Annotated in this window: 51 protein-coding genes and 2 tRNA genes (2 of these 53 only partly in view); 16 read left to right on the forward strand and 37 right to left on the reverse strand. The window is 65.7% G+C overall.

The features are described 5' to 3' along the window. Positions 1-1,917: the 3' portion of an RNA degradosome polyphosphate kinase gene (locus tag MTX35_RS02425; RefSeq protein ID WP_243593629.1), read on the forward strand. It extends 204 nt beyond the left edge of the window; the window shows 1,917 of its 2,121 coding nt (coding positions 205-2,121); the start codon falls outside the window, past its left edge; it ends in the stop codon at positions 1,915-1,917. Further along, the gene (locus MTX35_RS02430; RefSeq protein WP_243593411.1) at positions 1,917-2,852 is read left to right on the forward strand and encodes an NUDIX hydrolase; all 936 of its coding nucleotides are present in this window, start codon (positions 1,917-1,919) and stop codon (positions 2,850-2,852) included. The genes MTX35_RS02425 and MTX35_RS02430 overlap by 1 nt, the downstream gene beginning before the upstream one ends. Before the next feature lie 123 nt (positions 2,853-2,975). Here the strand turns inward: MTX35_RS02430 and MTX35_RS02435 are convergent, their stop codons facing one another. The 3 genes from MTX35_RS02435 to leuC form a co-directional block, all read right to left on the reverse strand. Further along, a complete protein-coding gene (locus tag MTX35_RS02435) occupies positions 2,976-3,671 on the reverse strand; it encodes an HU family DNA-binding protein (RefSeq protein WP_243593412.1) in 696 nt (231 codons plus the stop codon). Between the two features lie 149 nt (positions 3,672-3,820). Next, on the reverse strand, positions 3,821-4,438 hold the full coding sequence (gene leuD / locus MTX35_RS02440; RefSeq protein WP_243593413.1) for a 3-isopropylmalate dehydratase small subunit: 618 nt from the start codon (positions 4,436-4,438) through the stop codon (positions 3,821-3,823). Positions 4,439-4,485: 47 nt separating this feature from the next. Next, complete coding sequence (gene leuC / locus MTX35_RS02445; protein ID WP_243593414.1) at positions 4,486-5,940, reverse strand: 3-isopropylmalate dehydratase large subunit; 1,455 nt, start codon at positions 5,938-5,940, stop codon at positions 4,486-4,488. 145 nt (positions 5,941-6,085) lie between these two features. Between leuC and MTX35_RS02450 the strand changes: the two genes are divergently transcribed. Continuing rightward, entirely contained in the window at positions 6,086-6,814 is a 729-nt protein-coding gene (locus tag MTX35_RS02450) for an IclR family transcriptional regulator (RefSeq protein WP_243593415.1), read from the forward strand. A 119-nt stretch (positions 6,815-6,933) separates the two neighbouring features. Beyond that, entirely contained in the window at positions 6,934-7,101 is a 168-nt protein-coding gene (locus MTX35_RS02455; protein ID WP_157889886.1) for a DUF5302 domain-containing protein, read from the forward strand. Positions 7,102-7,192: 91 nt separating this feature from the next. Here the strand turns inward: MTX35_RS02455 and MTX35_RS02460 are convergent. Both MTX35_RS02460 and MTX35_RS02465 read right to left on the reverse strand, forming a co-directional pair. After that, positions 7,193-7,265, reverse strand: a tRNA-Glu gene (locus MTX35_RS02460). Between the two features lie 99 nt (positions 7,266-7,364). Continuing rightward, a tRNA-Gln gene (locus MTX35_RS02465) sits at positions 7,365-7,436 on the reverse strand. 240 nt (positions 7,437-7,676) lie between these two features. Here MTX35_RS02465 and MTX35_RS02470 point away from each other — a divergent pair. After that, positions 7,677-9,236, forward strand: coding sequence for a bifunctional 3'-5' exonuclease/DNA polymerase (locus MTX35_RS02470; RefSeq protein ID WP_243593416.1), 1,560 nt, complete (start codon positions 7,677-7,679; stop codon positions 9,234-9,236). Here the strand turns inward: MTX35_RS02470 and MTX35_RS02475 are convergent. From MTX35_RS02475 to MTX35_RS02485, 3 genes are read right to left on the reverse strand one after another with little or no spacing between them, the layout of a single operon-like run. Further along, a complete protein-coding gene (locus tag MTX35_RS02475; protein ID WP_243593417.1) occupies positions 9,200-10,198 on the reverse strand; it encodes a YihY/virulence factor BrkB family protein in 999 nt (332 codons plus the stop codon). The genes MTX35_RS02470 and MTX35_RS02475 overlap by 37 nt on opposite strands. A 54-nt stretch (positions 10,199-10,252) precedes the next feature. Continuing rightward, positions 10,253-11,728: a glutamate--tRNA ligase gene (gene gltX, locus MTX35_RS02480; protein ID WP_243593418.1), complete on the reverse strand. Its 1,476-nt coding sequence runs from the start codon at positions 11,726-11,728 to the stop codon at positions 10,253-10,255. Between the two features lie 7 nt (positions 11,729-11,735). After that, entirely contained in the window at positions 11,736-12,509 is a 774-nt protein-coding gene (locus MTX35_RS02485; RefSeq protein ID WP_243593419.1) for a fumarylacetoacetate hydrolase family protein, read from the reverse strand. 132 nt (positions 12,510-12,641) lie between these two features. Here MTX35_RS02485 and MTX35_RS02490 point away from each other — a divergent pair, with 132 nt between their 5' ends. Further along, positions 12,642-13,877 (forward strand): MFS transporter, encoded by a 1,236-nt coding sequence (locus tag MTX35_RS02490; RefSeq protein WP_243593420.1) that lies wholly within the window; start codon positions 12,642-12,644, stop codon positions 13,875-13,877. A gap of 81 nt (positions 13,878-13,958) precedes the next feature. On the opposite strand, the gene MTX35_RS02495 is transcribed toward MTX35_RS02490, so the two are convergent. The 5 genes from MTX35_RS02495 to MTX35_RS02515 form a co-directional block, all read right to left on the reverse strand. Next, the gene (locus tag MTX35_RS02495) at positions 13,959-14,969 is read right to left on the reverse strand and encodes a 3-isopropylmalate dehydrogenase (protein WP_243593421.1); all 1,011 of its coding nucleotides are present in this window, start codon (positions 14,967-14,969) and stop codon (positions 13,959-13,961) included. A gap of 49 nt (positions 14,970-15,018) precedes the next feature. Beyond that, positions 15,019-16,614, reverse strand: coding sequence for a phosphoglycerate dehydrogenase (gene serA / locus MTX35_RS02500; RefSeq protein ID WP_243593422.1), 1,596 nt, complete (start codon positions 16,612-16,614; stop codon positions 15,019-15,021). A 185-nt stretch (positions 16,615-16,799) separates the two neighbouring features. Continuing rightward, a complete protein-coding gene (gene ilvC, locus MTX35_RS02505) occupies positions 16,800-17,801 on the reverse strand; it encodes a ketol-acid reductoisomerase (protein WP_170944858.1) in 1,002 nt (333 codons plus the stop codon). Between the two features lie 60 nt (positions 17,802-17,861). Beyond that, positions 17,862-18,365: an acetolactate synthase small subunit gene (gene ilvN / locus MTX35_RS02510; protein ID WP_032397758.1), complete on the reverse strand. Its 504-nt coding sequence runs from the start codon at positions 18,363-18,365 to the stop codon at positions 17,862-17,864. Next, a complete protein-coding gene (locus MTX35_RS02515) occupies positions 18,362-20,320 on the reverse strand; it encodes an acetolactate synthase large subunit (protein ID WP_243593423.1) in 1,959 nt (652 codons plus the stop codon). The genes ilvN and MTX35_RS02515 overlap by 4 nt, the downstream gene beginning before the upstream one ends. Positions 20,321-20,577: 257 nt before the next feature. On the opposite strand from MTX35_RS02515, the gene MTX35_RS02520 reads away from it, so the two are divergent. Further along, a complete protein-coding gene (locus MTX35_RS02520; protein ID WP_243593424.1) occupies positions 20,578-21,132 on the forward strand; it encodes a PH domain-containing protein in 555 nt (184 codons plus the stop codon). 61 nt (positions 21,133-21,193) lie between these two features. After that, positions 21,194-23,035: a dihydroxy-acid dehydratase gene (ilvD, locus tag MTX35_RS02525; RefSeq protein WP_243593425.1), complete on the forward strand. Its 1,842-nt coding sequence runs from the start codon at positions 21,194-21,196 to the stop codon at positions 23,033-23,035. A gap of 95 nt (positions 23,036-23,130) precedes the next feature. On the opposite strand, the gene MTX35_RS02530 is transcribed toward ilvD, so the two are convergent. Further along, positions 23,131-24,108 carry a DoxX family protein gene (locus tag MTX35_RS02530; protein ID WP_243593426.1) on the reverse strand — a complete coding sequence of 326 codons (978 nt, stop codon included), beginning with the start codon at positions 24,106-24,108 and terminating at the stop codon, positions 23,131-23,133. Between the two features lie 93 nt (positions 24,109-24,201). Between MTX35_RS02530 and MTX35_RS02535 the strand changes: the two genes are divergently transcribed. Next, complete coding sequence (locus MTX35_RS02535) at positions 24,202-25,350, forward strand: sorbosone dehydrogenase family protein (RefSeq protein WP_243593427.1); 1,149 nt, start codon at positions 24,202-24,204, stop codon at positions 25,348-25,350. A 57-nt stretch (positions 25,351-25,407) separates the two neighbouring features. Here MTX35_RS02535 and gatB read toward each other — a convergent pair whose 3' ends face one another. The 4 genes from gatB to MTX35_RS02555 all read right to left on the reverse strand — a co-directional run bounded on the left by gatB (position 25,408) and on the right by MTX35_RS02555 (position 30,114). Beyond that, positions 25,408-26,919: an Asp-tRNA(Asn)/Glu-tRNA(Gln) amidotransferase subunit GatB gene (gene gatB, locus MTX35_RS02540; RefSeq protein WP_243593428.1), complete on the reverse strand. Its 1,512-nt coding sequence runs from the start codon at positions 26,917-26,919 to the stop codon at positions 25,408-25,410. 150 nt (positions 26,920-27,069) lie between these two features. Beyond that, positions 27,070-28,101, reverse strand: a complete 1,032-nt coding sequence (locus MTX35_RS02545; protein WP_243593429.1) for an ATP-dependent 6-phosphofructokinase — start codon at positions 28,099-28,101, stop codon at positions 27,070-27,072. A 101-nt stretch (positions 28,102-28,202) separates the two neighbouring features. Further along, positions 28,203-28,865: a response regulator transcription factor gene (locus tag MTX35_RS02550; protein ID WP_243593430.1), complete on the reverse strand. Its 663-nt coding sequence runs from the start codon at positions 28,863-28,865 to the stop codon at positions 28,203-28,205. 10 nt (positions 28,866-28,875) lie between these two features. Continuing rightward, a complete protein-coding gene (locus MTX35_RS02555) occupies positions 28,876-30,114 on the reverse strand; it encodes a sensor histidine kinase (protein ID WP_374230217.1) in 1,239 nt (412 codons plus the stop codon). Positions 30,115-30,279: 165 nt separating this feature from the next. On the opposite strand from MTX35_RS02555, the gene MTX35_RS02560 reads away from it, so the two are divergent. Next, positions 30,280-30,936 (forward strand): hypothetical protein, encoded by a 657-nt coding sequence (locus MTX35_RS02560; RefSeq protein ID WP_243593431.1) that lies wholly within the window; start codon positions 30,280-30,282, stop codon positions 30,934-30,936. Continuing rightward, positions 30,933-32,342, forward strand: a complete 1,410-nt coding sequence (locus MTX35_RS02565; RefSeq protein WP_243593432.1) for an alpha/beta-hydrolase family protein — start codon at positions 30,933-30,935, stop codon at positions 32,340-32,342. The genes MTX35_RS02560 and MTX35_RS02565 overlap by 4 nt, the downstream gene beginning before the upstream one ends. 15 nt (positions 32,343-32,357) lie before the next feature. On the opposite strand, the gene MTX35_RS02570 is transcribed toward MTX35_RS02565, so the two are convergent. From MTX35_RS02570 to gatC, 3 genes are read right to left on the reverse strand one after another with little or no spacing between them, the layout of a single operon-like run. After that, positions 32,358-33,440: an esterase family protein gene (locus MTX35_RS02570; RefSeq protein ID WP_243593433.1), complete on the reverse strand. Its 1,083-nt coding sequence runs from the start codon at positions 33,438-33,440 to the stop codon at positions 32,358-32,360. 6 nt (positions 33,441-33,446) lie between these two features. After that, entirely contained in the window at positions 33,447-34,919 is a 1,473-nt protein-coding gene (gatA, locus tag MTX35_RS02575; RefSeq protein WP_243593434.1) for an Asp-tRNA(Asn)/Glu-tRNA(Gln) amidotransferase subunit GatA, read from the reverse strand. Then, positions 34,916-35,215 (reverse strand): Asp-tRNA(Asn)/Glu-tRNA(Gln) amidotransferase subunit GatC, encoded by a 300-nt coding sequence (gatC, locus tag MTX35_RS02580; protein WP_243593435.1) that lies wholly within the window; start codon positions 35,213-35,215, stop codon positions 34,916-34,918. Before gatC ends, gatA begins: the two co-directional genes overlap by 4 nt. 279 nt (positions 35,216-35,494) lie before the next feature. On the opposite strand from gatC, the gene MTX35_RS02585 reads away from it, so the two are divergent. After that, entirely contained in the window at positions 35,495-36,145 is a 651-nt protein-coding gene (locus tag MTX35_RS02585) for an amino acid-binding protein (protein ID WP_243593436.1), read from the forward strand. A 15-nt stretch (positions 36,146-36,160) separates the two neighbouring features. Here MTX35_RS02585 and ligA read toward each other — a convergent pair whose 3' ends face one another. The 10 genes from ligA to MTX35_RS02635 form a co-directional block, all read right to left on the reverse strand. Beyond that, entirely contained in the window at positions 36,161-38,305 is a 2,145-nt protein-coding gene (gene ligA / locus MTX35_RS02590; RefSeq protein ID WP_374230218.1) for an NAD-dependent DNA ligase LigA, read from the reverse strand. 41 nt (positions 38,306-38,346) lie between these two features. Further along, the gene (locus tag MTX35_RS02595) at positions 38,347-38,529 is read right to left on the reverse strand and encodes a hypothetical protein (RefSeq protein WP_243593437.1); all 183 of its coding nucleotides are present in this window, start codon (positions 38,527-38,529) and stop codon (positions 38,347-38,349) included. Between the two features lie 66 nt (positions 38,530-38,595). Then, on the reverse strand, positions 38,596-39,783 hold the full coding sequence (locus MTX35_RS02600) for a diguanylate cyclase (RefSeq protein ID WP_243593438.1): 1,188 nt from the start codon (positions 39,781-39,783) through the stop codon (positions 38,596-38,598). A 133-nt stretch (positions 39,784-39,916) separates the two neighbouring features. Then, positions 39,917-40,936 carry a methionine synthase gene (locus tag MTX35_RS02605; RefSeq protein ID WP_243593439.1) on the reverse strand — a complete coding sequence of 340 codons (1,020 nt, stop codon included), beginning with the start codon at positions 40,934-40,936 and terminating at the stop codon, positions 39,917-39,919. Then, a complete protein-coding gene (gene mnmA / locus MTX35_RS02610; RefSeq protein ID WP_243593440.1) occupies positions 40,933-42,021 on the reverse strand; it encodes a tRNA 2-thiouridine(34) synthase MnmA in 1,089 nt (362 codons plus the stop codon). The genes MTX35_RS02605 and mnmA overlap by 4 nt, the downstream gene beginning before the upstream one ends. Then, positions 42,021-43,259, reverse strand: a complete 1,239-nt coding sequence (locus MTX35_RS02615) for a cysteine desulfurase family protein (RefSeq protein ID WP_243593441.1) — start codon at positions 43,257-43,259, stop codon at positions 42,021-42,023. The genes mnmA and MTX35_RS02615 overlap by 1 nt, the downstream gene beginning before the upstream one ends. A gap of 82 nt (positions 43,260-43,341) precedes the next feature. After that, on the reverse strand, positions 43,342-44,271 hold the full coding sequence (locus tag MTX35_RS02620; RefSeq protein WP_243593442.1) for a 1-acyl-sn-glycerol-3-phosphate acyltransferase: 930 nt from the start codon (positions 44,269-44,271) through the stop codon (positions 43,342-43,344). Beyond that, positions 44,268-45,086 carry a GNAT family N-acetyltransferase gene (locus MTX35_RS02625; RefSeq protein WP_243593443.1) on the reverse strand — a complete coding sequence of 273 codons (819 nt, stop codon included), beginning with the start codon at positions 45,084-45,086 and terminating at the stop codon, positions 44,268-44,270. Before MTX35_RS02625 ends, MTX35_RS02620 begins: the two co-directional genes overlap by 4 nt. A 147-nt stretch (positions 45,087-45,233) precedes the next feature. Further along, positions 45,234-46,190 carry an electron transfer flavoprotein subunit alpha/FixB family protein gene (locus MTX35_RS02630; RefSeq protein WP_243593444.1) on the reverse strand — a complete coding sequence of 319 codons (957 nt, stop codon included), beginning with the start codon at positions 46,188-46,190 and terminating at the stop codon, positions 45,234-45,236. A 42-nt stretch (positions 46,191-46,232) separates the two neighbouring features. Then, the gene (locus MTX35_RS02635) at positions 46,233-47,033 is read right to left on the reverse strand and encodes an electron transfer flavoprotein subunit beta/FixA family protein (RefSeq protein WP_243593445.1); all 801 of its coding nucleotides are present in this window, start codon (positions 47,031-47,033) and stop codon (positions 46,233-46,235) included. 155 nt (positions 47,034-47,188) lie between these two features. Between MTX35_RS02635 and MTX35_RS02640 the strand changes: the two genes are divergently transcribed. Genes MTX35_RS02640 through MTX35_RS02650 form a run of 3 tightly spaced genes read left to right on the forward strand, consistent with a single transcriptional unit; the run spans position 47,189 to position 50,819 of the window. Further along, on the forward strand, positions 47,189-48,028 hold the full coding sequence (locus MTX35_RS02640; RefSeq protein WP_243593446.1) for a methyltransferase domain-containing protein: 840 nt from the start codon (positions 47,189-47,191) through the stop codon (positions 48,026-48,028). Positions 48,029-48,051: 23 nt separating this feature from the next. Continuing rightward, positions 48,052-49,575: a glycoside hydrolase family 57 protein gene (locus MTX35_RS02645; protein ID WP_243593632.1), complete on the forward strand. Its 1,524-nt coding sequence runs from the start codon at positions 48,052-48,054 to the stop codon at positions 49,573-49,575. Next, positions 49,572-50,819, forward strand: coding sequence for a glycosyltransferase family 4 protein (locus MTX35_RS02650; protein ID WP_243593447.1), 1,248 nt, complete (start codon positions 49,572-49,574; stop codon positions 50,817-50,819). Before MTX35_RS02645 ends, MTX35_RS02650 begins: the two co-directional genes overlap by 4 nt. Before the next feature lie 7 nt (positions 50,820-50,826). Here MTX35_RS02650 and MTX35_RS02655 read toward each other — a convergent pair whose 3' ends face one another. Beyond that, positions 50,827-51,588, reverse strand: a complete 762-nt coding sequence (locus MTX35_RS02655; protein WP_243593448.1) for an acyltransferase — start codon at positions 51,586-51,588, stop codon at positions 50,827-50,829. A 151-nt stretch (positions 51,589-51,739) separates the two neighbouring features. Between MTX35_RS02655 and MTX35_RS02660 the strand changes: the two genes are divergently transcribed. Beyond that, on the forward strand, positions 51,740-53,056 hold the full coding sequence (locus MTX35_RS02660) for a PQQ-binding-like beta-propeller repeat protein (RefSeq protein WP_243593449.1): 1,317 nt from the start codon (positions 51,740-51,742) through the stop codon (positions 53,054-53,056). On the opposite strand, the gene MTX35_RS02665 is transcribed toward MTX35_RS02660, so the two are convergent. The 5 genes in view from MTX35_RS02665 to MTX35_RS02685 are tightly spaced (at most 59 nt apart) and all read right to left on the reverse strand, a layout consistent with a single transcriptional unit that may run on beyond the window. Continuing rightward, entirely contained in the window at positions 53,044-54,216 is a 1,173-nt protein-coding gene (locus MTX35_RS02665) for a class I SAM-dependent methyltransferase (protein WP_243593450.1), read from the reverse strand. The genes MTX35_RS02660 and MTX35_RS02665 overlap by 13 nt on opposite strands. A gap of 40 nt (positions 54,217-54,256) precedes the next feature. Beyond that, positions 54,257-55,315: a class I SAM-dependent methyltransferase gene (locus MTX35_RS02670; protein WP_243593451.1), complete on the reverse strand. Its 1,059-nt coding sequence runs from the start codon at positions 55,313-55,315 to the stop codon at positions 54,257-54,259. A gap of 59 nt (positions 55,316-55,374) precedes the next feature. Next, entirely contained in the window at positions 55,375-56,154 is a 780-nt protein-coding gene (locus tag MTX35_RS02675; protein ID WP_243593452.1) for an enoyl-CoA hydratase/isomerase family protein, read from the reverse strand. An 11-nt stretch (positions 56,155-56,165) separates the two neighbouring features. Further along, a complete protein-coding gene (locus MTX35_RS02680) occupies positions 56,166-56,996 on the reverse strand; it encodes an NUDIX hydrolase (RefSeq protein WP_243593453.1) in 831 nt (276 codons plus the stop codon). Between the two features lie 48 nt (positions 56,997-57,044). Next, a protein-coding gene (locus MTX35_RS02685) for an ABC transporter ATP-binding protein (protein ID WP_243593454.1) crosses the window boundary here: on the reverse strand, positions 57,045-57,671 show its 3' portion. It continues 216 nt past the right edge of the window; only the last 627 of its 843 coding nucleotides appear in the window; the start codon falls outside the window, past its right edge; it ends in the stop codon at positions 57,045-57,047.

Consider the following 57,671-nt stretch of genomic DNA (forward strand, 5'->3'; position numbering starts at 1 on the left):
TTCTACATGGTTCGGGTTGCCGGCCTCAAACGCCGCGACGAAACCGGCCTGTCGGTTCGGTCAGCCGACGGGATGACCCCTCGTGAGCAGCTTGCGGTGATCGGTCAACGCACCCAGGAGCTCGCGCTCAAACATGCGCGAGTGCTGTTGGATTCGATCCTGCCCGAGCTCACCGCCGAGGGCATCGCGATCATCCGGTGGTCCGACTTGGACAGCGACGAGCGCACGCGGCTTTCGGAGTATTTCACCGAGCAGGTCTTTCCGGTTCTGACGCCGCTGGCCGTCGACCCGGCTCACCCTTTTCCGTACATCAGTGGCTTGAGCCTCAATCTCGCTGTGACGGTGAAGGATTACTCCACAACGGGCGAGCACTTCGCCCGCGTGAAGGTTCCCGACAACGTCGATCGCTTCGTGCGGGTCAAGCGCGGCGAGGGCAATCACCGCATCGACGCCTTCCTCTCGATGGAGGAATTGATCTCGGCGCACCTCGACGTGCTCTTCCCCGGCATGGAGGTCGTCGAGTCTCACGCGTTCCGCATCACGCGCAACGCCGATTTCGAGGTCGAGGAAGACCGCGACGAGGACCTTCTGCAGGCCCTGGAGCGCGAGCTCGCGCGCAGGCGATTCGGATCGCCCGTCCGCCTCGAGATCGCCGACGACATGACCGAGCACATGCTCGAATTGCTGCTTCGTGAACTCGATGTCGATCCAGGAGACGTCATTCAGGTTCCCGGACTGCTCGACCTGTCGTGCCTGTGGCAGGTCTACGGTGTCGACCGCCCCAACCTCAAGGATGCCCCCTTCGTCCCGGCGACTCACGCGGCCTTCGGTGAGCGCGAGACCCCCAAGAGCGTCTTCTCCACCCTGCGCGACGGCGACGTCCTGGTACATCATCCGTACGATTCCTTCTCCACCAGCGTGCAACGCTTCATCGAGCAAGCAGCGGCCGACCCGCAAGTACTCGCCATCAAGCAGACGCTCTATCGAACCTCGGGTGATTCCCCGATCGTCAACGCGCTCGTCGATGCTGCCGGAGCGGGCAAGCAGGTCGTTGCACTGGTCGAGATCAAGGCGCGATTCGACGAACAGGCCAACATCGAGTGGGCACGCAAGCTCGAAAAGGCGGGGGTGCACGTGGTGTACGGCCTCGTCGGCCTCAAGACGCACTGCAAGACCTGCCTGGTCGTACGCAGAGAGGGGTCCGTCATCCGTCGGTACTGCCACATCGGTACCGGCAACTACAACCCCAAGACAGCGCGAATCTACGAGGATGTAGGCCTGCTGACGTCATCGCCCGAGATCGGGGCCGACCTCACCGATCTGTTCAACTCGCTCACCGGATACTCGCGAAAGTCCAAGTACCGCAACCTTCTCGTTGCTCCGTACGGAGTGCGCCGCGGGATCGTCGAGCGCATCGAGGCCGAGGTCGAACACCTCAAGGACGGCCGTGCGGCCGGAATTCGCCTCAAGGCCAACGCCTTGGTCGACGAGCAGGTCATCGACGCGCTCTACCGAGCGTCGATGGCAGGAGTTCCGGTGAAGGTGGTGGTGCGCGGAATCTGCGCACTCAAGCCAGGAGTTCCCGGTCTGTCGGAGAACATCGAGGTTCGTTCCATCCTCGGCCGATTCCTGGAGCACTCCCGAGTTCTGCACTTCCAGGGTGCCGACGAATTCTGGATCGGTAGCGCAGACATGATGCACCGCAACCTCGATCGTCGAGTCGAGGTGATGGCGCAGGTCAAGGATCCGCGACTGGCGAATCAACTGGGCGACATCTTCGATTCGGCGCTCGATCCCACCACGCGGTGCTGGGAGTTGGGACCGGACGGCGGCTGGGTCGCGTCTCCGGCTCGGGGTGAAAAGGTTCGTGAGCATCAGGTGGACCTGATGCGCAGTCGGAGGAATCAGGCGTCTTGATGGGCGCTTCCGACGGCTCTCCCCGCGCCAATATCTTTGCGGCGGGCTCGATCTTGTGGCGACGTTCACCGAGCGCCGACTCGGCCGTCGAGGTCGCATTGGTCCACCGGCCGAAGTACGACGACTGGTCGTTCCCCAAGGGGAAGCTCGATCCCGGTGAAACAGCCGTCGACGCCGCGGTCCGAGAGGTCAAGGAAGAGACCGGATTCGAATCTCGACTCGGACGGTCACTGTCCTACGTGACGTATCCGATCCCTGGGCACCGACGGGTCAAGAAAGTCCTGTACTGGGCGGCCGAGGTCACCGGCGGCGAGTTCGTCCCCAATGCCGAGGTGGACGAACTGCGTTGGATCGCACCGGAGGCCGTCGGTCGCGAACTCTCGTATCCCATGGACCACAAGATCCTTCGTCGGTTCGTGGCCAAGCCCGCCGACACCTCGACCGTGCTGTTGGTTCGGCACGGCAGCGCGGGATCGCGGTCGAGGTTCAAGGGCAACGACGTCGATCGCCCTCTCGACAAGACCGGACGACGGCAGGCCGAATCGTTGGTCGCGTTGCTCCGCGCCTTCGGCGGTGATGCTGTGTACGCAGCCGACCGCGCGCGATGCGTCCAGACGGTCGCCCCCTTCGCAGAATCGTTGGGAGTGGACATCCTTCCCGAGCATCTGTTGTCCGAGGAGGGGTACGCCGATGACCCACGCAAAGGCCGTCATCGCGCACGAGAGATCGCCGAACTACCCGGCACCCCGGTGGTCTGCAGCCAAGGCAAGGTGATCCCGGACCTGATGCGCTGGTGGGCAGACAAGGACGGAATCACGTTGCCTGCCAACAGAAATCGCAAGGGAAGCGTGTGGGTGCTCTCGCGTCACGACGGCAGGCTCGTGTCGGCCGACCACATCGCCAGTCCCCTACCCACCCTCACTGCGGACGGCTGAACGCGCAGGCACGAACCGCAGAATGGCCCCCGACTCGATTCTCGAGTCGGGGGCCATTCTGACGACTTCACAGCCGCACTGCCGTATTCACCGCTGTGTCGAAGCGGTGGGAGCAGGCAGGCTCTACTTCTTGGCTGCGCGCTTTGCCGGAGCCTTCTTCGCGGGAGCCTTCTTGGCCGGGGCCTTCTTGGCGACGGTCTTCTTCGCTGCCGTTTTCGCCGGAGCCTTCTTGGCCGGGGCAGCAGTCGTTGCAGCCTTGCGCGCTGTCGTCTTGGCCGGAGCCTTCTTGGCAGCTGCCGCGGTGGTCTTGCGCGCGGTGGTCTTGGCCGGTGCCGCCTTCTTGGCGGCGGTCTTGGCCGGTGCAGCCTTCTTGGCAGCCGTCTTGGCCGGAGCAGCCTTCTTGGCAGCTGCGGTGGTTGCCTTACGGGCAGTCGACTTCACGGCCGCCTTCTTGGCAGCCGTCTTCTTCGCAGCGGCAGTCTTCTTGGCCGGAGCCGCAGCCGAACCGCGCTTCACGGCAGGACCGCTGGCGGGCAGCTTCTGTCCGCCGGCGATGACAGCCTTGAACTGAGCACCCGGACGGAATGCCGGAACATTGGTCGGCTTCACGCGAACGGTCTCACCGGTGCGGGGGTTGCGGGCGACACGCGCTGCGCGACGACGCTGTTCGAACACGCCGAAGCCCGTGATCGTGACGCTCTCGCCGCGGTGCACTGCGCGCACGATGGTGTCGACGATGTTCTCGACAGCCTCTGTGGCGCTCCGCCTGTCAGACCCCAACTTCTCGGTCAGGGCGTCGATCAGCTCTGCCTTGTTCATGGATTTCCTCCGCTATATTGTGGCCCATCGTCGGACCGACTACTACAACGGTAAACCCCAAGTCGTCAAGAGTCTATGCGCCACGCCAATTTTCATTCCGGCGTCGCGGAATGCTTCACGGCCGCAAAGCGTGTCGGACCCCCACCCGGTCAGCTTTCGGAGGGCGTCTCGATCCGCGCCGGAAGCGTCAGGGGTTTGTATGAAGGCCTTGACTTTTCGTACTCCGTAATGGCCTCTACCTGGCGTAATGTCAATCCGATGTCGTCCAGACCTTCCAGCAGACGCCACCTCGTGTAGTCGTCAATCGCGAAGCGCACCACCAAGGTTCCAGCCGTGACGGTCTTGTCGACGAGGTCGACGATTATCTCCAGACCGGGCTGTTCTTCTAAGGCTTTCCACAGCAATTCGACGTCCGATTGCTCGACCTCGGCCGCCACCAAGCCGGCTTTGCCCATGTTTCCGCGGAAGATATCGGCAAATCTGGATGCGATGACGACCCTGAAACCGAAGTCCGACAGCGCCCAGACAGCGTGCTCGCGTGACGATCCCGTGCCGAAGTCCGGCCCGGCAACGAGAACCGATCCACGGTCGTAGGGCTCGAGGTTCAAGATGAAGTTCGGATCGGATCGCCAACCGGCGAACAACCCGTCCTCGAATCCGGTGCGGGTCACTCGTTTGAGATAGACCGCCGGAATGATCTGATCCGTGTCGACATTGGACCGCCGGAGCGGAACGCCGATGCCTTTGTGTCGAGTGAAAGCTTCCATCGAAATTTCTCCTGTGAGTTCGATCGATCCGGGCGGGGGACTCGCTGCTACGCGAGATCCGCCGGAGAGGACAGGGTTCCGCGAACTGCAGTGGCCGCCGCGACCAAAGGCGACACGAGGTGAGTGCGACCGCCCTTGCCCTGACGTCCCTCGAAATTGCGGTTTGACGTAGACGCCGAACGTTCTCCCGAAGTGAGCTGATCGGGGTTCATCCCCAGACACATCGAGCAGCCGGCCTGCCGCCACTCGGCCCCTGCTGCGGTGAAGATCTCACCGAGCCCTTCCTCTTCGGCCTGCGCGCGCACCCGCATCGACCCGGGTACCACCAGCATTCGCACGCCGTCTGCGACGCGACGCCCCTCGAGGACGGACGCCACTGCGCGCAGATCCTCGATGCGGCCGTTGGTGCAGGAGCCCACGAACACGGTGTCGACGGAAATCTCGCGGATCGGTGTCCCTGCTTCGAGACCCATGTACTGCAAGGCCTTCTGGGCCGACACACGCTCGCCCTCGTCCAGCATGGCCTCCGGATCGGGCACGGTGTCCCCCAACGGGGCACCTTGACCCGGGTTCGTCCCCCAGGTGACGAACGGCGTCAGGGTGCTCGCATCGATGTGTACCTCGTTGTCGAACACCGCATCCGCGTCGGTCGCCAGTTCGTTCCACGCGGCCACCGCAGCATCCCACTCCGCCCCCTGGGGCGCGTGTGGCCGTCCCTTCAAATATTCGTACGTGATCTCGTCGGGTGCGATCATGCCCGCGCGCGCCCCGGCCTCGATCGACATGTTGCAGATGGTCATTCGGGCTTCCATCGACAACTTGCGGATGGCCTCACCGCGATACTCGAGCACGTATCCCTGACCGCCTCCGGTGCTGATCTTGGCGATCACCGCGAGAATCAGATCCTTGCTCGTCACGCCCGGAGCCAATTCTCCGTCGACGGTGATGGCCATGGTCTTGAACGGTCGCAGAGACAGAGTCTGGGTCGCCATCACATGCTCGACCTCGCTGGTGCCGATTCCCATTGCGATCGAACCGAATGCGCCGTGCGTCGAGGTGTGACTGTCTCCGCACACGATCGTCATACCCGGCTGGGTCAGACCGAGCTGCGGGCCGATGATGTGGACGATGCCCTGATCGAGATCTCCCATCGGGTACAACCGAACTCCGAACTCCTCGCAGTTGCGGCGAAGGGTGTCGACCTGGGTGCGTGAGACGAGATCGGCGATGGGCGCGAAGATGTCGGCCGTCGGGACGTTGTGGTCCTCCGTTGCGATCGTCAGGTCCGGGCGTCGAAGCTCGCGGCCGGCCAACCGCAGACCATCGAATGCCTGCGGGCTGGTGACCTCGTGCACGAGGTGCAGATCGATGTAGATCAGATCCGGCTCACGTGCACCGCCTTCTCCCCCACCGGGGACGACCACATGTTGGTCCCATACCTTCTCCGCCAGCGTCTTCGGCGCTTGCGCTACGGACGCATCGGATTTCGTCGTTTCGGACATCGCTGTCGCAGACCTCGTCTTCCCTGTCGTCGCGCCGGCGGACGGGCTGGTCCACCTCGCGTGATCGTCTCGCCATCATCCCCCGCGGCACGCTGGACTTCTCGCAGTTGTGCAATCTCAGCATTCGGGAGGCTAATATCGTTCTATGAGACAGCATAGCCTGGGCGGCCTCGTCGACAAATCGAGTGGCATCGGCGTACTCGACAAGGCGATGGCAGTGCTGCACGCGGTGGCCGAGAAGCCATGCAATCTGGGCGACCTGTGCGCTCGAACCGGCCTGCCCCGCGCCACCGCCCACCGCCTCGCTGTCGGCCTCGAGTCCCACAGACTTCTCGTTCGCGATGCCGACGGCCTGTGGCGCACCGGTCCGGCACTCGGGGAACTGGCGGCCAGCGCGTCTGACGCGTTACTCGAGGCCGCCGCATCGGTACTGCCTCGGCTTCGCGAAATCACCGGCGAGAGCGTGCAGATCTACCGCCGCGAGGGGACCGTACGCGTCTGTGTCGCATCCATGGAGCCCCCGACCGGTCTCCGAGATACCGTGCTCGTCGGTGCCCGGCTACCCATGACAGCCGGCTCCGGTGCCAAAGTGCTTCTTGCGTGGGCAGATTCGCAGACCCAACGCACAGTGCTGCCGGACGCCGAATTCGGCGAACGGGTCCTGCTGGAGATCCGCAGGCGAGGGTGGGCACAGAGCGCAGGTGAACGTGAGCCGGGCGTCGCCAGCGTCGCCGCGCCGGTGCGCGACAGCAACGACACTGTGGTGGCCGCGATCTCGGTGTCCGGCCCGATCGACCGCATCGGACGCAAGCCGGGCGCACGCTGGGCAGCAGACCTGCTCGCCGCAGCCGACGCGCTGCACAAGCGCCTCTGAGCGCCGCACCGAGGCCGATCGACTGCAGCACGAAAAAACCGGCTGAAGAGGCCGCGGAAGTGGAGTACGTTCGTCTCGAACGGCCCACCCGGCCGGTCGCCGACTGCGAGGAGTGCCCCATGTCAGAATCCGGCAGCGAAGAATTGAAGAAGAAGTTCCGCGAGGTTCTCGAACAGAAGAACAGCAAATCGCACAATTCCGTCGATCACAAGGACGGTGGCCCCAAGGTGAACAACGTCCACGGTCCGGCCGATCACCAGAAGATGTTCCGTCGCAAGAGCGTCTGACGCGAAGCGAGACCACCGCAGAGCCGAAACGACGGCCACACCGAAACGACAGCACCCCCTCGATCCGGAGATCGAGGGGGTGCTGTCTTCGTAGCCCCGACGGGATTCGAACCCGCGCTACCGCCTTGAGAGGGCGGCGTCCTAGGCCGCTAGACGACGGGGCCAGGAACTTCACCTGCATTGTTGACGCTGTATCGAACACGTGATGCTGAGGTAGCTTAACTGCCTCGGCATCGGCGGCAAAATCGCCGCTCACCTGCTCGCTGGGGTACCAGGACTCGAACCTAGAATGGCGGTACCAGAAACCGCTGTGTTGCCAATTACACCATACCCCAATGGACTTGAATCGAAATGCGCATCCGATCGATGTGCACTGCGTTTCGAGCCGGGATAGAGACTATCAAAGGTCACTACCCATTCTCCAAATCGGCTGCTCAGAGCCCTGGTAACCGCCCTCGACTGCCCGCGATACCGGCTCGAACACCACCGCGTGAACGCAGAACCCGCGCACCGTCCGCCGCCGAGCATGAAGCAGACTTCAGTTTCGTGAGCGTTCTCGAAGTTCGCAGACGCCGATGAAGGTGCTGCTCGTTCCCCAGGGCAACCGTGCGGTGCTGATCCGCCTCGACGAGGACGGCTCCCCGTCCGGCGGCAGTTCCCCTGCCGAAGAGGTCACCGACGATCTGGTGGGCTCCGTGGCCGCCATCGAGCGAGAGCACGCTCCCCGTTGGGTGTGGGAGGACACGAGCCGCATCTACCCGCGACTGCTCGACGGTGGGGTGCGGGTGCGGCGCTGCCATGATCTCGCCCTCGTCGATGCCATTCTCGCGATGCGAACGGGGCGCACTACGGTGCCGTCGACACCCGCAGACCTTCGACCCGGATTGTTCGACGCCGACCCGCAGGCCGATCCCGTGGCAGTGCTCGCCGACTATCGCCGTCAGAGCGAGGAGATCGGTGACGATCGGGCGCTGCAGCTGTTGGCGGCCGCCGAATCGGCCGGAAGTCTGGCCGCGGCGGAGATGACGTTCGACGGATTGCCGTTCTCGGCCGCCGCGCATCGGCGGCACCTCGACGCGACGCTCGGTGCGAGGCCGGTCGACGGTTCGACTCCCCCTGCATTGGTGAAGCTCGAGAACGAGATCTCGTCGGCGTTCGGGCGCCGCGTGAACCCTGGCTCACCCGCGGAGGTGGTCGCCGCTTTCGCGCGCGCCGGGATCGAGCTCACATCCACTCGTGCACACATGATTCGAGACATCGACCATCCTGCGGTGCCGCTGCTGCTTCGCCACCGAGATCTGTCGAAACTACACAGCACCAACGGGTGGGCATGGCTGGACGCGTGGGTTCGCGAGGATCGTTTTCGGCCGGTCTACGTCCCCGGGGCCGTCGTCTCCGGCCGCTGGGCGAGCCGCGGCGGTGGGGGGTTGCAGATCCCGAAACCGCTGCGCGCCAGCGTGATCGCCAACCCCGGGCACACCTTCGTTGCGGCCGACGCCGGCCAGTTGGAACCCCGCATTCTCGCCGCGATGTCGGGTGACCCACGCATGGTCGCCGCTGCGGGCACAGCGGATCTCTACGCCCCCGTCGCGGCCGAGTCGTTCGACGGTGATCGTGCGCACGCCAAGGTCGCTGTTCTCGGAGTGCTGTACGGCGCGACGTCGGGCGAGGCTCGTTCGTTGCTGACTCGCCTACGCGCGAGATTTCCCGATGCGGTGGCGGTCGTGGAAGAGGCAGCGCGGGCCGGTGAGCGCGGCGAGGTGGTCCGGTCATGGCTGGGCCGAGCCTGCCCTCCCCCTACGCCGCAGTGGTGGTCCACCGGTGACGCCCATGCCCGTGGCCGATTCACCCGCAATTTCGTGGTGCAGGCGACCGCAGCCGAATGGGCTCTGTGTCTGTTGGCAGATCTACGCGGACGGTTGTGGTCGAGCAGAAGCGAGTTGGTGTTCTTTCAACACGACGAAGTGGTGGTGCATTGTCCACTCGACGACGCACCGTGGGTATCCGAGGCCGTTGCGGCGGCGGCGGACTCGGCTACGCGCCTGATGTTCGGTGACACGGCGGTGCGCTTTCCGATGGAGACCAGGATCGACCGCTTCTACGGTGCCCCGGCTGCCGAGTCGGAGTCCGACTGAGCGCTCGGTGGATCCTCGAACGTCACATCGATTTCCTCGAACGCAGTACTGCGCTGCGCTTCTGCCTGCCCGGTGTAGGTGAGTTTGTCACCTTCGGTCAGTTCGACGTCGTCGGTGAACGGACCCAGCAGAGCGCGCGGGAACAGCCTGTCGACACGAACCACGTTGATCTCGATGCAGATCACGATCGATATCGAGGTCACGTACAGAAAGGCCAACAGCCCGAGCACGACTGCAAAGACACCGTTCGTCACGGACGCACTCCCGGCTACGTACTTCACGTAGACACTGCCGAAGGTCTGCAACAGCTGCCACGTCAGGCCGGCCGCGACGGCACCCGGCCACACCTGTCCGATCGACACCGGACGCACTGTCGCGAGCCTGAACGCAACGATGAACACTCCGACGTAGAGCAGGGTGCCCATCACGAACACCACCAGGCCGGATTCCGGGCCGAAATAGCCCGCGGCACTGAGCACATTGACTGCCGTGATCCCCAGGACAGCCAGACCGACTGTGCTCAGCAAACCCAATCCACGCACCCGGGCCCGAATGGGATCGGGCCGTATGTTCTTCGGCACGGCCCAAGCGGTGTTCATCGCGTTCTGCAGCGCAACCGACACACCGAGCCCGCCGTACAGCGACCCGAGGATACCCACCGTCAGACCCACCGTGCCGCCACCGATACGTTCGGGACGCCCCAGTTCGTCCCCGATCGCCGGGATCTGACCGAGAGCCGAGTTCAGGATCTGTTGTTGCAGCTCCGGATTGCCCATCAACACGATGCCCAGAATCACGGAGAAGAGCAGCAGCGCAGGAAAGAGCGAGACGAACGCGTAGTACGTGATCAGAGCAGCCAGGTATCCACCCTGATCGTCGACGAACTTGTAGACCACCGCTATGGGAAAGCCGAGGACCGGACGCCTGCGCTGAAGCCGATCCAGTCGGTCGGCGACGCTCATTCGCGGTGTTCCTGGACGACCTGTCTGCGTCGGCAGCAGTGCGCCGTCACGCCGTCACACCGTCTGCGCGCGTGCCGCTGCCAGCCGAGCGAGGGTCTTCTCGCGGCCGAGCAGCTCCATCGACTCGTACAACGGCGGGCTGATGTGCGATCCGGTCACTCCCACTCGCACCGGGGCAAAAGCCTTGCGCGGCTTCAACTCCAGCTTCTCGATCAACGCATCCTTCAGAGTCGCCTCCAGGTCCGCCGTGGTCCACGTCTGCAACGCCGTCAACGCCTCGATGGCGGCATCGAGAACGGGTGCGGCATCGGCACCGAGGTTCTTGGCCGCGGCCGCGGGGTCGATCTCGAAGTCTGCCTCGTCGACGAACAGGAACTTCAGCAGTCCCCAGGCGTCCGACAGGACGACGATGCGGGTCTGCACCAGATCGGCTGCGACGGCGAATGTCGCCTCGTCGATCGGCTCGCTGAGATGTCCTCGCGCAACCAGGTATTCCCGTAGTCGTGCCGCGAAATCGTCGGCCGCAAGCAACCGGATGTGCTCGGCGTTGATGGCGTCGGCCTTCTTCTGGTCGAAGCGCGCGGGATTGGAATTGACCGAAGAGATCTCGAACGCCGCGACCATGTCGTCGAGCGAGAAGACATCGTGATCGTCCGAGATGCCCCATCCGAGAAGAGCAAGGTAGTTCAGCAGCCCCTCCGGAATGAATCCCCGATCGCGGTGGATGAAGAGGTCTGCTTCGGGATCGCGCTTGGACAGCTTCTTGTTGCCCTGGCCCATCACGAAGGGCAGATGACCGAACTCGGGGGTTCGATCGGCCACGCCTATCCGGATCAACGCCTCGTAGAGGGCCAGCTGACGGGGCGTCGACGACAGCAGATCCTCGCCGCGCAGAACGTGGGTGATCTTCATCAGGGCGTCGTCGACCGGATTGACCAACGTGTACAACGGAACTCCGTTGCCGCGGGTCAACGCGAAGTCGGGAACCGTCCCCGCCTTGAACGTGGTCTCCCCGCGTACGAGGTCGTTCCACGCCAGATCGTGATCGGGCATACGCAACCGAACGACGGCTCCGCGCCCCTCGTCGAGGAAACCCTGCCGCTGCTCCGGGGTCAGATCGCGGTCGAAGTTGTCGTAGCCGAGCTTGGGGTCGCGTCCGGCAGCCTTGTGCCGAGCTTCGACCTCCTCCGGCGTGGAGAACGATTCGTAGGCCTCGCCTGCGTCGAGCAGCTGCCGAACGACGGCCGTGTGCTGTTCGCGACGCAACGACTGGCGGTATGGCTCGTACGGGCCACCCACCTCGGGGCCCTCGTCCCATTCGAGTCCGAGCCAGCGCAGTGCGTCGAGCAGGGCGGCGTAGGACTCCTCGGAGTCGCGTGCGGCGTCGGTGTCCTCGATACGGAAGACGAATTTTCCGCCGTGGTGGCGAGCGAAAGCCCAGTTGAACAGCGCGGTTCGGACCAGACCGACGTGCGGGGTACCAGTGGGCGACGGGCAGAACCGAACGCGCACATCTGTTGCTGTGGTCATCGTTGTCCTACTTCTTCGCTGCGACTGGGTTGGTCAAGGTTCCGATTCCCTCGACGGTGATCGACACACTGTCTCCGTCGGTCATGGGTCCGACTCCTTCCGGAGTTCCGGTGAGAATGACGTCTCCGGGGAGCAGCGTCATCACCGCGGACACCCATTCGATGATCTTCGGAATATCGTGCAGCAGAAGCGAAGTGCGGCTCTGCTGCTTGACGACGCCGTCGACCTCGGTCTTGATCTCGAGATCGGAAGGGTCGAGGGACGTCTCGATCCACGGCCCGAGGGGGCAGAACGTGTCGTGCCCTTTCGCCCGGGTCCATTGCCCGTCGTGCTTCTGGTGGTCGCGTGCCGAGACGTCGTTGGCGACGGTGTATCCGAGCACCACGTCGTATGCCTTCGAGGCAGGCACGTCCTTGCACGGACGACCGATCACGATGGCCAGTTCACCCTCGTAGTGCACCTCGTTCGACGACGGCGGCAGCACGATGGACGCACCGGGCCCGACGATGGAGGTGTTCGGCTTGATGAAGATGACGGGATCCTTCGGTGCCTCACCGCCCATCTCGGCCACGTGCGCGGCGTAGTTCTTACCGATGGCGATGACCTTGCTGGCGAGGATCGGCGCGAGCAGCCGAACGTCGGCCAGTGGCCACGATCGACCGGTGAACGTCGGTGTGCCGAAAGGATGTTCGGCAATTTCCTTCGCCGTCCGGGCATCCCCCTCACCTTCGATACTCACGAATGCCACACCATCAGGACTTGCAATTCGACCGAGACGCATGTCGAAAGTCTATCGACCGCCATTCTCCGTACGTCGATGCCGTCCGATCCGCCGATCTTTCGCCGGTGTAATGTTCCCGGTCATATCCATATAGCAAGATTTGAAGTCCATATATTGAGACGGGAGGCCGGAATGAGCGCCACGAACCAGTTGTCCAGTATCGGGGAGACGCGACGGTGGTTCATGCTCGTGCTCGGGATGCTCGCGCAGACTGCAGGTGCCGTCTTCATCAACGGTGCTGCATTTCTCATTCCCGCCCTGCACGACGACCGAGGACTCGGCCTTGCGACCGCAGGATTCGTGGTTGCGATGCCCACCGTGGGCATCATGCTGACCCTCATCGCATGGGGCGTGCTCGTCGACCGCATCGGCGAACGACTCGTCCTGGCGATCGGGCTCGGACTCACGGCCGCAGCCAGTCTCGCCGCAGTGGTCAGCACCTCCATCCCGGTGCTCGCGGTCCTGCTGTTGATCGGCGGTATGGCAGCGGCCAGCGCGAACAGTGCGAGCGGACGCGTGGTGGTGGGGTGGTTCCCGCCGCATCGTCGTGGACTGGCCATGGGGATCAGACAGATGTCGGTGCCCCTCGGCGTGGCCGTCGCGGCACTGACCATCCCGCCCATCGCTCGTGACCACGGCGTCGGAGCGGCACTGCTCGTCCCCGCTGCCGTGTGCGCTGCGAGCGCCCTGCTGTGTCTCGCGGTCGTCGACCCGCCCCGTCCGAACCGCGTCGATGCGGCGGCGCAGGGTCTGCTGGACAATCCGTATCGCAGCAGCAGCCAACTGTGGCGCATTCATGCCACGTCCATCCTGCTGGTGGTACCGCAGTACGTGGTCTGGACGTATGCGCTCGTCTGGCTGATGACCGACCGAGGGTGGACCGCCGCGGCCGCGGGCGTCCTTGTCACGGTGACCCAGATTCTCGGTGCACTGGGCCGGATGAGCGTCGGCGCGCTGTCCGATCGTGTCGGTAGCCGCATGCGGCCGTTGAGGTGGGTAGCCGTGACTGCCGCTGCCAGCATGCTCGGGCTCGGCATCGCCGACTGGTTCGACTCCCCCGCCGCCATCGTCCTGCTCGTCGTCGCGTCGGTCGCCACCGTTGCCCCGAACGGCCTCGCGTTCACTGCGGTCGCGGAAATCTCGGGACCGTATTGGAGCGGACGCGCTCTCGGGGTGCAGAACACGAGTCAGTACGTGTTCGCCTCGGCTGTACCGCCGGTGTTCGGCGCAATCGCGGCGATCAGCTTTCCCGTCGCATTCCTGGTATCTGCGGTATTTCCCGCGCTCTCCCTACCGATCGTGCCCGACGATCCGGCACCCCAGCCCACGGACGAGACGTCCGACCAGGGTGCAGACCGCACCGTGTGACATGCCGAAGGTGACGTGGCCGCGATACACGACATGCCACGGTGGGCTGTCGGCCCACCGTGGCATGTCGTGATGTGAGGGTTACAGGCGAGCGGCGATTCGAGCGCCGATCTCTTTCGTCGACGCAGTAGCGGTTCCCCGCTCGGCGAGATCCGCTGCAACAGCAGCCTCGACCCGTGCAGCGTTCGATGCGTCGCCGAGGTGCGCCAGTAGCAGCGATACCGACAGGATCGCGGCCGTCGGATCGGCCTTCTGCTGCCCGGCAATGTCCGGCGCGCTGCCGTGGACCGGCTCGAACATGCTGGGGTTGGTACCGGTGGCGTCGATGTTTCCACTTGCGGCCAAACCGATTCCGCCGGTCACCGCTGCCGAGAGATCGGTCACGATATCGCCGAACAGATTGTCGGTGACGATGACATCGAATCGGCCCGGGTCGGTCACGAGGTGAATCATCGCGGCATCGATGTGCTGGTACGCGACCTCCACGTCCGGGAACTCGGACGAGACCTCGTCCACCGTGCGGGCCCACAGGCTGCCCGCGAAGGTCAACACGTTGGTCTTGTGCAGCAGTGTCAGATGCTTCTTGCGAGTGAGCGCCCGCTCGAAACCGTTGCGCACCACCCGTTCGACGCCGTAGCGGGTGTTGACGCTGACCTCGGTGGCCACCTCGTGCGGCGTGCCGACGCGAAGCGCACCACCGTTTCCGGTGTACGGACCCTCGGTGCCCTCACGCACGACGACGACGTCGATCTGCTTGTCACCGGCCAGCGGTCCGACCACGCCTGGGTACAGCTTGGCCGGGCGCAGATTGATGTGATGGTCGAGCTCGAACCGAGCTCGCAACAGCAGTCCACGCTCGAGCACGCCGCTCGGCACCGACGGATCTCCGATGGCTCCCAACAGAATTGCATCGTGCTCACGCAGTTCCGCCAACACGGAGTCCGGCAGCAGCTCCCCGGTGGCGTTGTAGCGACGCGCACCGAGGTCGTACTCGGTCTTCTCGGCACCGGGTGCAACCACGTCGAGCACGGCGAGTGCCTCGGTGACGACCTCGGGTCCGATACCGTCTCCGGCGATGACGGCCAGCTTCATCTCACTCCTCGTGATTCTTCGAATTAGTTCGATCGACGGCGAGCGATGCTCAGGAGAGGTCGACCAGCTCGATGGTGGACGCGCCGACCGCGGTGGCGATGCTCGCGCTCAACTCCGCCGGAACGTCCTTGTCGACGCGCAGCAGAATCGTTGCTCCGTCACCCTCGGAGTCCTGGCTCAGTGCGGCGGCCTGGATGTCGATACCGGCATCGCCGAGCAAGGTGCCGATCCGGCCGAGACTGCCGGGCTGATCCGCGTAGTTGACGATGAGGTTCTTGCCTTCGGCACGCAGGTCGAAGTTGCGGCCGTTGATGTTGACGATCTTCTCGACCTGCGTGGTGCCGGTCAACGTGCCCGCGACGTTGAGCACCGAACCGTCGCCGTAGACGGCGCGGATGTCGACGACACTGCGATGGTTCTCGCTCTCGGACGCCGTGGTGACCTCGGCGGTGACGCCACGCTCCTCGGCGAGCGACGGGGCGTTGACGAACGTGACCGAGTCCTCGATGACGGCGGAGAACAGTCCGCGCAGCGCCGAGAGCTTGAGGATCTCGACGTCCTCCCCTGCCAGTTCACCGCGAACGTCGACCGACAGCGACGTGGGAAGTTCGGTGGACAGAGCGCCGAGCAGCACACCCTGCTTGCGCACGATCTCGAGCCACGGCGACACCTCTTCGCCGACGGCACCACCCTTGACGTTGACCGCGTCGGGCACGAATTCGCCTGCGAGAGCGAGCAATACCGACTTGGCCACATCGGTGCCTGCGCGGTCCTGGGCCTCGGTGGTCGACGCGCCGAGGTGCGGGGTCACGACGACCTGCGGCAGCTCGAACAGGGGGCTGTCGGTGCACGGCTCGGAGGCGTAGACGTCGATTCCGGCGGCGAAGACGTGGCCACTGGTGATGGCGTCGGCCAGGGCCTGCTCGTCGACCAGTCCACCTCGAGCGGCGTTGACAACGATGACACCGGGCTTGGTCTTGGCTAGAGCTTCCTTGCCGATGATTCCCTTGGTCTCCGGGGTCTTCGGCAGGTGCACCGAGAACATGTCGGCGCGCTCGAGCAGCTCGTCCAGGCTCACCAGTTCGATGCCGAGCTGAGCGGCCCGAGCAGACGAGACGTAGGGGTCGTACGCGATGATGTGGGTCTCGAATGCGGCGAGACGCTGAGCGAACAGCTGACCGATTCGGCCGAGTCCGACGACGCCGACGGTCTTGCCGAAGATCTCCACACCGTTGAACTTGCTGCGCTTCCACTCGTGCTGACGCAGTGTGGCGTCGGCAGCGGGGATCTGGCGCGCGGCCGACAGCAGCAGCGTCACTGCATGCTCCGCCGCCGTGTGAATGTTGGAGGTCGGTGCGTTGACGACGAGGACACCGCGCTCGGTGGCTGCAGGTACGTCGACGTTGTCCAGGCCGACACCGGCGCGGGCGACGATCTTGAGGTTGGTTCCGGCGGCGAGCACCTCGGCATCGACCGTGGTCGCGGAACGCACCAGGATCGCGTCGGCCTCGGGAACCGCGGCGAGCAGCGCGGGGCGGTCCGGGCCGTCGACCCAACGGACCTCGACGCCGTCGCCCAATGCCTCGACGGTGGACGGCGCAAGTTTGTCGGCGATCAGAACGACAGGACGGCCTGGCTGGCTCACGTGAAGAACTCCCTATGTCGGTTCGAGACTGTTTGTCGGTGAAAGTCGGAGCTGGTGCAGCAGAAACAGTTTAGAGGTCGGGGACGTCGAGCTGTGACGCCACCTGATTCACGCGTCGAAGGGCACCCCTACCGGCGCAGGAGTGCCCTTCGATCAGCGTGTGCGAGAGCGTGATTCGATGAGAATCAGGCCGTTTCGGTGATCGGGCGATCGACCCAGCTCATCAGGTCGCGCAGCTTCTTGCCGGTGACCTCGATGGGATGCTCGGCGTTTGCCTTGCGCAGGCCTTCGAGCTCGGTGTTGCCGTTCTCGACGTTGGCGACCAGACGACGGGTGAACTCACCCGACTGGATGTCGGCCAGGATCGCCTTCATGCGCTCCTTGGTGCCTGCATCGATGACGCGCGGTCCGGAGAGGTAGCCGCCGAACTCCGCGGTGTCGGACACCGAGTAGTTCATCCGAGCAATGCCGCCCTCGTACATGAGGTCGACGATGAGCTTGAGCTCGTGCAGCACCTCGAAGTACGCCATCTCGGGCGCGTAGCCGGCCTCGACCATGACCTCGAAGCCCGTCTTGACGAGCTCCTCGGTGCCGCCGCACAGCACGGCCTGCTCGCCGAAGAGGTCGGTCTCGGTCTCTTCCTTGAACGTGGTCTTGATGACGCCTGCGCGCGTTCCACCGATGCCCTTGGCCCAGGACAGCGCCAGTGCCTGGCCCTCGCCCTTGGGATCCTGGTCGATGGCGATGAGCGCGGGAACACCCTTGCCGTCGACGAACTGGCGACGCACCAGGTGGCCGGGGCCCTTGGGAGCGACCATGCCGACGGTGACGAACTCGGGAGCCTTGATCAGGTCGAAGTGAATGTTGAGACCGTGGCCGAAGAACAGCGCGTCGCCGTCCTTCAGGTTGGGCTCGATCTCCTCGGAGAAGATCTTCGCCTGCGCGGTATCGGGCGCGAGCACCATGATCACATCGGCCCACTCGGACACCTCGGCAGGAGTGCCGACCTTCAGGCCCTGCTCCTCCGCCTTGGCACGGGACTTCGAGCCCGCCGCCAGGCCGATGCGCACATCGACACCGGAGTCGCGCAAGCTCAGCGAGTGAGCGTGGCCCTGGCTTCCGTAACCGATCACAGCGACCTTGCGGCCCTGGATGATCGACAGATCAGCATCGTCGTCGTAGAACATCTCGACTGCCACTGTTTGTAACCTTTCCTCTTCGATTTCGCTGAATGTCACCGCAGTCGCTCAGCGCGACGCGGTGATCGATTTCGGTCCACGTCCGACGGCAACGACTCCCGACTGAACTATTTCTCGAATTCCATAGGGGTCCAACATCTTCAGCAACGCGTCGAGCTTCGAGCGGGTGCCCGTCGCTTCGACCGTCACGGCCTCGGGAGACACGTCGATCACCTTGGCGCGGAACAGGTTCACCGTTTCGATGACCTCGCTGCGCACGCTGGCATCGGCGCGAACCTTGATCAGCACCAACTCGCGGGCCACCGAGGAATCGTCGTCCTGCTCGACGATCTTGATGACGTTGATGAGTTTGTTGAGCTGCTTGGTCACCTGCTCGAGCGGGAACTCGTCGACGGTCACCACGATCGTCATGCGGGAGATCTCGGGGATCTCCGTGCCGCCGACGGCGAGCGAGGAGATGTTGAATCCACGGCGCGAGAACAGCGCAGCGACGCGGGCCAGCACACCTGGCTTGTCCTCGACGAGGACGCTGAGGGTATGGCTCGTGCTCACTTGTCGGTGCCTTTCACGTCGTTGTTCATCGGGTGCGGCGCCTGCTCGCGTTCCATCGCGTCGTCGATACCGGGCTCGGTGCCCACGGTCTCGTCGTCGTCGAACAGCGGTCGAATTCCACGCGCGGCCATGATCTCGTCGTTGCCCGTTCCGGCCGCGACCATCGGCCACACCTGAGCGTCTGCTCCGACGATGAAGTCGATGACGACCGGGCGATCGTTGATGGCCCGGGCCTCCGCGATCACCGCGTCGACGTCCTCTTCCCGCTCGCACCGCAGCCCGACGCAACCCAGTGCTTCGGCGAGCTTCACGAAATCCGGGATGCGGACCGCACCGTGGGTGCCGAGATTGGTGTTGGAGTACCGCTCCTCGTAGAACAGGGTCTGCCACTGGCGAACCATGCCGAGGTTGCCGTTGTTGATGAGCGCAACCTTGATCGGGATGCCCTCGACCGCGCAGGTAGCCAGCTCCTGATTGGTCATCTGGAAGCAGCCGTCGCCGTCGATGGCCCACACCTCGGCGTCGGGAAGGCCCATCTTGGCACCCATCGCGGCCGGGACCGCGTATCCCATCGTGCCGAGGCCACCCGAGTTGAGCCACGTGCGCGGCTTCTCGTAGTTGATGAACTGGGCAGCCCACATCTGGTGCTGGCCGACGCCCGCACAGTAGATCGCGTCGGGACCGGCGAACTTCCCGACCGAGGAGATGACGAACTCGGGCGACATGGAACCGTCGGACGGACGGTCGTAGCTCAACGGGTACGTCTTGCGGATGCCGTCGAGGTAGACCCACCACTGCTCGAGATCGAGAGTCGTTCCGGTCGCGCGATCGGCCCGCAGAGCCTCGATCAGCTCGGTGATGACCTCGCCGCAGTCGCCCACGATCGGAACGTCCGCGTACCGGTTCTTACCGATCTCGGCCGGGTCGATGTCGGCGTGGATGACCTTGGCATCCGGCGCGAAGGACGAGAGCTGACCGGTGACGCGGTCGTCGAACCGAGCACCGAGCGTGATGAGCAGATCACTGCGCTGCAGTGCAGCCACCGCAGCCACGGTGCCGTGCATACCCGGCATGCCCAGGTTCAGCTGGTGGGTGTCGGGGAATGCCCCGCGCGCCATCAGCGTGGTGACGACCGGGATGCCGGTCAGTTCTGCCAGCTCGAGAAGTTCTGCCGAGGCATTGGCCTTGATGACGCCACCACCGACGTACAGCACCGGCTGCTTGGCGTCGGCGATGTACCGCGCTGCCTCACGAACCTGCTTGCCGTGCGGCTTGGTGACCGGACGGTACCCGGGCAGACGCATCTCCGGCGGCCACGAGAACGTGGTCTGCGCCTGCAGCACATCCTTCGGGATGTCGACGAGCACGGCACCGGGACGACCCGAGGCCGCGATGTAGAAGGCCTCGGCCATGATGCGCGGGATGTCCGCGCCGTCGGTGATCAGGAAGTTGTGCTTGGTGATGGGCATCGTGATGCCCGAGATATCGGCTTCCTGGAAGCCGTCGGTGCCGATGAGGCTGCGCGCGACCTGACCGGTGATCGCGACGATGGGCACCGAGTCCATCTGTGCATCGGCCAACGGGGTGACGAGGTTGGTTGCACCCGGGCCGGAGGTCGCCATGCAGACGCCGACCCTGCCGGTCGCCTGGGCGTAGCCGGTGGCTGCGTGGCCTGCACCCTGCTCGTGACGCACCAACACATGGCGCACCTTGACGGAGTCGAAGAGCGGGTCGTAGACCGGGAGGACCGCGCCACCGGGAATTCCGAATACGGTGTCGACGTCGAGTTCCTCGAGGGCTCGAACGACCGACTGTGCGCCGGTGACCTTCTCCGGTGCGACATGACGTCGCGATCCGTCGGTCGCCGCTTCAGCGGACGAGCTGGAGGTGGACGGGCTGGAGGCTGTCCCCGACCTGCGGGTCGTGGGCCCTGGGCGTGCGGTTGGTGCGCTCACTGATTGCTTCCTCAGGAATGTGAAAGTGCTGGGCGATCTCTGGGCAAGAAAAAACCCCCGTCAGCATGTGCTGTACGAGGGTGGCGCGTCGATGCGAGTTTGAACAACCGGCTCAGGCGTTGACGCGCCGGCCGATTACGAGTATCCAATTCCGCTTCACGCGCTCGACGGTAGGCGCGCGCACAGGGAAGAGTCAAACTCGTCACGACGCAATCCCATTATGTGAGATCGCGTAGATGCAATGCGAAGATGAATGGGTGTCGTCTTCGCAGCAGTCCGAACCACCTCGGCCATCATCCCACACTGCCCCTGAGTCACCGAACGGTGCCGAGGCACCGCAACCGTCGACCAGGCAGGTCATTCGCGTCCCGCGTCTCGCGCTCCTCGGCGTGGGACTGCTGTTGTTCGGCACGGGACTGACGGCCGCCAGCTGGCCTGTGGCCATGGGTTGGCTGCTGATTCTGCCCATCGTCGCGGGCATCTGGGTCTTTCGAGTGCGCACCGTGATCACCCCCGAGGCGATCACTGCTCGACGGTTCGTAGGTTCCGACGTGATCGCATGGGAATCGGTCGTGGGTCTCCACTTCCCGGATCGCCGGTGGGGGCGCGTGGTGCTCACCGACAAGAGCGAGAAGTCGCTGCCGCTGGTGCGTTTCGATCTCCTCCCCCAACTCGCCGCGGCCAGCGGCGGCCGCATCACGGATCCCTACGCTGCGGCCGCGGCCGCGGCCGCGGCCGAAGCCGAGGATCGAGACCGGGAGGAAGCCGAGAACGCCGAGAACGACGGCGAGCAGGCACCGAAGGAGCAGTAGACCGGCGGCGAGTAATCTCGTCGATGCGAGAAACCGCTGCAACGAACGAGGACTACGCACTATGCCGCCGCTACGCTCACGGGTCACCACTGTCGGACGCAATGCCGCGGGCGCACGCTCGCTGTGGCGCGCCACCGGAATGACCGATTCGGATTTCGGAAAACCCATCGTCGCCATCGCGAACTCCTACACCCAGTTCGTTCCCGGCCACGTGCATCTGAAGAACGTCGGCGAGATCGTCGCCGACGCCGTACGAGCTGCAGGCGGCGTTCCCCGTGAGTTCCACACCATCGCCGTCGACGACGGTATAGCCATGGGCCACGGCGGCATGCTGTACTCGCTGCCCAGCCGCGAGATCATCGCCGACTCCGTCGAGTACATGGCCAACGCCCACACCGCCGATGCGCTCGTCTGCATCTCCAACTGCGACAAGATCACTCCCGGCATGCTCAATGCCGCGATGCGCCTGAACATCCCCGCCGTGTTCGTCTCCGGTGGACCGATGGAGGCAGGCAAGGCCGTGGTCGTCGACGGCGTCGCACAGGCACCGACCGACCTGATCACCGCCATTTCGGCCAGCGCGAACGACGCGGTGTCCGAAGAAGGCCTCGACGAGGTCGAGCGCAGCGCGTGCCCCACGTGCGGTTCCTGCTCGGGCATGTTCACGGCGAACTCGATGAACTGTCTCACCGAAGCCCTCGGCCTGGCATTGCCGGGAAACGGATCGACTCTCGCCACGCACGAGGCCCGCCGCGCGCTGTTCACGCGCGCAGGCACCACCATCGTCGAGGCCGCGTTGAAGTACTACCGCGACGAGGACGAATCCGTACTCCCCCGCAACATCGCCACACCGGCCGCATTCCGCAACGCGATGGCTCTCGACGTGGCGATGGGTGGATCGACCAACACGGTGCTGCACACCCTCGCGGCCGCGCAGGAGGGTGAGGTCGACTTCGACCTCGACACCATCGACGCCATCAGCCGCAAGGTCCCGTGCCTGGCAAAGGTCTCCCCCAACTCCGACTACCACATGGAAGACGTGCATCGAGCCGGCGGAATCCCGGCTCTCCTCGGCGAACTGCGGCGCGCGAACCTGCTCGACACCGACGTCTCGACCGTGCACACCAAGAGCTTCGACGAGTGGCTCGACACGTGGGACATCCGATCCGGTGCTGCGTCCGACGAGGCGATCGAGCTGTTCCATGCCGCTCCCGGCGGCGTCCGCACCGTCGAACCGTTCTCCACGACCAACCGCTGGTCCTCGCTGGACACGGACGCCGCGGGCGGCTGCATCCGCGATCTCGAGCATGCCTACACGGTCGAGGGCGGTCTGGTGGTGCTCCGCGGCAACATCGCACTCGACGGTGCGATCCTCAAGACTGCGGGCATCGACGAGGACCTGTTCTCCTTCCAGGGACCGGCACTGGTCGTCGAATCGCAGGAAGAAGCCGTCTCGGCCATTCTGCAGAAGAAGATTCAGCCCGGTGACGTACTGGTCGTTCGCTACGAGGGACCCAAGGGCGGTCCCGGAATGCAGGAGATGCTGCATCCGACGGCCTTCCTCAAGGGTGCCGGTCTCGGCAAGGTCTGCGCACTGATCACCGACGGCCGCTTCTCCGGCGGAACGTCGGGGCTGTCCATCGGACACATCTCCCCCGAGGCCGCGGCGGGTGGTGTGATCGGGCTCGTCGAGAACGGCGATCAGGTGCGCATCGACGTCGCCACTCGAACCCTCGAAATCCTCGTCGACGACGAGACCCTCGACACACGCCGCGCGAAGATGAACGCGTCGGAGCGTCCGTGGCAGCCGGTCGATCGCCAGCGCACGGTGACCACTGCGCTACGCGCGTACGCCGCGTTGGCGACATCAGCGGACAAGGGTGCTGTTCGTTACGTCCCGTGACCGGGTGAGTGGAGCCTGCGGAGCGCAGGCAGGTGAGCGGAAGTTCGTAGTCTGCTACGAACTTCCGCTCACCTGGGTTGTACCGGTGTTCGAGGTCAGCGGACGACGGGGTTGGCCCCGTTCAGGAAGATCCAGATGCACACGCCTGCTGCGATGCCGACAGCGAGCGCCAGGAACGAGCCGATCCGCGGTCGGGTTGCCCATCCGCGACGTCCGTCGAACGAGATGCGTCCCGGGCCGGTGAGGATGAGCGCGGCTGCGGCGAATCCGAGAACCGTCTCGTATTCGACGCCGCCGGTGCCGGAGAACTGCAATCCGGGCTCGACGGCCTGCTTGAAGCACCACGCGTTGATGATCGTCGCCAGTACAGCCGCGCCGGCAAGCGGAGTTGCCAGGCCGAGGATCAGCAGCGCGCCGCCGAGGGTTTCGCCTGCTGCGGCCGCGATCGCGAGGATCTCCGAATAGCGGAATCCCGAATCCTCCAGCAGGTTCTGGAATCCGTCGAGACCGGGGCCGTTCCACAAGCCGACGAGCTTCTGCAGGCCGTGGCCGAGAAAGACCGCACCGATTGCCACGCGAAGCACGAACAGGCCCAGATCGGTGGTGCCGCGGCGCGCGGGAACCTCGACGGTCTCGGTGCGAATTTCGGGCTCGGGGGCGACGGCGGCCGCAGTTGCGCCACCTGCGGACGTACCGAGGTACTCGGTGGAGCGATCGGAGTACGCATTCGACGACGTACTGTCCGAGGCAGACCGGCGTTCGGTCGGCGCGTCGGCGAAGGCCGACGGGCGATAGGTCTGCATCTTCTCCGTGGGCTGCGCATCGGCCGAGCGTGCGTCGGACGACGACGACGAGTTCGGAAAGTCGAGTTCGTCGTCGGTACGAGGCAGCCGGTCCGAGCGCTGAGCGCCGAACGCCGTGGTCGGTGTACCGGAGGTATCGGTGCTGTCGGACGCGGACGTCTCGGAGGTGGAGCGCGAGGGAGGAATTTTCTCCGTGGGATTGTCGTACGGGCTCTCGGCCGGTTCGTACGACGTATCCGGCCGGTTGGGGTCGCGCGGTGTATCGGTCACCTCTCCACACTAGAGCCGATGTGCCCTCCACACCGACGTCGACGCTCACGGCCGCGTGGCGAGTCTTCCCGGACGTTCCGTACCGTTCGAAGCATGAAGCCGGTCGGAGCGTCGCCACGAACTGCAACCGCTGCTGTCGTCGCCCTGTCGATGACCGCTGCCCTGCTCGCCGGGTGCGCCCGTTTCGACGACTCGAATTCATCACCCTTCACTCCTGCGCCCGAGGTGGGCGCGGCCGAGCTGGAGCCGACGACGCCCAGCGAGACGACGCCGCCGGCCGATCCCAACTCACCGCCCCCGCCATCCGGTCCGTGTGTCGACCCCGATCCGGCGGTCATCGCGACGTGCCTTGACACCACGGGCGGGCTCGTCGCACTCCCCGACGGTCAGGCGGCTCTGGTTGCCGAGCGTCGCACCGGTCGCATCATGGAGGTCGCGGCAAACCGGACACCCGTCGAAGTGGCACGCATCGACGTGGACGGCACCGGCGACGGTGGCCTTCTCGACATCGCACTGTCTCCGACGTACATCGAGGACGGGTTGCTCTACGCCCTCATCACCACGTCCACGGACACCAGGGTGGTCCGACTCGCCCAGGGCGATGTCCCGAAGGACATCCTGACCGGTATTCCTCGCGGCGCGACGGGCAACCGCGGAGCGATCGACTTCTACACTCCCAACGAGCTACTGGTACTGACCGGCGACAACGGTGATCCGGCTGCGGCTGCAAGCCCGAACTCCCTGTCCGGCAAGTTGTTACGGGTGACCTCGCTGTCCCCGACACCGAGTCCCCCGCGGCCGCAGATCGCACTCAGCGGTATCGGCACGGCGGGCGACGTCTGCACCGACGGCACCGGGAACATCTACGTCACCGACCGCACCGCACTCGAGGATCGCCTGCAGCGCATCGACACTCTGGGTGCGGTGTTCTCACCGGTATGGACGTGGCCCGACCGTCCAGGTGTCGCAGGTTGTGCAGCGGGCGAGGGCGGCGTCGCGGTTGCGCTCACGACAGCCAGAGCTGTTGCGGCACTGACGACGGACCCCAACACCGGCGCGGTCTCCGCCGAACCGACATTGCTGATCCAGGACGAGTACGGGCAGCTCGGCGGAGCAACGAGCTCAGCCGACGGACAGATCCTGGTGGGCACCGTCAACAAGACCGGACCCACTCCCGGACCCACCGATGACCGCGTCGTCAAGGTGCCGTTCCCCGGTGGCGGCGGAGGCGGCTTCGACTGACCCGGACACGACTGCGGCCGAACGCGTATCACGTTCGGCCGCAGTCGATATGGAAGGTCAGGACTGGCCGCAGGCCGCGAGGACCAACTCCTTGACGCGAGCCGCATCGGCCTGGCCGCGTGTTGCCTTCATCACCGCACCGACGATGGCACCGGCTGCCTGAACCTTGCCGCTGCGGATCTTCTCGACAACACCGGGATTGGCGGCCAGGGCCTCGTCGACAGCGGCCTGCAATTTCGTGTCGTCCTTCTCCAGCACCAGGTTTCGCGCAGACATCACCTGCGCCGGCTCACCCTCTCCCGCCAGTACCCCGTCCACCACCTGACGAGCACCGTTGTTGTTGAGCTTGCCGTCCGCAACCAGCGCGGCCACCTCGGCGACCTGAGCCGGAGTGATGGCCAGATCGGTCAGCTCGACACCGGCGATGTTGGCCTGCTGAGCCAGGTACGACACCCACCACGACCGCGCGGCCTGCGCCGACGCACCGGCCTCGACCGTCGCCGAGACGAGCTCGAGCGCACCGGAATTGACGAGGTCGCGCATCTCCTCGTCCGAGACACCCCACTCCTTCTGAATCCGACCGCGGCGCAACCACGGCAGCTCGGGCAACGTCGCCCGGAGCTCCTCGATCCACGCCGCGTCGGGAGCGACAGGTGCCAGGTCGGGCTCGGGGAAGTAGCGGTAGTCCTCGGCAGTCTCCTTCTTGCGGCCCGCGGTGGTGGTGCCGTCGGACTCCTGGAAGTGCCGAGTCTCCTGCGTCACCTCGCCGCCCGATTCGAGCACCGCTGCCTGACGCCGCATCTCGTACCGAACGGCAACCTCGACGCTCTTGAGCGAGTTGACGTTCTTCGTCTCGGTGCGCGTGCCGAATTCGGTTGCCGTCTTCTCCATCAGCGACACGTTGGCGTCGCAACGCAACGAACCCTGGTCCATCCGCACGTCGGACACGTTCAGTGACTTCAACAGGTCACGCAACGCGGTGACGTATGCACGGGCGACCTCGGGCGCGCGCGCACCGGTTCCCGTGATGGTCTTGGTCACGATCTCCACCAACGGCACACCGGCACGGTTGTAATCGAGCAGCGAATGCGACGCCCCCTCGATGCGGCCGGTCGCCCCACCGACGTGCGTCGACTTACCGGTGTCCTCCTCCATGTGCGCCCGTTCGATCTCGACGCGGAACGTACTGCCGTCGTCGAGCAGAACGTCGAGGTAGCCCTCGGTCGCAATCGGCTCGTCGTACTGCGAGATCTGATAGTTCTTCGGCTGATCCGGGTAGAAGTAGTTCTTACGAGCGAACCGCCCCCACGGAGTGATCGAGCAGTTGAGCGCCAGCCCGATCCGAATCGCCGACTCCACCGCGGCGGAATTGACCACCGGAAGCGCGCCGGGGAGGCTCAGGCACACGGGGCACACCTGCGTGTTCGGCTCCGCACCGAACTCGGTGGGGCAGCCACAGAACATCTTGGTCGCCGTACCCAACTCCACGTGGACCTCCATGCCCAACACGGGGTCGAACTTGGCGAGCACATCGTCGTAATCGATCAAATCGACGGTTGCAGCAGTCATGCACGCAAGTTTATGTCCTACCCACTGTCGGCCGTGCCCGCAGGCTCCACTCCGGCAGGAAAGCGCCAGTGATCATGCGTGTTCGCTACCGTGCACGGGTGACTGCCCCGGAGAAGCAGACTCTGCCCCGACCGCGCTGATGACACCGGTTCAGCCGAAGAACGCGGCGGCGTCGTCGTATCGGGTCTGCGGTACCCGCTTGAGTTGCTTGGTGGCCTCGGCCAAGGACACCAGGCCGATTTCGGTTCCGCGCAGCGAGACCATCTTGCCGAAGTCCCCCGAATGGGCCGCATCGGTCGCGTTGACGCCGAATCGTGTTGCGAGAACGCGGTCGTACGGCGTCGGCGTTCCACCTCGCTGGACGTGGCCGAGGACCGTGGTGCGAACTTCCTTGTTGATGCGGCGCTCGATCTCGACGCCGAGCTGGTGGGCAACCCCGGTGAATCGAACGTGCCCGAACTCGTCGATACCGCCGTCGAGTAGCTCCATCGAACCCTCGAGCGGCTTGGCCCCCTCGGCAACGACGCAGATGAAGTGCGAGTCTCCTCGCTGAAAGCGCTTGCGCACCAACGTGCAGACTTCTTCGACGTCGAACGGTTGCTCCGGGATCAGCGTCATGTGCGAACCCGACGCCAGGCCGGCGTGCAGAGCGATCCACCCGGCGTGCCGACCCATCACCTCGACGAGCATCACGCGCTGATGGGATTCCGCGGTGCTGTGCAAGCGGTCGATCGCATCGGTGGCGATCGTCAGTGCCGTGTCGAAGCCGAATGTGACGTCGGTGCAGTCGATGTCGTTGTCGATCGTCTTGGGCACACCGACCACCGGCACCCCCTCCTCCGACAACCATGCGGCAGCAGTGAGGGTTCCTTCGCCACCGATCGGGATCAACACATCGATGCCGTTGTCCTCGAGAGTCTGCTTGACCCGATCGAGCCCGGCGCGCAACACATCCGGATTGGTGCGCGCGGTGCCGAGCATCGTGCCGCCCTTGGTGAGCAGTCGATCGTTGCGGTCGTCGTTACGCAGCTGCACCCGACGGTCTTCGAGAAGCCCGCGCCATCCGTCCTGGAAACCGACGACAGAGGAGCCGTACCGAGCGTCCGCGGTGCGGACGACTGCGCGAATCACCGCATTCAGCCCTGGGCAATCGCCGCCTCCGGTCAGAACTCCGATGCGCATCGGTTGTCGCCTCTCTGCTCGCAGGTCCGTGAAGCGGACCCAGTGACGGACGTCAGCCTAATCGGGCGTGGGATGCTGCGCGCGTCGGTACCGTTCGGCCCTCACTTCGGTGTGACGACGCCGGTCTCGTAGGCAAGCACGACGGCCTGGGCGCGGTCGCGCAATCCGAGCTTTGCGAGAACCTTGCCGACGTGCGTTTTCACGGTCTGTTCGGCGAGAAACAGCGAGGCCGCAATCTCCGAATTGGACATGCCGGTGGCGATGAGTTCGAGGACCTCGCGTTCCCGCGGAGTCAGATCGCTCAGCCGCGGCGACGCGTGTCGCCGCGATCCCCGCCGGGAGGTGACGTCGGCGATGAGCCGTCTCGTCACCGAGGGGGCCAGCAACGCCTCGCCGGCGGCGACGACCCGAACACCGCGAATCAACTCCTCGGCCGGGGCATCCTTGAGCAGAAAACCACTCGCACCGAGAGCCAGCGCCTCGTAGACGTAGTCATCGATGTCGAACGTGGTCAGCATCAGAATGCGTACCGGCGACGGAAGCGATGCGGTGAGAATCGCGCGAGCAGCATCGAGACCGTTCATCTCGGGCATTCTCACGTCCATCAGCACCACGTCGGGCAACAGCCGGGCGACCTCCCTGACCGCCGTTCTGCCGTTGTCGGCGTCTCCGACGACGGAAATGTCGGCCTGAGCGCCGAGGAGCGCACCGAAACCCTGCCGCACCATTGCCTGGTCGTCGGCGATGAACACCGTGGTAGCCACGGGCAACAGCCTAGGCGAGATCGTTCCGAACAACCGATGCAGTCGATATCGGCATGCCGTTCGGAACGTGCACCGCTACCTCGAACCCGCCGTCGGGCAGCGCGGTCGCATGCAGCCAGCCGTGTGCGGCGCGCGCACGATCGCGCATGCCCGCTATCCCGTGCCCACCGGTGTCGGATCCGGCGGTGCGTCCGACACTCGTGTTCGGTGACGGCGCATTGACCACCGTCATGACGACGGTGCTCGGCCCGACGGTGATGTCGACGGTCACTGCGGCTTCGGGGGCGTGGCGGGCAGCATTCGACAACGACTCCTGCAGAATGCGATACAACGCCAAACCCGTTGTGTCGGCAATGGATTCGACCGGACCGGTGACCGTCCAGCGCACCTCCATACCTGCCTTGCGACTCGCCTCCAGGGTACGTTCGAGGTCCAGTGCATTCGGTGCCGGCGCATCCTGCCACTGCTGTCCGTCGCTGCGCAGGACCCCCAGCATTCCCCGGATCTCGTTGAGCGCTTCCCGTGCGGTAGCTCCGATCGACTCGAATTCCTGTGCTGCGGCAACAGATACGTCATCGAGCCGATACGGCGCACTCTGCGCCTGCACGACGACCATCGACATGTGGTGAGCAACAACGTCGTGCAGATCGCGGGCGATCTTGGCCTTCTCCTCGAGAACGGTGCGTCGGGTGCGCTCGAGTTCACTGACTTCCTCTTGCTGCGCGAGCTGCCTGCGGGAGAGAACGAGCCAGCGGATCAACAGTCCGAACACCACGACTGCGGTCAGACCCACCGACCAGCCGACGCCGTCCGAGCCCGGCATGTAGGCGAAGAACACGAGCATGCTGGCCGACCAGGCCAGGAGAAGCAGCGACGCAGGTGACCTCAGAGCGACGGCGAACAACAACGACAGCAGAACGAGAATGTGCACTACCTGCCAGGGATAGTCGTAGCCCGCAACGCGATCGAATGCCACCGGAATCACCAGCGCGGACAGCGCCGAGACCGCCCACCCCAGTGCGGGATTGATGCGGATCAACGCGAACGGAAACGCGGCGAGCGCGCCGACGATTGGCAGCAACGGTCCCGAAACATCATGTGTCAACGGCAATGTCGGCCACGAGATCGAATACAGCACCGCCGTGACCGTGACGATCAGTACGTCGATCGAGCGGAAGCCGGCAATGCGAGTCGGCACTCGACGCCGCACTACTCCGGTGCCGGGTTCTGTCGCTCTGTTCTTACGCACGGACCGAGCTTAAGGAGTGTGAGCCGACCAGGTCGTCATACCTGAGTATCGGTTCGGTCCACTACCCAGGTACCGGGTCGCGCTCCGAACGCCCTCCACGGGCGCTGCAGAACGAGACCTGGGTCCGATGTTCGACGGGTCCGTCGCTCCTTAGCGTCGAACGCCATGAGCAGCAACACTTCTCGGAAATTCGCGTTTCTGGCGGGAGCGATCGTGGCGGTCACGTCCACGACCGGCGCAGCATCGAAACCGCCGGCTGCAGACTCGACTTCACCGGTCGCGGTGTCGCTGCACGCACTGATCACCGAGTCGCCGGACACCGCCGTCCTGAGCATTCCCGACGATTTCACGTCGGTGATGGGGTACCGGCCTCGGGTGCAGGACGACATCGCGGAGAACCCGCGCGGAGACTGTTCGTCGCCCGTACCCCTGCCGTCGGAGTTCGATTCCGCATGCAAGGCCCACGATCTGGGTTACGACCTCATTCGATACGCCGCTGCCACGGGAGCAACAGTGGACCCGGAGTGGCGCAGGTCGGTCGACGCCCAGCTCGAGACGCGCATGCACGCCGCCTGCGTGGACCGGGCCGACGACGGATCCCGTCGAGTATGCGACGCCGCCGCATCGGTGGCGTCAACCGCCGTTGACGTCAATTCCTGGCGACAGTCCTTCGGAGCACCGATGGCCGAACCCATGTTGCCGTTCGTGTCGGGCAGCGCAGGCATCGCGCTGATTGCGCTGTCGGTGACCGCAACCGGCCGGTATGTGCACCGACGCGCATTGTCGGCCGAACTGATGTCCGAGCCGGCGGTTCACGCATGATCGGCTCGATTGCCGGAGTCGCCGCAGTCGGCAGGCGAAGCGGTGCACGGACAGTCGACACTGCATCTTGGCCGTCGACTGGCAGCCGAGTTCCTCGAATCGGAACCTCCGTTGCACTCACCGCTGCGGTGATGGTGTCGTCCGCTCCTTCGTTGCTCCCACGGCCGGCCGCCACCCAAGCCGTGTTGACCGGTGTCCTGATGGCGAGTGCACTCGCCGTGATGTGGTCGGCCCGGCGCGCGCTCGGCTCACGGAAGCCCGATCGGGTGCGCCTGCGGGCCTGGGCGGCGGGTGCCGGGACACTGACGGCGATCGCGTCGTCGGTCGCGAATCTTCGGTGGCAGAACCGACTACGAGCCGCCATGGATTTCGACACGGTCGAGTGGCGGTACGCACTGGACGTCGCTGCAGGGGCTATCTGTGTTGCGCTGCTTCTCTGCGGACTGGGCCGTGCGGCCACGAGAATCGGCGGTGCACTCGGCGGTGATCGATCGGTGATCCTGATTGCGATTGCCGGTCTCATGGCGTACTTCGTTGCCGCACCCGCCGTCTGGTCTGCGATGTCGACCTCGTTCTCTGCCTCGAATTCGGCGCTCGACGATGCCGTGACCACTCCGAGCTCGACAACGAGGTCCGGGGCACCGGGTTCGCTCGTCCCGTGGCGCACCCTCGGCAGAGAGGGCCGGAAGTTCGTCTCCGGTGGTCTCGACCTCGAGACAGTGCGCACCTACGTGGGGCTCGATTCGGCACCCACGCTTGATCGGCGGGTCGCATTGGCCGTCGCGGACATGGATCGCGCCGGTGCCTTCGAGCGCAGCGTCGTGGTCGTCGCGATACCGACCGGATCGGGGTGGGTGGACGAGAACGCTGTCATCGGAGCCGAGAGCAGGTTCGGCGGCGATGTCGCCACGGTGGCGGTGCAGTACTCGAACAAGCCCAGTTGGGCGACGTTCCTGTTCGCCGAGGACGACGCGCGCCGCTCCGCGAACGCAATGGTTCGTGCGGTCGCTGCGCGAGCGGCGTCGGAATCGACACCGCCCGACGTGATCGTCTACGGCCAGAGTTTGGGTGCGGTGGCGGGAAGCGACGCGTACGTGTCGCTCGAGCGCAGCGATCCCAGTGTCTGCGGTGCCGTCTGGGCAGGTCCACCCGCCGGAGCCGTGAACGCGGAGGGCTCAACGGTAGTGGCCAATTCCTCCGATCCCGTCGTTCGCTGGTCCGCCGAGCTGCTGTGGTCACCGCCGCACACGTTGGCCACCCCGCCCGACGCACCGACGCCGATGTGGCTGCCCCTCGTGAGTTTCGTTCAGACGACCGTCGATCTCGCGGCGGCGCTCGACGTCGACGCAGGTCACGGCCATCGGTACGGAACCGACCAAGGTACGAGCATGCCACGGTGTCGGTGACGACACGTCCGGGCGTCAGTCGAGCAGCCCCAATCGTCCACCGAGCCAATCCATTTCCTGCTCCAGCGCCGGGGCCCACACCTGCATCGAGTGCCCACCGGGCAACTCGCTGTAGTGCACGTCGAGACCTGCAGCCTGTGCTGCAGAGAAGGCCCGCTCGGTTTGCGGTCGGAACTCCTCGTCGTCGGCACCGACTACGAAAGCACCGGCCGAATCGGGAAAGCTGATGCGCGAGAGAACGTCCAGCGGCGTCGCGCGCTCGAAACGCGCCTCGTTCGCCGGGGTGTCCGCGCCGAATGCCGCTGCGACGGACTCGCTTCTCGTGCCCCGGCGTTGCTCGTCCTCGCCTGAGATGTCGAGAAAGGTGGGATACACCGAGGGCGCAGTCACCGCCAGCTGCAACGCACACGTTCCCCCGTAGGAATAGCCGCCCACCGCCCAGGCTCTCGGATCCGAGGACACCCGAAAATTCGACCGAATCCACTGCGGCACATCGACGGACAGGTACGTAGCGGCATTTCCGAGGTCCGAATCCATGCACATCGGATTTGCCTCGGTGTCACCCAGGCCGTCGGCCACCACGACGATCGGGGCCGCACCGCCGTGACGTGCAGCGAAGGCGTCCATCGTCTGGGCCAGACGACCACCCTCGATCCAGTCGACGACATGGCCGGGTTGGCCGGTGAGAAGCACCAGCACAGGTAGGTCGCTCGTACCGGAGTCGTACGACGCCGGAAGGTAGACGGTCGCGGGCCGCGCGGCGAAATGCGACACCGTGCCGGGCACGTCCACGTCCATCAACCTGCCGGTGCCCTCGGTCTCGACGGCCGGTCGGTGGCCCAGCGCCACGGCCACCGTCGGGTATCGAGTGACGGTCAGATTGGTGAACACCGTCGCCGCGACCAGAAGCGACGCCACGAGACCGAGAGCACTCAGCGGGCCGAACACCGTTCCCAGTGCACGACCCCGCCTGACCCGCAGTACGACAGCGACGAGCAGCACAGCCGTGACGACAGCAGTTGCAGTCAACGCGACCGCGGGCACTGCACCGGACAGCAGGGGCAGATGAGCCAGATCGACGGCCCACCGATGCAGCACCTCGAACTACCTCAGAGCGCCGCGAGCGGTCTCGTACGCGGCACCGACACGGTAGAGCCGCTCGTCTGCGAACGCCGGGGCCATGATCTGAAGGCCCACCGGTAGCCCGTCCTCGGACGCGAGGCCCGACGGCACCGACATCGCGCAGTGGCCCGCGAGGTTCGTCGGCAGCGTGCACAGGTCGTTGAGATACATCGCCATCGGATCGTCGACCTTGTCGCCCAACGGGAATGCCGTCGTCGGGGTCGTCGGCGACACCAGCACGTCGACCTTCTCGTATGCGGCATCGAAGTCGCGTGCGATCAACGTGCGCACCTTCAGGGCCGAACCGTAGTAGGCGTCGTAGTAGCCCGCCGAGAGTGCGTACGTTCCGATCATGATGCGGCGCTTGACCTCCGGTCCGAACCCCTGCGCGCGCGTGGTGGCCATGACCTGCTCGGCACTGTGCTTGCCGTCGTCACCCGCGCGCAATCCGTACCGCATGCCGTCGAACCGAGCCAGGTTGGACGACACCTCCGACGGAAGAATCAAGTAGTAGGCGGCCAACGCATGCACGAAGTTGGGACACGACACCTCGACCACCTCGGCACCGAGCTCGGTGAGGGTGGCCACCGCGGCGTCGAACGACGAGATGACACCGGGCTGGTACTTGTCCGAGTGCAGTTCCTTGACGACACCGACGCGAACGCCCGCCAGGTCACCGCGAGCGCCTTCTCGGGCCGCTTGCACGACCGGTCGAACCGCCGTGTCCACCGACGTGGAATCTCGCGCGTCGTACCCGGCGATGACCTCGTGCAGCAACGCGGTATCGAGCACGGTTCGACCACACGGGCCGCCCTGATCGAGGGAGGACGCACAGGCGATCAGTCCGTAACGCGAGACGCTGCCGTAGGTCGGCTTGGTTCCCACGGTGCCGGTCAGGGCCGCCGGCTGACGAATCGATCCGCCGGTGTCGGTGCCGATGGCCAGAGGGGCCTGGTACGAGGCGAGCGCCGCTGCACTGCCTCCGCCCGAGCCGCCGGGAATCCGCGTGGTGTCCCAGGGGTTCTTGGTCGGTCCGTACGCCGAGTTCTCGGTCGACGAGCCCATCGCGAACTCGTCCATGTTGGTCTTGCCCAATACCGGAATGCCCGCGGCCCGCAGCTTCGAGGTCAACGTCGAGTCGTACGGCGACATCCACCCGTCGAGAATCTTCGATCCGGCCGTCGTCGGCATGTCCGTGGTGGTGAACACGTCCTTGAGCGCGAGCGGCACGCCGGCCAGGGCCGACGCGGGTGCCTGTCCCGCAGACAGCCCGGCATCGACGTCGGTCGCCGCCGAGAGTGCCTCGACTCCCGCGACATGCAGGAATGCGTGCAGGTCACCGTCGACCTCGGAGATCCGGTCCAGATGCGCCTGGGTCACCTCGACCGCGCTGACGTCACGAGCATGAATACGGGTGGCGAGCTCGGACGCATCGAGCTTCGTCAGGTCGGTCATTCGCTCTCTCCCAAGATCTGCGGCACCGCGAAACGGCCCTCTTCGGCGTTCGGTGCACCGGACAGCGATTGCTCCGGCGTCAGGCCGGGAACGATCACGTCGGGACGCGTCACGTTGACGATGTCGCTGGGGTTGGCCGTGGGCGGAACGTCGTCCGTCGCCACCTCCGCCACTGCCTTGACGTGATGAAGAATCGAATCCAGCTGGCCGGCGAACTCGTCGAGTTCGGCATCGCCGAGAGCCAATCGCGACAGCCGGGCGAGGTGGGCGACCTCGTCGCGGGAGATGTCTGGCACCGCGTAGACCCCTTTCACACAGTAGGAGCGGAGCCTGCCGAAGCGGCCCCGTATTTGTGCAGAGCGAACCGTTCAGGTTCGCGAACGCGGTCCAGCCTAGTGCGCAGCACTACGCAGGCTTCACTCACGCCTGGCGGCTGCTCCGGGTGTCAGAATTGTCACGGCTCGCGTTGCGCGAGGTACCGGACAGGTCGAAGATGCAAGGATTGCTCGCGCCGGGGTTCACCGTGTTCCCTTCGCAGTGGCCGAAGTACGCCAGAAGTCGACAAGGGAGCTGCCATGTCCTACCTGCTCCGCGTCCAGCTACCGGACCGTCCGGGCAGCCTCGGATCGTTGGCCGTCGCGCTCGGTTCGGTCGGGGCGGACATTCTCTCGCTCGACGTCATCGAACGTGGCGACGGCTATGCCGTCGACGATCTGGTGGTCGATGTCGCGCCCGGTTCGCTTCCCGACACGCTGATCACGGCCGCCGAGAACCTCGACGACGTCCGGGTCGATTCCATACGGCCGTACACCGGCGTGCTCGACACACACCGCGAGCTGGAATTGATCGATCGCGTCGCCGCGGCGTCCGATGACCGGCTGCAGGTGCTCGTCGACGGCGCTCCCCGCGTCCTGCGAGTGGGGTGGAGCACCGTCGTCGCCACCAACGCGCACGGCCCGTTCCGTCTCGTGGGGAGCTCAGGAGCTCCCGAGACCCACGCCGCCGAACTGCCGTGGTTCCCGTTGACAGCCCCCGCCGCCCTGGATGCCGACGCAGAGTGGGTCCCCCAGGTGTGGCGCGACATGGACACCAAGATCGCCGCTGCTCCCCTCGGCACCACCGGCACCGTGCTCATGCTGGGCAGACCGGGAGGTCCGGAATTCCGGCCGTCGGAGGTGGCCCGACTCGGATACCTCGCCGGCATCGTCGCGACGGTACTGAACTGACCAGTCCGCGCCCGATCAGTCCTGCGCGTCCGGTTCGGCCGGAGCCACCGCGTCGGGTCCCTCTGTCAACAACAGGGTGAAACCCGCTTCGTCCAGCACCGGTACGCCGAGCTCGATTGCCTTGTCGTGCTTGGAACCCGGGGCTTCGCCGACAACCACGAACGCGGTCTTCTTGGAGACCGAGCCCGCGGCCTTACCACCGCGCAGCAGAATCGCTTCCTTGGCTTCGTCGCGCGAATACGACGTCAACGACCCGGTGACCACGATCGAGAGTCCCTCGAGATTGCGCTCGATCGACGCGTCGCGCTCGTCCTCCATCCGCACACCGGCATTGCGCCACTTCTCGACGATGGCCCGGTGCCAGTCGACGTCGAACCACTCGGAAACAGCGGCCGCAATGGTGCCGCCTACCCCGTCCACCGCCGACAGCTCCTCGACGGACGCGGCCTCGATCAGCTCCAGGCTGCCGAATTCTCCGGCGAGGGCCCGTGCGGCGGAGGGGCCGACGTGGCGGATGGACAGGCTCACCAGCACTCGCCACAGGGGCTGATTCTTGGCGGTGGACAAGTTGTCGAGCAGTTTGCGTCCGGTGGCCGACAACGCGCCTGACTTGGTGCGGAAGATCGCCGTCTTCATCAGGTCGTCCTCGGTGAGCGAGAACAGATCGCCCTCGTCCTCGATCGCACCGGTGGCCAGAAGATCCGTCGCTGCTTCGTATCCGAGACCCTCGATATCGAATCGCTGCCGTTCGGCCACGAAGAACACCCGCTCGCGGCGTTGCGCCGGGCAGAACTGTGAATTGGGGCAGCGCAGGTCCGCGTCCCCGTCCTTGGCCGGCGCCAACGGCGTGGAGCATTCCGGACATTCGGTGGGCATGACGAACTCGGTCTCGTCACCGGTCCTGGCATCGGCGACCGGACCCAGCACCTCCGGAATGACCTCTCCCGCTTTGCGAATCGTGACGGTGTCACCGATCAGAACGCCTTTGCGTTTGACCTCCGACGCATTGTGCAGGGTTGCCAGAGACACCGTGGAACCCGCGACCAGCACCGGCGTCATGTACGCGAACGGGGTCACTCGCCCGGTTCGGCCGACGCTGACCCGAATGTCGAGCAGGGTGGTGGTGACTTCCTCGGGTGGATACTTGTACGCGATGGCCCACCGCGGTGCTCGCGACGTCGTTCCCAGCCGGCGGTGCAACGACATCTCGTCGATCTTGACCACCAGACCGTCGATCTCGTGTTCGACGTCGTGGCGGTGCTGGTCCCAGTAGTCGACCTTCTCGATGACGGCGTCGATGCCCTGCACGCGCGCAGTGTGGGTGGAGATCGGCAGACCCCACGCCTGCAGAGCCTCGTACGCGTGCCATTGCGAATCGGGGGTGAAGCCGACCATCCGTCCGAAGCCGTGACAGATCATGCCCAGACGTCGTTTCGAGGTGACGGCCGGGTTCTTCTGACGAAGCGAGCCTGCCGCCGAGTTCCGTGGATTGGCGAACGGGGGTTTGCCCTCCTCGACGAGTGCCGCGTTGAGCGCCTGGAAGTCCTCCAACCGGAAGAACACCTCACCGCGCACCTCGAGCAGCTCCGGGACGGGATACTCGTCGCTGCCGGTCAAGGTATCGGGGATGTCGTCGATCGTCCGAGCGTTCAGCGTGACGTCCTCGCCGGTACGCCCATCACCTCGGGTGGCACCGCGCACCAGAGTGCCGTTCTCATACACCAGGTTCAACGCCACGCCGTCGATCTTGACCTCGCACAGATAGTCCAGATCGGACCCTGCCTCGGTCTCGACCCGCTTGGCCCAGGCGCGAAGCTCGTCGTGATCGAACACGTTGTCCAGGCTCAGCATTCGTTCCAGATGGTCGACGGCGGTGAACTCCGTCGCGAAACCGCCGCCCACGAGTTGGGTCGGCGAGTCCGCCGTGCGCAGATCCGGGTGCGCTCGTTCGAGATCGTTCAGTTCGCGCAGCAGAGCGTCGAACTCACCGTCCGACACGATGGGCGAATCGCGTACGTAGTAACGGAACTGATGTCCACGTACTTCCTCGGCCAGCGTCTGCCACCGTTCACGGTCGGCGGAGGTGGCGGGATCGAGTTCGACTCCGGCAGCCTCGGCGGCATCGTCGGTTCCTGCAGGCAGTTCGGTCGGTTCGGGCACGTCTCGAAGATTATCCGAACCCACCGACAGGCAGGCACCGACTATCTCCCCATCAACCCCAGCAACAGCGTCGCACTGACGAGCGCCACCGCGCAGATACCGGCGGTCAGCGCGAAACCGTTCACGAAGGATTCTGCGTAGATGCCGCCCAGCACGGAGGCCATCACCGACAGCAGCACTCCGGCGGGCAATCCACGTCGTTGGGCGTCCGATAACCGATGCATCGGACGATCATCGCAGAAGCTCCGACCCGAGCGCACCGGCGCGGTGGCCGCGGGTGGTTCGGGTTCTCAGATCTCGTCGATGACCAAACTGTTGCCGCCGGACTGCTTGGACCGGTACATCGCTGCGTCCGCCGTCCGTGCTGCCCTTCCGACCACCGATTTGCCCACGTCCCACAGGGCGGAGTCCTCGCGGAGCAGTGCCATTCCCACGCTGACGGTGACGGGGATCTCGTCTCGGCGGTCGGCGAGCACCCGAACCGCGTCGAAGCCGAGATCGACCATCCCCCGCGCGTCGCCGACCATCGCGACCAGGAATTCCTCGCCGCCGGTTCGGGCGAGCACACCGCCCTGGTGCCGCACGAGGCGGCGCAGCCGATCGGCGACTCGAACGATCACCTCGTCGCCGCGGCTGTGCCCGAAGTTGTCGTTGACGGCCTTGAACTTGTCGATGTCGACCACGAGGAAAGCCATGGACATGGTCCCTCTGTCCGCCTGTTGCCACAGATCGAGCAGTTCACTGTCGATGCCGCGCCGGTTGTACACCCCGGTCAACGGGTCGAGCACGGACCTCTTGGCATCGTTGGACAGCGTCGTCCACGCCACCTGGGCGAACACGGGTACTCCGACGGTGGCGAGAAGGAGAACCACGGTGGCCGTTGCCACCGAAGGCCCATCGATGTACGCGACCTCGCCGTTCATCACTGCCACGAACACGCGGATGCCGAACCCGATGATGAACGTCGCGGTCCACACCAGGTGCGCGACGAGCAATCGAGGGCTGAGAAAGTACGTACAGAACGCCCCGGTGACGGCGAAGAGCACCGTCCCGATCAGCGAGGCAACGGGCGCGTAGAGCAGCAGAACCGACGTGGTCAGAATGTCACCGAAGGCGAGGAATCCCACGAAGAACTTCTTGCCCGGAATCGGGCCCAACACGCACCGTGCGGCGACGAGCACCTGAATCACCAGTACGAAGAAGACCCACCCGATTGCCAGGGAGCCGCGTGGACCGAGATCGGAGAACAGCATCAGAATCGAGGTGAGCGCGTACATGAGTACCGCCGAGCCGAACACGACCCGAATGATCCCGGTCAGCGGTCGGGTCGATCGGTGGTTGATGATCCACTCGAAATCGTGCGGCGCTCGATACCAATCGGAGGTGGCCGCGGCCAGTTTCGCTACCAGACCTCGACGGTGCCTGCCCGAACGCCGGCGGGAGGCAACCTCATCGAAGTCGCGACCACCTGATGCCATTTCTCGAACTCCCACCGATTCAACAGACCCCCGACGGCCATGTGAATAGTGTCACACCTGTTCGACGCCCTAAAAGTCGTGGGCTCGAACGGAGCGAAGTCTGCGGCACAGGACGCCGACGCGCTGTGCGATCTCACAACGAATCCGGTGAATCTCCGAACGCAGCGGCCACGTCCCGGGCGAGTCCTGTTGCGCGACGGGCCCACTCCAGTGTGCTGCCGGCCAATCCGCACGTAGGAGTCACCGAAATCAGAGAGGCGAGAACAGATCTGTCGAAACCGAGGCGGTCGATCAACGTGACACCCGGCTCGGCCAGTTCGCGCCAATGGGGTGGCCGCACGGGGTGTTCGGACGGAATCAACCCGAGCATCAACGTCTTGCCGGATTGCAGCAGCTCGCCGACCCCGTCGAAGTCGCTGCGGCGCAGCGCCGTCGCGTCGACGGCGACCGCAGCGGCACGCGAACGGCGAAGCAGATCGAAGGGAACGTCGCCGTCGCAGCAATGCACCGCGACGGGACGGTCGATCGTCTCGATCAGCGAATCGAGGAGGTCGAGAACATCCGGTTGTGGGACTGCCCGCACCGAATCGAGCCCGGTGATGCCCGTCAGGCTGCCGGCCAGAACGGCTGCGAGACTGGGCTCGTCGAGCTGAACGACGACGTCGGCTCCCAGGCGATGCGCCAACTCAGCGCAATGCAGACGCAGTCCCTCGCCGAGGGACTCCGCGAAATGCCGTAGGGCCCCGCGATCGGTGAGGGCTCGATGCCCGTGCCGAAGTTCGACCTGCGCTGCCATCGTGAACGGCCCGGCGGCCTGCACCTTGACGGTGCGGCCGCTGCCGCGCAGCCCCGACACCTCCCACAGTTCCTCGAGTACATCGAGGTCCTCGGCGAGAAAATCGGCTGCGCGACGGCCGGCGAGCATCGGACGTGGCACCACGCGATAACCGGAGGTGCGCACGTCGAGTTCGACGTCGACCATGATGGCTCCGGTGCGACCGATCATGTCCGCTCCGAGGCCGCGAGCCGGAAGCTCGACGAGGTGCGGAAGTTCGGCGAACTCGCCGACGACGACGGCTGCTGCTTCACGGATGTCCGTACCCGGCCACGAACCGATCCCGGTCGCCAGCCCTGCGAAAGTGCTCGGGGTCACTCGCGCTCGGATCGAGTGCCCGAGATGGTCGAGCTGCCGATGACGATGTCTCCGTGAATGTCCTTGCGGTACAGCACCGCTGCCTGCCCCTTGGCGACACCGGTCAGCGGAGTCCGCAGCTGGATCTCCATCCCGTCGCCCGCGGCCTCGGCGACGGCCTCGGTCAGCCCGCCGTGCGCGCGAACCTGGACGACACATTCGATGGGGCCGGTCGGAGCACTGCCCTCGGTCCACACCGCGCGGTCTCCGCTGATCGCCCAGACGTCGAGCTTCTGCGCAGAACCGACCATGACGGTGCCGCTCTCCGGTTCGATCGAGGTGACGTAGCGGGGACGACCGTCGGCGGCAGGACCTTCGACACCGAGGCCCTTGCGTTGCCCGATGGTGAAACCGTGTACGCCCTCGTGGTCTGCCAGTTCGGCTCCGGTCTCGGAGTCGACGACCTTGCCCGGGCGCACACCGATGTGTGCGCCGAGGAACGCGCGCGTGTCGCCCGAGGGAATGAAGCAGATGTCGTGGCTGTCGGGCTTGTCCGCAACGGCGAGCCCACGCTCGGCCGCTTCCTCGCGGATCTCCGATTTGGGGGTGTCTCCGATGGGGAACATCGCGCGCGAGAGCTGGGCCTGATTCAGTACGGCCAAGACGTACGACTGGTCCTTGTCTGCGTCCACGGCCCGGCGTAGGACTCCGTCGTGCAATTGCGCGTAGTGCCCGGTGGCGACGGCATCGAAGCCCAGTGCCAGGGCCCGGTCCGCCAGAGCGGAGAACTTGATCTTCTCGTTGCAGCGCAGGCACGGATTGGGCGTCTCGCCTGCGGCATAGGAAGCGACGAAATCGTCGATGACGTCCTCTTTGAAGCGATCGGCGAAATCCCATACGTAGAACGGGATTCCGAGCACGTCGGCAGCTCTGCGAGCATCACCTGCGTCCTCCTTGGAGCAGCACCCGCGCGATCCGGTGCGCAGAGCGCCCGGAGCCGTCGAGAGAGCAAGGTGCACACCGACGACATCGTGGCCCTCGTCCACGGCACGGGCCGCGGCCACGGCCGAGTCGACTCCCCCGCTCATAGCAGCCAGAACACGCATCAACGATTTCCTCCTCGAGCTCCGACACCGGCAAGTCCGGCGGCACGAGCACGTTCGACGACCTGCGGCAGCGCCGCAAGCACAGTGGTGACGTCCGAATCGGACGAGCCGGCTCCCAGCGAGAACCGAAGCGATCCGCGAGCCACAGCGGGATCGCACCCGAGCGCGATCAGTACATGACTGGCGCTGGCCACGCCTGCGGTGCACGCTGAACCCGTCGAGCATTCTATGCCCGCCGCATCGAGCAGCATCAACAACGAATCGCCTTCGCAACCCGGGAAGGTGAAGTGCACGTTGCCCGCGAGTCGGTCGTCGCCTTCCGGGCCGTTGAGGATGGCGTCGGGAACGGCATCTCTGATTCCGACGATCAACCGATCGCGCAACGCTCGCAGTTCGGCACGGTGCCGAGCCGAGTTCTGCACCGTCGTTCGCAGCGCGGCTGCCATCGAAACGACGCCTGCTGTGTCCGGGGTGCCGGATCGAACGTCTCGTTCGTGTCCCCCACCGTGAAAGAGCGGAACACACGGAACCTGGCGGCCGAGCAGCAGCGCGCCGATACCTTGGGGGCCGCCGAACTTGTGTGCGGCGATACTGAGTGCGGACAGACCGCTTTCGGCGAAATCGACGGGCAGATGCGGGACCGCCTGGACCGCATCGCTGTGCATCGGAACCCCGTATTCGGCGGCCACGGAAGCGAGCTCGGCGATCGGCATGACGGTGCCGATTTCGTTGTTGGCCCACATCACCGTGACCAGCGCGGTCTCGTCTGCGTGCAAGGCCAATTCGGCGCGCAGCACATCGGCGGTGACCCGTCCCTCGGTGTCGACCGGGAGCCAGGTCACACGTGCACCTTCGTGCGCAACGAGCCACTCCACTGCATCGAGCACCGCGTGATGCTCGACCGAGCTGGCGATGATCCTGGTCAGTGCGGCATCGGAGTCCCGCCGAGCCGCGAAGATGCCCTTGACGGCGAGGTTGTCGCTCTCGGTACCGCCGGAGGTGAAGATCACCTCGGAGGGACGCGCGCCGAGGTCTGCAGCGATCGACTCGCGAGATTCCTCCACTCGACGCCGAGCGGATCGACCGGAGGTGTGCAGCGAGGACGCGTTGCCCACCGTGGCGAACACAGAGGTCATCGCCTCGATCGCGCTCGGCAGCATCGGGGTCGTCGCTGCGTGATCGAGATACACCGGTGGCCGCGGCGGGGCGGAAGCAGTCGTACTGCGCACAGAAGGCATGACAGGCTAGACGATACCCGCTGTCGTGACCGCGGACCTACCCGCGCGAGGTGGGTCCGCGGTCACTGCGATCGACGCTCGGTCAGGCCGCCGCAACCGTCGGCGACATCGGGCTGCGTTCGGCCTCGGCCATCACCCCGTGCACCGAAGGGTCGTAGACGTCCTTCCGGGGTCGTTCCACAGGCTCCACTCCGTCGTCGCGGCGAATTGCCACCTCGCAGCGCCGCGCCAGGTCGCGTCGATCGCCGCCGGGTGCCTCCGGGGCCGTGAACTCCACCTCGGCACGTACTCCTCGGAGTCGAAAGATACGCCCGATGGACGCGCCGATCGTTTCGTCGCCCACGAAGCATGTGGCGGTGGTCTGCTCGCCGGTCCGGTCGAGGTAGCGCAGCCGAATCGGCTGCACCCAGGTCTCCGAGTCGATCGCGGCCTGCAGCAACGCCGGCCGAAGCGATCCGTATGCACGACCACACCAGGTGGTGGCCTCGGGGAAGACGACGACCGAACCACCGGCGCGGACGCGGTCGGCCACCTGATCGACGACGTCGGGGAGCTGATGCAGTCGAGCTCGATCGATCGGGAGCACCTTCATGGCGCGCGCAAGGCGGCCGAGCACCGGCCAGTCGATCAGGTCGGCACGCGCGACGAACGTCGACGGCCGAACCGCGGTGAGTACCACGACGTCGGTCCAGGAGATGTGACCGGCGACGTGCAGGGCACCCGCAGCGGTTCGGGAGCGTTCCCGCTCGGACCGGGCGTCGAGCACGGTCAGATCGATGCCGATGGCGAACAGCAGTGTGCGAGCACCGATCCGCGTCAGCGAACGGCGAACCCGCGGGAAAGGAACCCCGAGGACGACCAACACCGGCAGCAACCCGAACGCCAGCAGTGCCAGCACGACACGGAGCACGAGGACGATGCGTCCGACCGTCGGTGGGTTCTTCGGCAGACAGCCGTCGCTGCACGGCGAGGACGGCAGCCAGGCGTGAGCGTGCGCGATGGACTGCGTCACCGGACACCCGACTCGAACGTTGTTGCGGCCGAGCGCAATCGGTCGAGGTAACGAGTGTTGGCCTCGTGCAGGCCGAGTAGAGCGACGAAATCTGCGACACCGAATTCGGGATCGTGTGCGGGCTCACCGCAGATGGAGGCTCCGAGTCGGAGATAGCCGTTCATCAACGGCGGCATCGACGTTCGTTGCGCGGGTTCGATGTCGACCAGATCGACCCCGTCGACGACGACCGGAGCATACGGCCGGACCCGCCGGTCGATCGGCGTAGCGTGCTTGTCCAACAGGCGGTCTCGAACACTGCGAACGTTGGCCCCGATGGGGTCCCCGGGTGCCGACTGCATGGGCACCGACACACAGCCCATCACCCACTCGTATCCCGTCACATCGAGGTAGTGCAGAATTCCGGCCCACATCAGCCCGAGCACGGATCCGGATCGATGATCGGGATGAACTGCTGCCCTGCCCATTTCGACGATATTCATGCCGACTGGATCGAGTGCGGAGATATCGAATTCGGTTGCGGTGTAGTACCCGCCCGCAGACACGGCGGCCTGCGGCGGCAACATGCGATAGCAGCCGACGAACGTGTCGGTCCACGTGTCACGAACGAGCAGGTGGTCGCAGAATTCGTCGAACCGATCGGCGTCGAGGCCGTCGGTGTCGGTGGGAATGGAAAAGCCCGGCTCGGACGCGAACACCTCGTAGCGCAGACGCTGCGCCGCGAGTCGATGCTCCGGGTCGGTGGACAACACCAGCGAGTAGCGGTCGGTGGCCGGGACGATCGAGGCAGTGGAGCTCATGACGGAAGTGGTCATGAGGTGTGTCTAACGAGCCAGGAAGACTACCGGGCGTCGACGGGGGAACGTGTCGGAAGAGTTTGCATGAACAAGGTTGCCCGCCTCACGGGAGAAGGCCCCCACCGTCGACGCGGTGAGGGCCTTCTCGGAGAACAGCGACTGTGGCTATCCCTTGTGCTTCTTCACTGCATCGGTCAGCTGCGGTGCGACGTTGAAGAGGTCACCGACGATGCCGTAATCGGCGATCTCGAAGATGGGCGCTTCCTCGTCCTTGTTGACCGCGACGATCGTCTTCGAGGTCTGCATGCCTGCACGGTGCTGGATGGCTCCGGAGATACCCAGTGCCACGTACAGCTGTGGTGAGACGGTCTTGCCCGTCTGGCCCACCTGGAACTGGCCCGGGTAGTAGCCGGAGTCCACGGCAGCGCGCGAGGCACCCACTGCGGCACCCAGCGAGTCGGCGAGGTCCTCGACGACGGTGAACTTGTCGGCGCTGCCGACACCACGTCCGCCGGAGACGACGACCGATGCCTCGGTGAGCTCCGGACGGTCGCCGCCGACGATCGGATCACGCGAGGTGACCTTGACGGCCCCCTCTTCCTGCGCGGGGACCTCGACGGTTTCGCGGGTGCCCGCACCGGCCTTCGGCTCGGCCTCGACCGCACCGGGGCGCAGCGAGATGACCGGGACGTCGCCGTTGGCCTTGGCCTCGACGGTGAACGCGCCACCGAAGATGGAGTAGACGGCACTGCCGTCGCCGTTGATCGCGACGACGTCGTTGTGGTAGCCCGAGCCCAGGCGTGCTGCGAGTCGGCCCGCAACTTCCTTGCCCTCGATCGTGGCCGCGGTGATGATCGCTGCCGGCGAGACCGACTCCGCGAGGGCCGACAGCACGTCGACCTTCGGGGTGACGAGGAATCCGTCGACTGCATCGGATTCGGCGGCGTAGATCTTCTCGGCACCGGCTTCGGTCAGCGCGTCGGCGACCTTGTCGGTGGTGCCGACCGGGCCGGTGACGACCGCGGACGGCTCACCCAGCGCGCGAGCAGCGGTGATCAGCTCGGTGCTGACCTTCTTCAGTGTTCCCTCGACGTGCTCCACGAGCACGAGTACTTCTGCCATGACTTGCTCCTCGTTTGTCTTCGATTGCTCGGTGGGGCGGGATCAGATGATCTTCTGGCCGACGAGGTAGGTGGCGATCTTGTCGCCGCCGTCGCCCTCGTCGGTGAGCCGCTCGCCTGCAGTCTTGGGAGGCTTCGGGGTGGACGAGGTGACTGTCGTGCCTGCGTTGTCGACACCGACGATGCCGTCCTCGACACCGATGTCGGCGAGTGTGATGGTCTGCACCGTCTTCTTCTTCGCGGCCATGATGCCCTTGAACGACGGGAAGCGCGGCTCGTTGATCTTCTCGGTGACGCTCACGATGGCGGGCAATGTGGCCTCGAGGCCGAAGATGCCTTCGTCGGTCTCCCGCTCGCCGCTGACCTTGCCGTCGGCGACGGTGAGCTTGCGCAGCTGCGTCAGGGCCGGGATCTGGAGGTACTCGGCGATGATCGCGGGAACGGCACCGGTACGACCGTCGGTGGCCTCGTTGCCTGCGATGATGAGATCGGCCGGCTCGTCGTTCTCGAACGCGACATTGCCCAGCGCTGCGGCCAGGGCGTATCCGGTCTGGATCGCGTCGGAGCCGTGCAGAGTGGGGTCGTTGAGGTGCACGGCGCTGTCCGCACCCATCGACAGAGCCTTGCGGATGGCGTCGGTGGCGCGATCGGGACCTGCGGACAGGACCTTCACCTCACCGCCCTGAGCTTCCTTGATGAGCAGTGCTTCTTCGACGGCCCGCTCGTTGATCTCGTCGAGGACGGCGTCGGCAGCCTCGCGATCGAGGGTGTAGTCACCGTCGGTGAGCTTGCGCTCGGACCACGTGTCTGGAACCTGCTTGATCAAAACAACGATGTTCGTCATGGGTCTGCGTCGACCTCCTGGTCATGTTCTGCTGATCGTGAGTGTTCTAACGGTTACTGCAGTTCTACGGTCTGGGACGAGGTTACCTCACCGTAGTTACTCGTGGGTAACTTGCCTCCCTGCCTGTCCGACCATACATCCGCGCCCCGACTGTTATGGAGACCACGTTGGCTTACCTCACCCGCGCCTCCACTAACCTTCCGTCGGTGAACGATTCATCGGCTCAGGCACCGGCACCGGAACCACTCCCCCTCACCGGGGAGCGCACGGTGCCCGGCATCGCCGAGGAGAACTACTGGTTCCGCCGACACGAGGTGGTCTACCGCGCTCTGGTCGAACGCTGCCGAGACCGCACCGTCCTCGAAGCCGGATCCGGAGAAGGCTACGGAGCCAACATGATTGCCGATGTCGCGACGCATGTCCTCGGTCTCGACTACGACGCGTCGGCGGCCGAACACGTGCGCGTGCGCTACCCGAGGGTGACGATGCTGCGCGGCAACCTCGACCGCCTTCCCGTCGCCGATTCCTCGGTCGACGTCGTCGTCAACTTCCAGGTGATCGAGCATCTCTGGGACCAGGGCGCGTTTCTCGCCGAGGTGCACCGTGTCCTCAAGCCCGGAGGAACTCTGTTGATCAGCACGCCCAACCGCATCACGTTCTCCCCCGGCCGCGACACTCCGCTCAACCCCTTCCACACCCGCGAGCTCGATGCGGGCGAACTGACCGAGCTCCTCGTGGACGCTCGGCTCGAGGTCGACGAACTCACCGGGGTTCGGCACGGCCGCACGCTGGCCGCCCTCGACGCCAAGCACGGCGGTTCGTTCATCGACGCCCAGATCGAACGAGCCCTGGCCGGCGAACCCTGGCCCGAGGAGCTCACCGCGGACGTCGCGGCGATCTCGATCGACGACTTCGACATCACCGCCGAAAACATCGACGCCAGCCTCGACCTGGTCGCCGTCGCCACCAAGAGCTCGAGCGCGGTGATCGGGTGACATCCGGTGCCACCGTGCCGGGCATGTTCTCCCTCGTGCTGCACTCCCACCTGCCGTGGCTGGCCAATCACGGGCGCTGGCCCGTCGGCGAGGAATGGCTGTATCAATCATGGGCGGACTGCTACCTGCCGCTCACCGCGGCTCTGGAGCGACTGGCCGACGATGGCCACACCAACGTGTTGTCGCTGGGGATCACCCCGGTGCTGGCCGCCCAGCTCGACGATCCGCACTGCCTGTCCGGGATGCACCACTGGCTCGGCAACTGGCAGCTACGGGCCCACGAGGCGACCGACCGAGATCTGTCGATTCGCGAGCACCGAGGTTCCGCCGCCGCCCTCGATCGGTTCGAGACCCGGTGGCGGCACGGTGGGTCCGCCGTACTGCGGCCTCTGATCGACGCCGGGACCGTGGAACTGCTGGGCGGACCGCTGGCACACCCGTTCCAGCCGCTGCTCGATCCTCGACTCCGTGCATTCTCACTCCGGGAGGGCCTGCTCGATGCCCGCGCCCGGTGGGGTGCCACGCCCCGAGGCATCTGGGCGCCCGAGTGCGGTTTCACCCCCGGCATGGAGACCGAGTACGCCGCGGCCGGGGTCTCGCACTTCATGGTCGACGGCCCCGCGATGCGCGGTGACACCTCTCTGGGCAGGCCGGTGTGGAACTCCGACGTGGTCGCGTTCGGACGCGACCTGCCGGTCAGCTACCGCGTCTGGTCACCGAAGTCGGGCTATCCCGGCCACGGCGCCTATCGGGACTTCCACACCTACGATCACGACACCGGCCTCAAGCCTGCGCGCGTCACCGGCCGCACGGTCGCCTCGCACGACAAGGCACCCTACGACCCCGAGCGTGCCGCGGCGACGGTGGACCGCCACGTCGCCGACTTCGTCGATGTGGTGCGCAGGCGCCTGATCTCCGAATCCGAGCGAATCGGCCGCGACGCTCTGGTCGTGGCCGCATTCGACACCGAGCTGTTCGGACACTGGTGGCACGAGGGCCCGCAATGGCTGGAGAAGCTCATGCGCGCACTCCCGGCCGCCGGAATCACCGTCGGCACGCTGAACGACGCGCGCGAGCATGGGTACGTCGGTGCACCGCTCGAACTGCAGGATTCCTCGTGGGGATCAGGCAAGGACTGGCGGGTGTGGGCGGGCGACGACGTCGCCGACCTGGTGGCGCTGAACTCCGAGGTCTCCCGGACCGCTCTCGACGCCATCGACAGCGCCAGGGAGGAACAGCGTCGCACCGGTGGACCCGAACCGCGCAATCGGATCAACGATCAGATACTGCGTGAGACACTGATGGCCGTAGCCAGCGACTGGGCGTTCATGGTCAGCAAGGATTCCGCCGCAGGTTATGCACGGGAGCGGGCGCACGTCCACGCGCACGCGCTGCGCGAGATCGCCGCCGCCGCCGCGAGCGAATCGCCTGCCCGGGCGAACGACTTGGCGCAGCAGTGGAACCGCGCGGACGGATTGTTCCCTGCATTGGACGCGCGCCGGCTGCCCGGTGCCCACGAGCGAATAAGTGCAGGGGGGCCTCGATGAGGATTCTGATGGTGTCGTGGGAGTACCCACCCGTGGTGGTCGGCGGCCTGGGTCGGCACGTTCATCACCTGGCGACCGAGTTGGTCCGCTGCGGCCACGAAGTCGTCGTACTCTCGCGCCGACCCACCGGAACCGACGCCGCCACCCATCCGACGTCACACCACATCGAAGACGGTGTACTGGTGGTCGCCGTCGCCGAGGATCCGGCGCACTTCGTCTTCGGAGAGGACATGCTCGCGTGGACTCTCGCGATGGGCCATGCGATGGTGCGCGCCGGCGTCGCGCTGGGCAAACCGGGACTGGGCGAGGGCTGGCAGCCCGACGTCGTCCACGCTCACGACTGGCTGGTCGCGCACCCCGCGATCGCTCTGGCCGAGTTCTACGACGTGCCGCTGGTCTCGACCATCCACGCCACCGAGGCCGGAAGACACAGCGGCTGGATCTCCGGCCCCGTGAACCGTCAGGTGCATTCCATCGAGTGGTGGCTCGCCAACGATTCCGACGCGGTCATCACGTGCTCGTCGTCGATGAAGGACGAGGTCACCACCCTGTTCGGAGTACCCGAGTCGGCGGTGAAGGTGATTCGCAACGGAATCGACCGATCCACCTGGCACTTTCGGCGACGAGAGCCTCGATCGGAGCCGGCCAAGTTGCTCTACGTCGGCCGGCTCGAGTACGAGAAGGGCATCCAGGACGCCATCGCGGCCCTCCCGCGCATTCGACGAAGCCACCCGGGAACCACCCTGCACATCGCCGGCGAGGGAACGCAGTTCGCCTGGTTGGCAGGGTTGGCGCGCACCCACCGCGTCGCCCGAGCGGTGTCTTTCCTCGGCAATCTGGATCACGCCGAACTGCTCGGATGGCTGCACGGGGCCGACGCCATCGTCCTACCCAGTCGGTACGAGCCCTTCGGCATCATCGCTCTCGAGGCCGCGGCGGCGGGCACCCCGTTGGTCGCGTCGACCGCGGGTGGTCTCGGTGAGGCGATCGTCGACGGTGTGACGGGCCTGTCCTTCGCACCTGCCGACGTCGGCGGGCTGGCCGCGGCCGTTCGCACAGTTCTCGACAACGCCGACGCCGCGCAGGAACGGGCCGTGGCCGCCCGCGAACGCCTCACCGTTGATTTCGACTGGAAGCACGTCGCCGAATCGACGGCCCAGGTCTATCTGGAAGCCAAGCGCAAAGTTCGACATCCGCTGGGCCGCCCGCACATAGTCGAACGCGCTCTCCCCGGCCGTACCTGAGCCAGGGTCAGTTCTCCCGCGCCGCCTCGGCCTGTCCTAGAGCCTTCTTGCGAGCGATATCTTCCAGCGCGGCAATGTACTTCGCGCGTTCGGCGGCACCGGCCTCCCAGGCGACCTTGCGATTGCGGACGACCTTGGCCGGCGCGCCGACGGCGATGCTGTAATCGGGGATCTCGCCCTTGACCACGGCATGGGCACCGAGCACGCAGCCACGCCCGATCCTGGTTTCGCGCAGAATCGTCACCTTGGCCGCGATCCACGTGTCCGGTCCGATTCGCACCGGCCCCTTGACGATTCCCTGATCCTTGATGGGCATGTCCACATCGTCCATCCGATGATCGAAATCGCAGATGTAGCACCAGTCGGCCACCAGCGTCGACGCGCCGATCTCGATGTCGAGGTAGGTGTTGACGACGTTGTCCTTGCCGAACACCACCTTGTCGCCGATCCGCAGCGAACCCTCGTGGCAGCGAATGGCATTGCCGTCGCCGATGTGAACCCACCGGCCGATCTCGAGCCGAGAGAGCTCGGGTGTGGAATGAATCTCGACGTTCTTGCCGAGAAACACCATGCCCTTGAGGATCACGTGCGGGTTGGCGAGCTTGAACTTCGCGAGGCGGTAGTACCGAACGAGGTACCAGGGCGTGTACGCCTTGTTGGCGAGCACCCAGTCGAGGGACGCGCGCGTGAGGAACCGCGCCTGTTCGGTGTCGCGTCGCCTCGACCCGCGCCAGCGTGTTCGCAGCGGCGCGTTCCACATACTCGTCATGGACGTTCACCCTAGTTTCTCGTTCGCCCCCTCTCTGCCGCCACCCTCGCGCGGGCTAGGGTTGCCTGTCGACTGTTGTTCGTCGGCGAGTCGAACAACAGCACGGCCCGGCACCATGTCGGGCACGGACTCGAAGCATGGGGAGCGATCGATGCGCGGCGTCAGGGCCAAGGGCAGGACCGGCAGAAGGGTCACTGCAGTAGCGGCAGCGTTGGCACTGGTGAGCGGCTGCGGCACCGACACGTCGGCCATCGAACCGCTGTCCCCCGATTCGTGGCCTGCGGCGCAGGCGAATTCCCACAACAGCGCTGCTACCGCAGTGTCGGTCGCAACTCCTCTGTCACTGGACTGGACGCGCCCCACCGGCGGCCCCGTGACCTCGCCGGTCTCCATCGGATCCACCGGTCAGATGTTCGTCACCGCTGCCACCGAATCCGGCTGCAACCTCTTCTCCTTCGAGATCGAGTCTGCGCGCAAGCGCTGGTGCAATCGCGTCGGGCCGTCCGTCGTCACCGCCACTCCTACCGTCGATTCGGCGATCAACGTCTACATCGGCGACGACGGCGGCATGAACTCGTACAACGACCACGGACAACTGCGGTGGCGCACACCGGTGTACGGAGTGCCCAAGTCCGCCCAGTTCCTCGGCGACGGCAGCGTGCTCTCGATCACCCAGACGGGCCAGGTCAGCGTGCTGGATTCGCAGAACGGGCAGCTTCGGGTGCCGATACTCGATCTGGTTCCGACGCCGAACTTCCTGACCGACCCGAACACCGATTTTCTCCCGGTCGATACCGGACTCGCGCAGTGCACCTCGGGTGAATCCGAATGCCCCGTGCCCGCTGCGCCGGCGGTCGACAGCGCGACCGGAACGATCTACCTGACGCTGTGGCGTCCGGGTTCGATTGCGCCACAGCTCGTTTCCCTGCAGTACGACCGCGACGGTTCCCCCGGACTCACCGAGCGTTGGTCCTCGGACCTGCTGCCCGCCGGGGTCGCGTCGAGTCCGGTGCTGTCCGAGGACGGATCGACGGTCTACCTGGCCGATGTCGACGGGAGGCTGACCGCGTTCGACTCGGCCGACGGTCGACAGAAGTGGACCGAGGGCACCGGGCTCGGCATCGGTGCCAGTCCCTCGATCGCCTCGGACGGCACGATCGTGCCGTCGGGCGGCGACGGCACTCTCGTCGGTTTGCGCGACAACGGTGATTCGGTCGAGCGAGTCTGGGTGCGCGACGACGTCGAACAGGCAGGCAGCGCAGCGCAATCCGCCGACGGACGTGGGCACACCGTCGTTCGTGAGGACGACGGACTTGCACTGTTCACGTTCGATGCAGCCACCGGTGAGACGGTGGACGTGCAGCCCGTTCCCGACGTCGTCGGCACCACTGTCGGCACGTCCATCGGACCGGACGGCCAGGTCGTCACGGCGAGCTATCTCGGCGAGATCTTCACCTACACCGGCTGACCGACGGCACCGGGAGCGCAGACGAACGCCACCGCGGACCGATCGATTCGGGCGATCACCACCGAGAGTGCCACGGAACCGCGAAGTTTGAGCTTGGGACGCAGTATCGCGGGATCGACGTCGACTCCGCGGACCAGAATTTCCACCGAGCCGCAGTCCAACCGATTCAGTTGTTGCCGAAGCACTTTTTCCGAGAACTTCGCCTGCTCCAGAATGGGAAAGCCGCGCACCCCGGTGGGGATCGTGTCGCCGGTCAGATATGCGATCCTCGGATCGAGTTGCCACAGACCGAATCTGGCACCGTAGTGCCGAACCAGACCGGCCCGGACCACTGCGCCGTCGGGGTCGACGATGTAGCGCCCCGGCGGCCGAACCGGGATGTCGTCGGACTCGGCATCGGTCAATTCCAGAACACTGCCGTCGGACCGGAGAACGGACGCGCGACGCCGAACACCGTTCTCGCTCAGACCTTCCGACCAGAGACAGGCCTCACGCACTCCCCCGTCGAGCGAGACCACCTCGATCTCGCCGGTCCAATCGACGGCGTCGAAATCCAGGCCGGGCGCACATTTGACGACCAGATCTCGGCCGCGATAGGCGTCGAACAGGTCCGGTAACGGAGGTTGTAGTGCTGCCGGATCGTGGCGTCGACGGCCGCCCGCTCGGCGTCCGGGATCGGCAACGACGACGGTTCCCCGAGTGATGGGCGTCAGCGCGTCGGCCCGCAGCACGGTGGCACCCGGGACGTTGTGTGCGGCCATGCGCAGCCGAATCGGGTCGAGATCGCTGCCTACTGCCACATCGGCCGTGCTGACCAGTGCGGCCAATTCGCTACCGATCGAACACGTGACGTCGTGCACCCGACGGCCGGCCAGCCGAGTCGCGCGTCTGCGTGCGACCATCGTCGGAGTCGCCTGCTGGACGGCCTCGTCGGTCACCAGCCAGTGATCGGAGTCGAGCAACTTCACTCGGGCCTTGCGGCGGACCGTCACGGTTTCGATCAGTGCACTCGCATGGTCGGGGAAGCGAGTGCGCACCCAGGCCGTGTCTCGCACCGACGTTCGAGCGCCGAGCTCGAGATCGTCGACCGCAGCAAGAGCACCGGCACCGGCCTTACTTCGGAGGAAGTCGAGGTCGGTGCCGGTGAATTCGTAGCCCACTAGCGGACTCGAGCGCAGAGTCTGCGGCGGTCCGAGCCGATCAAGCGCGAGGAGCGGGCTTGGTGCCGGTGATCATCACGTTGTAGAACAGCCCGCGCGGTACGACGTGCTGCAACACGTTCTCGTCGACCCAACTGAGCGTCTTCCAGCCGCCGAAGGCGAACTTCGCCCAGTTCCAGCCCAATTTGCCCGCGGGAACTGCGGCCTCGAACGTGCGCACCGGCCACCCGAGCAGCGCGGCGGCGAACTCCTCGGTGTTCGCCTGCACGTGCTCGGCACCGGCCGACAACGCGATGTTCTCGAGATCGGAGGGATCGAACGTGTGCAGGTCGACGACGGCCTCGAGCGCAGCGGCTCGCGAGGACTCGTCGAGCTCTTCCTGCGGCTTGCGCCAGCTCGCCAGGAACGGCAGCTTGGTCACGCGAGTGGTCGTTTCCCAGGTGATGCGACCGAGCCAGCGAGCGTAGAAGTTGCCGACTGTGGTCGGTTCGCCCGCGAAGACGAAGCGCCCGCCGGGCTTGAGTACGCGCAGCACCTCGCGCAGCGACTGCTCGACGTCCGGGATGTGGTGGAGCACAGCGTGCCCGACGACCAGATCGAAGGTGTTGTCCTCGTACGGGATGGTTTCTGCGTCGGCCACGCGCCCGTCCACATCGAGACCGAGGTGCTCGGCATTGCGCAGCGCAACCTTCACCATTCCCGGGGACAGGTCGGTGACGGAGCCCTTGTCGGCGATACCCGCCTGCATCAGATTGAGCAGGAAGAAACCGGTTCCGCAGCCCAACTCCAAGGCGCGGCCGTACGGCAGCGCGGACTGCGCCGACGCGTCACCGGACACCGCCTGATCGAACCTGCCACGGGCATAGTCGATGCATCGCTCGTCGTAGGAGATCGACCACTTGTCGTCGTAGGTCTCGGCTTCCCAGTCGTGGTACAGAACCTGCGCCAGTTTGGTGTCCGACCGTGCAGCCTCGACCTGCTCGGCAGTGGCGTGGGGGTTCGGGGCTGGATCGACCTGGCGGTCACCGGCGTCGGCCGAGACCAAGGGCGTCACATTCGAGAGAGATCGATTGACACCGTCGTGGGGGCTTGCAGTCATCAGGCGAGCCTACTATCCAGTAGCTGTGGAACAACTTTTCTCTGTGGACGGCTGCCGAATCACCGTCCGGAGAAGGTCGCCTTGCCCGGGCCGTCGGCCACGAAGGACGTCATCCCGATGGTGCGATCCTCGGTGGCGAACAGGGCCGCGAACTGCTGAGCCTCGATGCGGAGTCCAGTGGTGAGGTCGACGTCGAGTCCCTGATCGATCGACGCTTTCGCCGCGGCGAGTGCCCGCGACGCGCCCGCGGTGAACTGCATCGCCCAGGCGCGGGCGGCGTTGTAGACCTCGTCCGGCGCCACCACCTCGTCCACCAATCCGATGCGCAGCGCTTCCTCGGCACCGACGAAGCGGCCGGTGAAGACCATGTCCTTCGCACGGCTCGGGCCGACCAACCGAGCCAGCCGCTGCGTTCCGCCGCCGCCGGGGATGACACCGAGCAGCACCTCGGGAACGCCGAACTTCGCGTTGTCGCCGGCGATCCGACGGTCCGCACCCAGGGCGACCTCCAGCCCACCCCCGAGTGCGTATCCGGTCACGGCCGCAACCACGGGCTTGGGAATGGTGCTGAGCGAGCCGAGGGCGGACTGCAGATCTCCGGCGATCTCGGCCATCTCCGACGCGGACATGGCCACCATCTCCTTGATATCGGCACCGGCGGCGAAGACTTTCTCGCCGCCGTAGACGATGACTGCCTTGACTTCGGCATTCACCGTTGCCTCGCGGGCCGCTGCGCGGATTTCCTCCTGCACCTGCCGATTCAACGCATTCATCGGTGGGCGATCGAGGCGGATGGTGCCGATGCCGTCGGATACTTCGAGATTCACGAACTCAGCCATGGGCCGAAAGGCTACCGGGCGTCGTGCCTGCGATCGGACCAGGGATGTCGCGTTCCGGCGTAATAGGCCTCGTCGCCGTCGAAGAACACTCGTACGGTGCCGTCCTCGCGGGTCAATACAGGAAGGACCGGGGTTATCTCGCGTTCGTCCGCGACGACCTCCGCGACGGTGTCGAACCGAGACAGGGCATCCAACTGGCTCCAGGTCGGCGGCAGCAGGATCGTGTGTCCCGAGCGCCAATCCGCCAGTGCCTCGCCGGTCGAGCGCCAGCTGACCGACGCCGCCTCGCTGGTCTCACCGTCCGCATTCTGTCCCTCGGGCAGCACGGCGACGAAGAACCGGGTGTCGTACCGTCGCGCTTCGCCGACCGGAGTGATCCAGTGCGACCACGGCCGCAGCAGATCCGATCGCAGGACGAGGTCGTGTGCGGTGAGAAATTCGGCGAACGACAGCTCACGACGCTCGAGACGGCCCCGCTCCGCAGCGAACGGAGAAGTGTCGGCAACCACGGAATCCGGCGTCGAGCCGGCCAACAGGACGCCGCACTCCTCGAACGTCTCGCGCGCCGCAGCACACACCAGGGCCTGCGCCTTGCCCTCGTCGGTTCCGAAGCGTTCGGCCCACCACGACGGCGGCGGACCTGCCCAGCGGACGTCCGCTGCCGCGTCGGAGAGGTCGACGCCGCCACCGGGGAACACGGTCATGCCACCCGCGAACGCCATTCCGCCGACTCGTTCGAGAAGAAACACTTCGATCTCGGGACGTGAACGCCCGTCCCGAATCAAGATGACCGTCGAGGCATCACGCGCTGGGACGAGATCGGCAGCACTCTTCGAGCTCATATCGGCAAGGTACCGCTGCGCAGCGCGGCGGGACCCGGCGGTACGTCGCTAGCGACGGTGCGCGCCGGCAGCGCGAGTGCGGCGGGCGAAGAACCGACCGTCGACGCGATCGAGTGCGATCGACTGACTGAACGCCTCGGTCAGATTCTCGGCGGTGACGACGTCGTCCACCAGGCCCTGTGCCACCACTCCGCCTTCCTTGAGCAGCAACGCGTGACTGAACCCCGGCGGGATCTCTTCCACGTGATGGGTGATCAGCACGGTGGCGGGGGAATCCGGGTCGGCGGCGATGTCGGCCAGCCGAGCCACCAATTCCTCACGACCGCCGAGGTCGAGGCCCGCAGCAGGCTCGTCGAGCAGCAGAAGTTCGGGGTCGGTCATCAACGCACGCGCAATGAGAACCCTTTTGCGTTCGCCTTCCGAGAGGGTGCCGTACGTGCGAGATGCGAGATGCTCGGCACCGAGACTCTCGAGCATCTCCACAGCGCGTTCGGTGTCGACGGCGTCGTACTTCTCGCGCCACCGCCCCAGCACGGAGTATCCGGCGGAAACGACCAGATCGGACACGAGTTCGTCGGCCGGAATGCGATGGGCCAACGAGGACGACGACAACCCGATCCGCGGCCGAAGTTCGGCGACGTCCGCTTTGCCCATCACCTCACCGAGAACATGGGC

This window comes from Rhodococcus sp. ARC_M12 (genome assembly GCF_022810385.1).
In the GTDB taxonomy this organism is placed as follows: Bacteria; Actinomycetota; Actinomycetes; order Mycobacteriales; family Mycobacteriaceae; genus Rhodococcoides; species Rhodococcoides navarretei.

Coding starts and splice junctions, on each gene's coding strand:
- MTX35_RS02640 (WP_243593446.1), top strand. CDS start 47,189: ATGGAGACCACGTTGGCTTACCTCACCCGCGCCTCCACTAACCTTCCG.
- MTX35_RS02680 (WP_243593453.1), bottom strand. CDS start 56,996: ATGAGCTCGAAGAGTGCTGCCGATCTCGTCCCAGCGCGTGATGCCTCG.
- gltX (WP_243593418.1), bottom strand. CDS start 11,728: ATGACCACAGCAACAGATGTGCGCGTTCGGTTCTGCCCGTCGCCCACT.
- MTX35_RS02650 (WP_243593447.1), top strand. CDS start 49,572: ATGAGGATTCTGATGGTGTCGTGGGAGTACCCACCCGTGGTGGTCGGC.
- MTX35_RS02430 (WP_243593411.1), top strand. CDS start 1,917: ATGGGCGCTTCCGACGGCTCTCCCCGCGCCAATATCTTTGCGGCGGGC.
- MTX35_RS02595 (WP_243593437.1), bottom strand. CDS start 38,529: ATGCATCGGTTATCGGACGCCCAACGACGTGGATTGCCCGCCGGAGTG.
- MTX35_RS02585 (WP_243593436.1), top strand. CDS start 35,495: ATGTCCTACCTGCTCCGCGTCCAGCTACCGGACCGTCCGGGCAGCCTC.
- MTX35_RS02635 (WP_243593445.1), bottom strand. CDS start 47,033: ATGACGAACATCGTTGTTTTGATCAAGCAGGTTCCAGACACGTGGTCC.
- MTX35_RS02455 (WP_157889886.1), top strand. CDS start 6,934: ATGTCAGAATCCGGCAGCGAAGAATTGAAGAAGAAGTTCCGCGAGGTT.
- MTX35_RS02655 (WP_243593448.1), bottom strand. CDS start 51,588: ATGACGAGTATGTGGAACGCGCCGCTGCGAACACGCTGGCGCGGGTCG.
- MTX35_RS02485 (WP_243593419.1), bottom strand. CDS start 12,509: ATGCGTCTCGGTCGAATTGCAAGTCCTGATGGTGTGGCATTCGTGAGT.
- MTX35_RS02490 (WP_243593420.1), top strand. CDS start 12,642: ATGAGCGCCACGAACCAGTTGTCCAGTATCGGGGAGACGCGACGGTGG.
- leuC (WP_243593414.1), bottom strand. CDS start 5,940: ATGTCCGAAACGACGAAATCCGATGCGTCCGTAGCGCAAGCGCCGAAG.
- MTX35_RS02545 (WP_243593429.1), bottom strand. CDS start 28,101: ATGCGCATCGGAGTTCTGACCGGAGGCGGCGATTGCCCAGGGCTGAAT.
- MTX35_RS02660 (WP_243593449.1), top strand. CDS start 51,740: ATGCGCGGCGTCAGGGCCAAGGGCAGGACCGGCAGAAGGGTCACTGCA.
- MTX35_RS02475 (WP_243593417.1), bottom strand. CDS start 10,198: ATGAGCGTCGCCGACCGACTGGATCGGCTTCAGCGCAGGCGTCCGGTC.
- MTX35_RS02615 (WP_243593441.1), bottom strand. CDS start 43,259: ATGCCTTCTGTGCGCAGTACGACTGCTTCCGCCCCGCCGCGGCCACCG.
- ilvC (WP_170944858.1), bottom strand. CDS start 17,801: ATGTTCTACGACGACGATGCTGATCTGTCGATCATCCAGGGCCGCAAG.
- leuD (WP_243593413.1), bottom strand. CDS start 4,438: ATGGAAGCTTTCACTCGACACAAAGGCATCGGCGTTCCGCTCCGGCGG.
- MTX35_RS02470 (WP_243593416.1), top strand. CDS start 7,677: ATGAAGGTGCTGCTCGTTCCCCAGGGCAACCGTGCGGTGCTGATCCGC.
- MTX35_RS02630 (WP_243593444.1), bottom strand. CDS start 46,190: ATGGCAGAAGTACTCGTGCTCGTGGAGCACGTCGAGGGAACACTGAAG.
- MTX35_RS02600 (WP_243593438.1), bottom strand. CDS start 39,783: ATGGCATCAGGTGGTCGCGACTTCGATGAGGTTGCCTCCCGCCGGCGT.
- gatB (WP_243593428.1), bottom strand. CDS start 26,919: ATGACTGCTGCAACCGTCGATTTGATCGATTACGACGATGTGCTCGCC.
- ilvD (WP_243593425.1), top strand. CDS start 21,194: ATGCCGCCGCTACGCTCACGGGTCACCACTGTCGGACGCAATGCCGCG.
- gatA (WP_243593434.1), bottom strand. CDS start 34,919: ATGACCGACCTGACGAAGCTCGATGCGTCCGAGCTCGCCACCCGTATT.
- MTX35_RS02645 (WP_243593632.1), top strand. CDS start 48,052: ATGTTCTCCCTCGTGCTGCACTCCCACCTGCCGTGGCTGGCCAATCAC.
- MTX35_RS02495 (WP_243593421.1), bottom strand. CDS start 14,969: ATGAAGCTGGCCGTCATCGCCGGAGACGGTATCGGACCCGAGGTCGTC.
- MTX35_RS02535 (WP_243593427.1), top strand. CDS start 24,202: ATGAAGCCGGTCGGAGCGTCGCCACGAACTGCAACCGCTGCTGTCGTC.
- MTX35_RS02560 (WP_243593431.1), top strand. CDS start 30,280: ATGAGCAGCAACACTTCTCGGAAATTCGCGTTTCTGGCGGGAGCGATC.
- MTX35_RS02450 (WP_243593415.1), top strand. CDS start 6,086: ATGAGACAGCATAGCCTGGGCGGCCTCGTCGACAAATCGAGTGGCATC.
- mnmA (WP_243593440.1), bottom strand. CDS start 42,021: ATGCGTGTTCTGGCTGCTATGAGCGGGGGAGTCGACTCGGCCGTGGCC.
- MTX35_RS02675 (WP_243593452.1), bottom strand. CDS start 56,154: ATGGCTGAGTTCGTGAATCTCGAAGTATCCGACGGCATCGGCACCATC.
- MTX35_RS02435 (WP_243593412.1), bottom strand. CDS start 3,671: ATGAACAAGGCAGAGCTGATCGACGCCCTGACCGAGAAGTTGGGGTCT.
- MTX35_RS02625 (WP_243593443.1), bottom strand. CDS start 45,086: ATGACCACTTCCGTCATGAGCTCCACTGCCTCGATCGTCCCGGCCACC.
- MTX35_RS02670 (WP_243593451.1), bottom strand. CDS start 55,315: ATGACTGCAAGCCCCCACGACGGTGTCAATCGATCTCTCTCGAATGTG.
- MTX35_RS02565 (WP_243593432.1), top strand. CDS start 30,933: ATGATCGGCTCGATTGCCGGAGTCGCCGCAGTCGGCAGGCGAAGCGGT.